Here is a 55,773-nt window from a genome sequence, read left to right on the forward strand (position 1 = left end):
CTGTTTACAGCTTGCGCTCCGCTACACTCGGCGACAAATACCTGTAACTGGACTTTCACCAGCTAGAATCGTACCATGCCCGGCACACTAAAAAATCGTGCCGCCTCAGCGGCACACCTTCCCGCACCCCGCGCCCCGCACCCCGAAATCTCGCAATGGACTTCGCGGGGGCGTGCCGCGGTGAGGCTAAGACCCGAAAACCGTAACTGACACAAACCACAGTAACTGCCAATCATCTCCAAAAACCTCCTTTACTTTTTCGAAAATCTGCGATATACTATTACAAGTCACATTTATGGCGGTGTAGCCAAGCGCTAAGGCGTGGGCCCCGCAAGGCCCTTATCCCCGTGTTCAACTCCGGGCACCGCCTCCATAAAAATAACGCTTTGAGGATTTCTCAAAGCGTTTTTCTTTTGCTCTTTTATAATCCTGCCGCCCGGGCCCTTTCCATCTCTTTCTTCCAGCACTCGATCTGCTTTTCCGTTGCTTTCAATACGCGCATGTGAATATTAATCATGTTTCTCTTCATGACCAGCAGATCCTTGAATCCAAAATGGGCAGCACTTTTCAGGAATTCAGACTGCTCTTCACTCGTCAGCGGACCTTTTTTGCCCTCCAGCTCAAAATAACGTGCATGAGCTGCCTCCTCTGCAGGATTTAAATCCTCCGCATAGGGTTTCAGGAACTCTTTAAATTCTTCCCAGTTTTCTTCGGTCGGAGTAAAAGGCAGCTCCATATTCCTTTCTTTAAAAAGATGTACCATATCCCCCAAATCATTCCTCAGAAATTCCCTGTACATATCCAAATTCCCCTGTTTCTGACGGATAGAGGCGGCCCAGAAGCGGGGCGGAATGATATCGGCCGTAATTTTTCCTTCCATACACAGCCTGGACAGCCATTCCTCTTCCGGTTCTTTTTCAATGGGTCCCGGGAGACTGCTGTCATCAATGACAAGAGCTGATTTCATGAGATTTTCATTCATTACTTCTTTCAGATGGGCCGATGCATCGCCAAAAGGACGAAAAGCAGTCATCTCGCATTCATTTTCGCGGATCCAGTCCATAAGCATCTCGTAACCCCGTTTTTTCAGCAGAAATGTTTTTACTGCCTTTTCTCCTTCGAAGAAAAGGCAGGCGGTCATCTGTTTTTTATGAAAGGAAATTCCACAGCAGTTCATTTTCCACTCCTTATCAAATAAGCGCACCCATTCCGGATGCGCTGACTCATACATACTATTTTCAGTCTTTCGGCACCAGCCCGTACTTGTTCTTCTTCGCCTCTCCCGGGAAGAAAGCAAGGACTACGATGGCGATGAAGAAGATCACGGCTACCGTACGGGTGGCATTGAGCTGGCTGCCCAGGAAATTCCCGCCCAGCTGGTTGATGGCCAGGAGGATGAGGAAAAAAATCCAGTAGTACCAGTGGGACTTCCCGATATCCGAAAGTCTCCTCATACCCAGGCTGATGAGGGAAATGAAGCACAGGGTCCCCAGAATGAGGAAGCCCACGATGAATGGATTGGCCTCTCCCACAAAAAGCTCCGGACGAAGGACGGTAATCACGAAGAGGATGATTGACGGGATGAGCATGCCAGGCATTCTTTTGATGTAAGTTTTCCGGCTCATGCGTCCTACCGGATCAAACCAGGTCTTGATGATCTTGTGGCTGATGCCCTTCTTTTCTTCCGCTTCTCTTTCTTCGATAGCTGCATTGTTGGAAAGGGCCTTGGCATCTTCAGAGTCCATGAGGGCGATTGTGACGACATTTTCTCCTTTTTGCGGCTTTGTGATAAATAAGGAAGTCACGGTATCCGCAAAAATGGTCATGCCTGCTGCATCCTGAGGCTCCCCTTCACTCTTTGCCACAGTTTTGATGAAGTCCGCTCTGTTACCGGAAGGCAGTTCCATGTAAATAGCGGCAGTTTTTTTATTTCTGACGCAAACCCCTACGATGGACACTTCCGTGCCATAGAAATCAAATTTCTCCGGCCCTTCGGAAAGAGAGTAAAACTCCACATGTTTGTCTTCATCTTCGCTTTCACGGGTAGCGGTGTAATTATGGGAAATCTGGCGCAGTGTCTCGCCGAGGCGCAAAGTCCCCGCCTTTCTGGGTTTTCTCTGCTTTCTGCCGGTGGCAGCCTTCCCTGCATTTTCAGTAATATCCGGTATTTCAAAATCCATTGCCATGGTACGATCTCCTTTATGAGGGCAGCCCCTCTATTTCTAACCATTCTATTGTACCATGGACAGGTGAAAGAGGGAAACAAATTTCAGAGTTCTGTCCCCTTTTCCTTTGAAGGATTTATTCTTCTCACATGATGATGGGTATCGGAGGTATTTCCTTTCGGCTTGAAAACGAGAAGCATGATGGAACCTGCCACAATCAGGGCGCCTCCCAGCCAGGACCATACCGTCAGTACCTCATCCCAGAAAAACCAGCCAAAAAGGGCATGAAACAGGATTTCACTGTACATGAGGAAGGATACAACCACGGAATTCACGTGCTGGAAAGCCCAGGTCATAAACATCTGTGCCGAAAGGGCAAAGAACCCAAGGCCTGCCGCCCAGAGCCATTCCACGCCTGCAGGCAGTGCAAATGTTTCTTCCTGCATCATGGTGATCCCTACGACGAGGCTGAAAATCTGGAAATAAAAGACAATTTCCGTATTCGATTTGAATCCTTTCTCTGCCAGATGGCTGATGACGATATAGGCAGCCGCCGAGAAAAAGCCGCCTCCTATCCCATAAAGGGCATACAGATTGAAAGAGGAAAAGTTCCAGATCTGCACCACCACAAGGGTGCCCAAGGCGATAGCCAGAAGACCGGGTATGGCTTCCTTCGGCAGTTTGTCATGAAGGAAAACAGGCGACAGGATGCACATGAAAAAAGCCGCCAGCTGGGAAAGGATCTGGGCATCCCCCAGCGTCAGCCCTTCGATGGATACGAAATAAAAGAAGAGGGCAATGCTCCCGAAAAGTCCCCGGAGCGAAAGCATGAAACGGTGCTTTCCCGTGTAGAATTTCTCCCCGCTCTGCCAGGTGAGGACGGGAATGAAAAGTATGCCGAAAAGTCCGCGGAAGAAAGTCATTTCTCCAGAAGGCATAGGCTCCAGGAGCCTTGCACAGCCGCTCATGGAAGCAAAAGAAAGGGCCGCCGCCAGGGTGCTGATGATGCCCAGGGCAATGCTGCTTCTCTTTCTTTTCTGTGATTTGACTGCCATTTTAAAACGGGCCAGAGAATTATAGGCAATCTTTGTCAGATACAAATGAAAGACTCCTTTAATACACATTTTTTATTATTTTATTTTATTCTTTAAAAAATGTTGTTCCAATATTCATTCGTCCGGATTTATAAGATATGGCATAATCCTTTAAAAGTGACCTTTATTTCCAAAATAAAAAAGCCCCGAAGGGCTTTCCATATTTTATTTATTTTTAACAGGTTTGATCATTAAGAGCGCCATGGAACCGGCCACGATGAAAGCCCCGCCGACCCAGGACCAGAGGGTCATCGTTTCACCCCAGAAAATTCTTCCCATAATGATATGGAACAGGATCTGGCTGAACATGATGAAGGATACGATAATTGAATGGATATGCTGAAAAGCCCAGGTCATGAGCATCTGGGCAATGAGGGCCGTCAGGCCGATGGCCAGGGCCCAGAACCACTGGATTCCGTGAGGCATGAGGAAATCTTCCTTCATCATGAGGAGAAGGCCGGTAATGAGGCTCCAGAGCTGAAAATAAAAGACAATTTCCGTATCCGATTTGAATCCCCGCTCTCCCAGCATGCTGATGGTCATGTAAGCCCCGGCGCAGGAAAGTCCGCCCAATGCTCCATACAGGGCATAGACATTAAAGGATGCAAAGTTCCACACCTGCATGACCACCATAGCTCCCAGGGCGATGAGGGAAAGCGCCGGAATGACCTGCCGGGGCATTTTTTCTTTCAGGAATACAGGCGCCAGAATACACATGAAAAAAGCGGAAAGCTGTCCCAGAATCTGTCCGTCTCCCAGCGTCAATCCTTCAATGGAGAGGAAGTACAGGTAGAGAGCGATGGAGCCGAACACCCCGCGAAGCGTCAAAAGTCCCACGTGAGTCCCGGAAAAGATTTTCTGACCGTTCTGCCATGCAATGAGGGGAATGAAGAGAAGACCGAAAAATCCCCTGAAAAAAGTGAGTTCTCCCGAGGGCATGGGTTCCAGCATCCTGGCACAGCCGCTCATAGCGGTGAAAAAAATGGAGCAGAGAAAAGTCGCAATAATTCCTGCAGTCAATGTGCTCTTTCCTCTCCTGTCCATTTTCACACCTTCTTTCATATATTCCTATTGTAGTTGGGAGAGAGTCTTTTGACAATGGGTAAAACGGCAGAATAAAACAATCGGAAACTGAATCGCGTGGAGTACATCACTTCGTATCGGAGTGAATGGGCAAAAGGCCCTGGGTCCCCATAATCCTCTCCATCAGGGACGCACCTTCATGAAATACGATTTGCGGGAAATGAATCATAAATTTTCCCGGCTGCAGCCGGGGTACCTGCCGGTTGGCACAAAAAAACTGTGACCCAAAGGTCACAGTTTTTTATGATATTATCAGTCAACCAGAGCGATAATAACCTGCGGTGCATTATCGCCGAGACGGCCTTCCAGCTTCACAATGCGGGTATAGCCGCCGTTGCGTGCTGTATATTTCTGTGCGATTTCGTCAAACAGTTTCTTGGTAACTGCTTTGTCCATGATGAAAGCTTCAGCCTGGCGGCGGGCATGAAGATCGCCTCTCTTAGCGAGAGTAATCATCTTGTCAGCTACATGGCGGAGTTCCTTGGCTTTAGATTCAGTGGTGGTAATCTTGCCATACTGGAAAAGGGAAGTTACGAGACTGCGAAGCAGTGCCTTGCGGGCGCCGCTGATTCTTCTCAATCTACTACGAGCCATTTCTTTCCTCCTAATCAATCAATCCCTGGAATCTTTGAGATGAAGTCCATAGTCCCTGAAGTTAGCCAGTTTTTCTTTGATTTCATCTACGGATTTTTTACCAAGGTTGCGTACACGGGTCAATTCATCTTCTGTCTTATCTGTAAGTTCGCCAATCGTATTGATTTCGGCTCTCTTCAGACAGTTAAATGCGCGGACGGAGAGTTCCAGGTCATCGATGGGAAGATCGCGGATAGCGTCTTCATCGACTTTTTCCTGGGCCGGTACCGGGGTAATTTCTGCTTCTTCGCCTTCAACCGGTTCACTGCCTGGCTGGCTGACACCGATCTTCTTGAAGTTTTCAAAGCAGGAAATCAGGATGTTTGCAGCGGTTGCTACAGCGTCATCTGCATTGACAGAGCCGTCTGTATCCACTTCAAGGGTCAGTTTATCGAAATCCATTTCGTTTCCGACACGGGTATCGCTGACCGTATAATTGCATTTAACGACAGGAGAATAAATGGAGTCAATCGGGATGACGGTTATCTGGTCGTCTTCCCGTTTGTTCTTTGTGAAAGGTACATAGCCATGTCCACGGTTGATGGTCATTTCCATGCCCAGATGAGCGTTGGAATCCAGTGTGCAAATGGCCAGATCTTTGTTGAGAACATCTATTTCAGCCGGTAACTGTTCCTGCATATCACCGGCATGGAAAATACCTTCTTTAGTGATATCGATCCTGCGCGTAATCGGGAAGGTCGCTTCGTCGTGGGCGATGAAACGAATCTTCTTGAGGTTCAGGATCATATCTGTTACATCTTCTCTGACGCCGGGAATAGTGGAAAATTCATGAAGCACGCCGTCGATTTTGATAGACGTAATAGCCACACCGTCTAAAGATGAAAGCAACACGCGTCTCAAACTGTTTCCCAGTGTGATGCCGTAGCCTCTTTCGAGCGGTTCGCATTCGAACTTGCCATGACGCTTATCATCGCTGAGTTCCACAGTCTTAATAGTGAAGCTTGTATTTTCGATCATCCGAAAGTCCTCCTTCTGCGCCTTGCGGCGCCAATATAGTTCAGATTGGGTATATGGGTCAAAGGGGAATCCCCCTATACCGATTATACTCTTCTGCGCTTCGGAGGACGGCAGCCGTTATGAGGAATCGGGGTAACGTCCTTAATGCTGCTGACTTCAATGCCTGCTGCCTGCAGTGCGCGAATTGCTGCTTCACGACCAGCGCCCGGTCCTTTGACGAATACGTCAGCGGAACGCATGCCCTGATCGATAGCAGCTTTAGCTGCCTGTTCAGCAGCCATCTGTGCTGCAAATGGGGTGCTCTTTCTGGAGCCCTTGAATCCGAGTCCGCCGGCAGATGCCCAGGCAATGGTGTTGCCGTTGGAGTCAGTAATCGTTACAATCGTGTTGTTGAAAGTAGAACGAATATGAGCTGCACCGGATTCTACATGTTTTCTTTCTTTTCTTTTAGCTTTAGCTTTAACCGTAGCCATTTTATTCTATCCCTCCTTCAACATTACTTCTTGGTTGCAGTCTTTTTGCCTGCAATGGTCTTCTTCGGTCCTTTACGGGTACGAGCGTTGGTCTTTGTTCTCTGACCGCGTACCGGCAGTCCTTCACGATGACGTCTGCCTCTATAGGAGCCGATTTCTACCAGCCGCTTAATGTTGAGGGATTCTTCTCTACGGAGATCGCCTTCGGTCTTGTAGTCAGCGAGAGCGTTGCGGATCTTTGCAACGTCGTCTTCTGTAAGGTCTCTTACACGAACGTCAGGATTGATTCCTGTTTTGCTTAAAATTTCTTTGGAAAGAGTGGGGCCAATTCCATAAATATAAGTTAAGCCGATCTCAACGCGCTTATCTCTTGGTAAGTCTACACCAGCTATACGTGCCATCTACTCTTTAACCTCCTTTTAATTAACCTTGTCTCTGCTTATGTTTCGGATTTTCACAAATGACCATTACACGGCCTTTGCGTTTGATGATCTTGCATTTGTCGCACATCTTTTTAACGGACGGTCTGACCTTCATCTTGGTTCCTCCTTACTTACTTGTAACGATAGGTAATCCTGCCGTGCTCCAGATCGTAGGGGGTCAATTCTACGGTTACTTTATCCCCGGGCAGTATACGGATGAAATTCATCCTCATTTTGCCGGAAATAGTAGCCAGCACAATATGGCCGCCGTTTTCCAGTTTAACACGGAACATGGCGTTTGGAAGCTTTTCTGTAACTTTACCTTCCACTTCAATAACGTCTGCCTTGCTCATGAGAGCCTCCTTTGGCTTATCATATACTGTCCGCCGGGAATCAGTTTCGCAGCGTCAGAATTCTCGGACCATCTTTTGTTATGGCAATGGTGTGTTCGATGTGGGCGGACGGTTTGCCGTCTGCTGTCACTACACCCCAGCCGTCACGAAGAGTGATGATATCGGGACTTCCCATGGTAATCATCGGTTCGATGCAGATAACCATGCCTTCTTCAAGGCGGGGTCCATGACCTGGCGTTCCGTAGTTTGGAATTTCAGGATCTTCATGCATGTCGGTACCAATCCCATGGCCCACGTATTCACGAAGCACTCCATAGCCGTAAGGTTTAACGTAGCTTTCCACCGCATGGCCGATGTCGCCCACGTGGTTTCCCACTACTGCCTGTTTGATGCCCGCAAAAAGGGCACCTTCCGTTGCCTTGATGAGCTGGAGGTTCTTCTTGTTCGTATGACCTACGGGAACGGTGATACAGGAGTCACCCATGTAACCATTTAATTCTACCACAAGATCGATAGAAATGATATCACCTTTTTTTAAAATTTTTCTTGCTGAAGGAATTCCATGGACTACAGTATCATTAACGGATGCGCAGATAGATCCGGGAAACCCTTCATATCCTTTTTCTGCAGGTCTTCCGCCACGGTCTCTGATGAATTTTTCAGTCATCTGATCCAGATCGAGGGTGCTCATACCCGGTTTGATGACTTTTTCAAGCATAGAGAGCGTATCCGCAGTCAGACGGCTGGCTGCGGCAATTTTCTCTATTTCTTCCGGTGTTTTGATGATAATCATTTAGTAGCCTTCTTCAGAGCTGCTTCGATATCTTCATATACCTCGTCCATGGACTGGTCTCCGTTGATTTCGTAGTACCGGCCGCTGACTTTATAGTAGTCAATGAGAGGCTTTGTGGAAGTTTCGTAAACGTCCAGTCTCTGGGAGATGGTCTTTTCATTATCATCTGCACGCTGGTACAGTTCACCGCCGCAGTTATCGCAAACGCCTGGCTGCTTCGGTGGACGGAATTCTTTGTGGAAGGAAGCTCCGCACTTGCGGCAGACGAGTCTGCCGGATACTCTCTTTACGATGTCATCCCTGTTGGCTTTGATGCCGATGACAGCGGTAAGGTGAATGCCGAGTTCATGAAGAATGGCATCAAGGGCAGAGGCCTGGGCGGTGGTGCGGGGGAATCCATCGAGGATCCAGCCTTTTCTGCAGTCGTCCTGGGCCAGTCTTTCCTTGACAATGCCCACAGTTACACTATCCGGAACAAGAGCTCCCTTGTCCATATAGCTTTTAGCTTCCTTGCCGAGAGCAGTTCCTGATTTCACTGCGGCACGGAACATGTCGCCAGTGGCAATCTGGGGGATGCCGTATTCACGAATGAGTCTTTCAGCCTGAGTGCCTTTGCCGGCGCCTGGAGGTCCCATTAATAAGATATACATATCCCTTACTCCTTTATTTTAAAAAGCTTATTTGATAAAGCCCTGATAGTTTCTTGTAACCATATAGGACTGGGCCTGTCTCATGGTGTCCAGTGCAACGCCGACGATAATGAGGAGGGATGTACCACCGAAGTACACACCCTGGATGCCGGTAATATTTCCGATGAAATTCGGAAGGATTGCAATGAATGCCAGGAATACGGCGCCGGTCAGTGTAATTCTGGAAAGTACCCTGTCTACATACATCATGGTCGGCTGCCCCGGGCGGATACCGGGGATGAATCCGCCATATTTCTTCATGTTATCTGCCAGATCTTTGATATTGACGGAGATAGCTGTGTAGAAATAGGTGAAGATGAAAATCAGGATGCCGTAACAGATGGTATTTGGCCAAGTGCCCCATGCAAAGAAGGAACCGACGGACTGTACCCAGCTGACATGAATGAACTGAGCCAGGGTGATCGGCAGCATGAGAATAGAAGAAGCGAAGATGATGGGGATGACGCCTGCCTGGTTTACCTTAAGCGGAAGGTAGGTGGAGTGTCCGCCATACATCCTGCGTCCAATCACACGCTTTGCATACTGGATGGGGACTCTTCTCTGTCCTTCATTGATTTCAATAACCAGAAGAATCATGGCCAGTGCAATCACGAGGAAAAGGAGAAGCTGGAAGGGGGAAATGGTGCCGACTTTCAGATAATCATAAACGGTGGTGAGGGCCTGCGGGAAGCGGGATACGATACCACAGAAGATGATCAGGGAAATACCGTTGCCGATACCATGTTCCGTGATTTTATCGCCAATCCACATGAGCAGGCAGGTGCCAGCGCAGAGGACAACGATAACAAAAATGAAGTACAGCCAGCTGTTGTCGACAAGGGCATTGTTGATGCGAAGAGCATAAGTCATGCCGAAGGCCTGGACAGCTGCAAGGAAAACCGTGAAATATCTGGTGACTTTCTGGATTCTCTTATATCCTTCAGCACCGTCTTTTCTCCATTCTTCCAGGGTGGGAATGACGGCGGTCAGGAGCTGCATAATAATGGATGAGTTGATATACGGGGTGATACTCATGGCAAAAATGGAGAATTTGCTGAGTGCACCGCCGGCGAAGAGGTCGAGGAAACCGAAGAGGTTTCCCTGGGTGAAAAGGCTTTCGATGACGGCAGAGTCAACGCCCGGCACGGGGATGTGTACCCCGAGACGGAAGATGACAAACATCAGGAAAGTGAAGAGGATACGATCTTTGAGTTCTTTATTTGCAAAAAGGTTTGACAAAGTAGATCCCATATCAGATTACCTCTACTTTTCCACCTGCTGCTTCGATTTTCTGCTGAGCGGTTTTGGTGAAGCCCTGTGCTCTAACGGTCAGAGCCTTGGTCAGTTCACCATTTCCCAGTACACGTACACCATCGAGAACGTTCTTCAGAACGCCTGCTTCAACGAGAGCAGCCGGATCAACGACAGCATTGTCTTCGAAACGGTTCAGCTGTTCAACATTGACAACAGCGAATTCTTTAGCAAGTACGTTTTTAAAGCCGCGTTTCGGGAGACGACGGTAGAGTGGCATCTGACCGCCTTCAAATCCCGGACGGGTGCCGCCGCCGGTTCTTGCGTTCTGGCCCTTGGCACCGCGGGTAGCCTGTTTGCCCATGCCGCTTCCCAGGCCTCTGCCTACGCGACGACGAGCTCTTGTGGAACCTTCAGCCGGTTTCAGTTCATGCAGTTTCATCAGTGCACCTCCTTCTTAATTATTCTGCTTCTTTGCAGTCAACCAGATGACGGACAGAGTGAATCATGCCTTTAATCTGTGGGGTAAGTTCTTTTTCTACAGAGGAATTGGTCTTGTGGAGGCCAAGTGCCTTAATAGTAGCGATATGCTCAGGTCTGGAGCCAATCACGCTTTTTTTCAGTGTAATAATAACTTTCATGAGGGGCTCCTTTCATTAATTGTAAATTTCGTCGAGGGTCTTTCCGCGGAGTGCTGCAACGGTTTCTGCATTTTCCAGTTTGGAGAGGCCGTCCATGGTAGCTCTAACCATGTTGATCGGGTTGGAGGAACCAAGGGACTTGGTCAGAATGTTGTGGATACCTGCCATGGCAAGTACGGCACGGACCGGGCCGCCGGCTTTGACACCGGTACCTTCAGCAGCCGGTTTCATAATGACCTTGCCGGCACCATAGATGCCGAGCATCGGATGAGGAATGGTTCCGTTCTTCAGAGCAACGGTAATCATGTTCTTCTTTGCGTCTTCAACGCCTTTGCGAATAGCTTCCGGAACTTCGGCAGCCTTGCCCAGGCCTGCGCCGACTTTGCCTTTGCCATCACCGACTACTACGACTGCAGCAAAGGAAAAACGACGGCCGCCTTTTACGACTTTAGCAACGCGGTTAATGAAAACGACGTTTTCCTGTAAGTCGGATTCCTGTTTTTCAAATCTTGGCATGTGATTTCTCCTTTACCTTAAAATTTCAGTCCGGCTTCGCGGGCACCTTCAGCCAGAGCTGCTACTCTGCCGTGATAGATATAACCGCCGCGATCGAATACGACTGTTTCAATGCCCTTTTCCAGAGCTCTCTTTGCTACAAGAGCGCCAACAGCTTTAGCTGCTTCAGCGTTGCCGCCGTACGGGAACTGGGCTTTGATTTCTTTATCTAAGGTATTTGCAGATACCAGGGTTACGCCGGCTTCATCATCAATGACCTGTGCATAGATGTTAGCCAGGGAACGGTATACGTTGAGACGCGGGCACGCTGCAGTACCGGAGATTTTCTTACGAAGACGCAGATGGCGGCGGATAACCGCATTTCTGCTTGCATTTTTACGCATATTGTTTTACCTCCTGTCTTACTTTGTTGCGCCGGTCTTACCAGCCTTGCGGCGTACGTATTCACCGGAATAACGGATACCCTTGCCTTTGTAAGGTTCAGGTTCACGCCAGGAGCGGATTTCTGCCGCAATCTGGCCAACCTTTTCCTTGTCGCAGCCGGATACCAGAATGACAACGGAAGACGGGGTAGAAATTGTAATTCCTTCCGGAGGGGTAATGATGACCGGATGGGAGAAACCGAGAGCCAGTTTCAGGTTTTTGCCCTGCATCTGGGCATTGTAGCCTACGCCCTGGATTTCCAGTTTCTTTTCAAAACCCTGGGTTACACCGACAACCATGTTATTGATCAGGGTGCGGGTGAGGCCATGCAGGGAACGTTCTTTAATTTCATCATTAGGACGGGAAACAGTGATTTCATTGTTTTCCAGTTTAATATCCATTTCAGGGTTAAGTGTACGGGTAAGAGTACCCTTCGGACCTTTTACGGTGACTGTATGTCCGTCAATCTTGACTTCCACACCAGCCGGTACCGCAATAGGTTTTCTGCCAATTCTTGACATGCTATATCCTCCTGTGATTACCAGACGAAAGCGAGCACTTCGCCGCCGAGGCCTGCTTTACGGGCAGCCTTGTCGGTCATAATGCCCTGGGATGTGGAAATGATTGCGATACCAAGTCCGCCAAGGACCTTCGGCAGTTCTTCCTTGCCTGCATAAGTGCGCAGGCCCGGTTTGGAAATTCTCTTCAGGCCTTTGATAACCTTTTCACGGTTAGCGCCGTATTTCAGGGAAACACGGAGTACCTGGTGGCCTTCTACTTCGATCTGTTCTACGTTTCTGATGAAACCTTCATTTTTCAGAATTGTAAGCACAGCTGCCTTCACTCTGGAAGCAGGCATATCTACAGAATCGTGATATGCATCGTTCGCATTACGAATACGGGTAAGCATATCCGCAATCGGATCGGTTGTTACCATTATTTAATCCTCCTTCGTATTACCAGCTGGCTTTTCTAATACCCGGAATTTCGCCTGCATAAGCCAGATCGCGGAACTGGTTACGGCAGATTCCGAATTTACGCATATAGCCGTGGGGACGGCCGGTCAGTTTGCAGCGGTTGTGCAGACGGGTCGGAGAAGCATTGCGCGGGAGCTTGGAAAGGGCTTCCCAGTCGCCTGCTGCCTTCAGGGCCTGGCGTTTTGCTGCGAATTTCTGAACACAGAGTTCTCTCTTCTTTTCGCGTTCCAACATAGACTTCTTTGCCATATTGTCCTCCGTCTTATTTCTTGAACGGCATGCCGAACTGTCTCAGGAGTTCACGAGCTTCTTCGTCAGTCTTAGCCGTGGTTACTACAATGATATCCATGCCGCGGATACGGTCGATTTTTTCATAATCAACTTCCGGGAAAATCAGCTGTTCTTTAACGCCGAATGCATAGTTGCCGCGGCCGTCGAAGCTCTGATCGCTGATACCGCGGAAATCGCGTACGCGCGGAAGAGCGATGTTGATCAGACGATCGAGGAATTCATACATTCTGTCACCACGAAGGGTAACTTTGCAGCCCAGCGGCATTCCTTCACGGATGTGCCATGCGGCCAGGGATTTATGAGCCTTGCAGATCATCGGCTGCTGGCCGGTGATGGCTGCGAGGTCGGATGCAGCTGCATCAACTGCTTTAGAGTTTTCAGTAGCTTCGCCTACACCGATGTTGATGACAATCTTTTCCAGCTTCGGGATTTCCATGTCATTCTTGTAGCCGAATTTTTCGCGCAGGCTGTTCTTAATCTGCGCTTTGTACAAATCGTTTAATCTGGACACTTGTTATCCTCCTTCCCGCTTAAGCCTTGTCAATAATTGCGCCGCTCTTAACAGCTGCTCTTACGTAAGAGCCGTCCTTCTGCTGGACTTTCTTTACGCGGGTCGGTTTCTTGGATTCCGGATCCAGGAGCATAACCTTGGAAGAGTAAATCGGGGCTTCCTTTTCAAGGATGCCGCCCTTCGGGTTAGCCTGGGTCGGTTTTGTGTGTCTCTTGACAATGTTGACGCCTTCAACGACAACACGGCCTTCTTTCGGCATAGCAGCCTTAATCTTGCCCTGCTTGCCTTTATCTTTGCCGGAAATAACGATTACGGTGTCTCCGGTCTTTACGTGCAGTTTCTGACTCATCATTTGCCTCCCTATTAGAGCACTTCCGGAGCCAGGGAAATGATCTTCATGAAATCTCTTTCACGGAGTTCTCTTGCTACCGGTCCAAAAATACGTGTTCCTACCGGGCTCTTGTCGTCTTTAATAATAACAACTGCGTTTTCATCAAAGCGGATGTGGGAACCGTCCGGACGGCTTACGCCATTTACGGAACGAACTACAACGGCCTTGACTACCTGGCCCTTCTTAACAACGCCGCCGGGGGTTGCATCTTTGACCGTGCAAACGCAAATATCACCGATATTGCCGCTCTTACGGAAGCTGCCGCCCAGAACTTTAATAACCAGGACGTTCTTAGCACCGGTATTGTCTGCAACGTTGAGTCTGCTTTCCTGCTGAATCATCGTGCCTATCCTCCTATATTCTTTCTTTTATCAGTTCTGACGGGCAACGATTTTCTCAACTCTCCAACGCTTGTCGTGAGACAGCGGGCGGGTTTCGACGATGCGTACGGTATCACCGACACGGCATTCGTTGTTTTCGTCATGCGCTTTGAACTTGGTTGTGGTGTTAATAGATTTTTTGTACAGCTTGTGGGGAACCTTGCGTTCTACAGCAACAACAACGGTTTTATCCATTTTATCGCTTACAACGATTCCCTGGCGCACTTTGCGCAACTTTCTTTCTTCTGCCACGTTGAGATCCTCCTTTGGATAAACCGTTATGCCTTCTTGGCAGCCTTCAATTCTTCTTCACGCTGAACAGTCTTGATTCTTGCGATGGTTTTCTTTACTTCACGGATACGCATCGGATTTTCAAGCTGACCTGTAGCGAGCTGAAAACGGAGGTTAAACAGTTCTTCCTTTAAGCCGGCAACTTTTTCGTCTAATTCGGCAGTGCTGAGGTTACGAATTTCATTGACCTTCATTTTTATTCACCTGCCACTTCCTGACCTTTAACTACGAATTTTGTCTTGATTGGCAGTTTATGACCTGCAAGACGCATAGCTTCCTTTGCAGCTTCGATCGGGATGCCGCCCATTTCGAACATTACACGGCCCGGTCTTACTACTGCTACCCAGTATTCAACTGCGCCCTTGCCGGAACCCTGACGGGTGCCGATCGGCTTTGCGGTAACCGGTTTATCCGGGAAAATCTTGATCCATACTTTGCCGCCGCGCTTGGTATAACGGGTCATAGCGATACGGGCAGCTTCGATCTGACGGCTGGTGATCCAGGACGGTTCCAGAGCAACCAGACCATATTCACCGTAGGTAACGGTGGTTCCACGATGTTCTTTGCCTTTCATACGGCCGCGGAACTGTTTACGATATTTTGTACGCTTTGGAATTAACATCAGGAATCACTCCTTTCAGCGGATTTCTGTCTGCGATCTCTGCGATCACCACGACGGCCGCCTCTTCTGTTGCCGCCTTCATGACGGTTGTTACGGTCTTTTGCGGTGCGGATGTTTTCATTTTCATCGACCATCTGGCCCGGTGCGAGTTCGCCCTTGTAGATCCAGACTTTAATGCCGATAGCACCATAGGTGGTGTGGGCAGCGGTTACACCGTAATCGATGTTTGCGCGGAGAGTCTGAAGCGGAATGGAACCTTCGCGGTAGCTTTCGGAACGGGCGATTTCAGCGCCGCCGAGACGACCGGAAACGGTTACTTTGATACCCTTTGCGCCGGCACGCATGGTTCTGCCTACTGCCTGTTTAACGGCGCGGCGGAAGCCGATACGTCTTTCCAGCTGGGAAGCGATGTTTTCGCCGACCAGAATGGCGCTCATATCAGTGGATTTAATTTCGAGAATGTCGATATCGACATCTTTATCGGTAACAGCAGCCAGTGCTTTTTTAATATCTTCAATGCCTGTGCCGCCGCGGCCAATGACCATACCCGGCTTAGCAGTGTAGATAGCCAGTTTGATTCTGTTTCCTACACGTTTAATGCCAATCTTGGAAATGCCTGCTACAAACAGGTGCTTCTTTAAGAACTGGCGGATTTTGGCATCTTCCACAAGCAGTGCAGCATAATCTTTTTCTGCAAACCATTTGGAATCCCAGTCATCGATCACGCCTACACGCATTCCATGCGGATTTACTTTCTGACCCAAAACGTTTCCCTCCTTCGATTACTCTTTTTCAGAAACTTTTACCGTCAGTGTGCTGGTACGTTTCAAAATCCCGAAAGCCTGTCCACGGGAACGTGGATGTACACGCTTCATAATCGGGCCTGCATCTACGAAAATAGTGGAGATGTAGAGATTGTCAATATTCATGTTGTTGTTGTTTTCTGCATTAGCCATAGCGCTTCTCAGGGTCTTTTCAACGACGATGGAGGCAGCTTTGTGGGTGTTGCGCAGAATGGAGATTGCTTCTCCCGCTTTTTTGCCGCGGACAAGGTCAGCTACGATTCTGACCTTACGGGGAGAAATGCGGACATTTCTAGAAATAGCCTGAACTTCCATTTTATTCCTCCCTGTTATTTCGCAGCAGCTTTATCACTCTTGTTATGGCCCTTGAATGTACGGGTCGGAGCGAATTCGCCAAGTTTATGGCCAACCATATCTTCAGTGATGTATACCGGTACATGCTTTCTTCCGTCGTGAATCGCAATGGTGTGACCTACGAAGCTCGGAAGGATGGTAGAAGCACGGGACCAGGTTTTAACAATTTTCTTATCGTTAGCTGCGTTCATGGCATCGATCTTCTTTACCAGAGAGAAAGCGACGAACGGGCCTTTTTTAACGGATCTGGACACTTTTACTCCTCCTTATCTTACTTGCGTCTCTTAACAATCAGTTTGGTAGACGCTTTTCTGTTGTCGCGGGTCTTTACGCCGTAAGCCGGTTTGCCCCACGGGGTTACCGGACGCTTACGTCCGACAGGAGCTTTACCTTCGCCGCCGCCATGCGGATGGTCGTTCGGGTTCATTACAACGCCGCGGTTAGCAGGACGAACGCCGAGCCAGCGGTTTCTTCCGGCCTTGCCCAGGGTAATGTTTTCATGATCGTCGTTGCCTACAGCGCCGATGGTTGCGCGGCAGCGGATGTGTACTCTTCTAAGTTCGCCGGACGGCAGACGGAGCAGTGCGTAATCCCCTTCCTTAGCCATGAGCTGAGCAGAAGCGCCGGCAGAACGAACCATCTGGCCGCCTTTGCCGATCTTCAGTTCAACGTTATGAACTACGGTACCGAGAGGAATGTTGGTGAACGGCAGGCAGTTGCCTACTTTAATATCGGATTCCGGGCCGCTGGTGACTACATCGCCAACCTGGAGTCCTTTCGGAGCCAGGATGTAACGTTTTTCACCATCTGCATACTGCAGAAGAGCGATACGGCAGGTACGGTTCGGATCGTATTCGATGGTAGCTACCTTAGCCGGAATATTGTCTTTATTTCTCTTGAAATCAATGATTCTGTACTGACGTTTATGACCACCGCCCTGATGACGAACAGTCATTTTGCCGGAACCATTACGACCGCCATGATTATGAACAGGAGCCAGAAGGGATTTTTCCGGTTTATCTGTTGTAATTTCTTCAAAAGTGGAAACGGTCATCTGACGGCGTCCGGGAGTGTACGGTTTAAAGGATTTATAAGCCATTTATTTTTACTCCTCCTTTTACGCTTCGAAGAGTTCAATCGTTTCGCCCGGTTTAAGGGTAACGATTGCTTTCTTCCAATCACTGCGACGACCCTGGGTACGGCCCAGACGTTTCATCTTGCCTTCATAACGCATGGTATTCACAGCCTGAACTTTAACTTTGAAAACCTGTTCTACTGCCTGACGGATTTCAACCTTGGTGGCAGAGAGCGGTACACGGAATGTATACTTGCGTTCTTCCATGAGAGCTGTAGTTTTTTCCGTAATAATCGGTTTCATGAGGATTTCACGTGCTTCCATTATGCCAGTACCTCCTCAATCTTCTTTGCAGCTTCCTGGGTCAGGAACAGTTTATCACAGTTAACGATATCATAGATGTTGATTCCGCTCGGAGCGTAAGCTTTAACGCCCGGAATGTTTCTTGCGGAAAGAACAGTGTTATTGCAAGCTTCGCCGCCGTCAACGATGAGGGCTTTGCCTTCTGCGCTGAATGCGGAGAGCAGTTTTACGACTTCCTTTGTCTTCGGAGCTTCGAAGTTGATTGCGTCGAGGACAACCAGTTCGTTAGCGCGGAGCTTTTCGGAGAGAGCGGATTTAACAGCCAGCTGGCGAGCCTTTCTCGGCATAGCCTTTGCATAGCTTCTCGGGGTCGGTCCAAATACTGTACCGCCGCCTACCCACAGTGGGGAGCGGATGGATCCGACACGGGCACGACCGGTGCCCTTCTGTTTCCATGGTTTCTTGCCGCCGCCGCGAACAAGGCCTCTGGTCAATGTGGCATGTGTGCCGAGACGTTCGTTAGCCATCTGACGCACAACTGCCTGGTGAATAACAGCTTCGTTGTATTCTACACCGAATACACTGTCATTCAGCTCTATTTCACCGGTTTCCTGGCCGGCTACATTATACAGCTTTACTTTCGGCATTGAGATGTTCCTCCCTAATCAGAACAATTTTCTGTTGTTCCAGACAATATTATTTTACAGGTTTAACGGTTTCCTGTACCATGACGAGGCTTCCCTTGGCACCGGGGATCCCGCCTTTGACAAGCATAAGATTACGGGCAGTATCAACTCTTACTACCTGAAGATGCTGAACAGTGACTCTTTCGCCGCCCAGCTGTCCCGGCATCTTCTTGCCTTTGAATACCTTTCCGCCGCCGCCGGACATACGGGCACCGAGGGATGCTGTCTGACGATGGTTCTTGGAGCCGTGGCTTTCCGGACCACGCTGGTGGTTGTGACGTTTAATGGTACCGGCAAAACCCTTGCCGCGGCTTGTGCCGATTACGTCTACAATCTCGCCTGCTGCGAAGATATCAGCAGCCAGAGTTTGGCCTACTGTGTAAGACGGCTTTTCAGCGAGTCTGTATTCACGCAGATATTTAACCGGGTCAATACCAGCTTTTTCAAACTGACCCTTTACTGGTTTTGTCAAATGTTTTTCTTTGACAGCGCCATAACCGAGCTGAACAGCGTTGTAACCATCGGATTCAACGGTTTTAACAGCTGCTACAACGTTTGGCAGAACTTCAATAACACTTACCGGAATCAGGTTGCCGTTTTCAGCAAATACCTGAGACATTCCTAATTTTGTTCCCAAAATAGCCTTAGACATCTTTGCACCTCCTTACAGTTTAATATCAATGCTGACGCCGGCCGGGAGTTCCAGTCTCATCAGCGCATCCGCGGTCTTCTTGGATGGATCGAGGATGTCAATAAGTCTCTTGTGAATACGCATTTCAAACTGTTCACGGCTGTCTTTGTTGACATGCGGGGAACGAAGAATGGTGTACACATTCCGTTCCGTTGGAAGCGGAATCGGACCGGAGACACGAGAACCTGTTCTCTTGGCAGTCTCTGCAATCTTCGCTGCGCTCTGATCGACAGCTTTGTGATCATAGCCTTTCAGGCGAATTCTGATTTTTTCCTGTTTCGACATTGAATAAAACCTCCTACGTTCATTTCCTGAATGAACTGCTCCGTGGAAATTCCCCTGCTATGCAGGCCACCTTCCACTTCATAGTTTTGACTGACTCTTCTTACGTCCTCCGCCCTCGCACGAAGGCCCGTAAACGTTCAGCCTTTAAATCATACTATTTTCTCTCCATAAAAGCAAGTCTCTCATCAAAGTCTAATTTAATTTCTTGAAAATCTTGTATAAACGATAAATACTGGATTTCTACGTTTAGGTCCACCTTATTTAAACATAAACACGTATCCGTGCGTGTACCTATTTACGTTAGAATTTCATTAAACTTTTGGCCTTTTCGTACTTTTAGATAGAAAAATGGAAAATATGTCTCTTTTTACCTGAAATTTTTGAAATCTATCACTTATCCGAATAACCCGGCCGCTTTTTGACTTTTCTGCATTCTTCTTTCCCGCAGAACATCAATAAGAACCGCTGAATAGAAATCACATCCCGCAAGGCACGAGCAGCGAATGACATTCAACAATCAACATAAAGGAAATAAATGAATAACCGGCCCTGAAGAACGAATCACGAAGCCCGAACAACAATTAACGATTAACGGCTAACGACTATATATGTATATAATATAGGCACCTCTCTTTGACTCATATGCTATAATATCAATGTTGAGAAACGGAGGTTTTATGATGAAAGTCGTTTATGATGAATCTTTATTTGATACCATTCCCGGGCTCTGCATAGGGATTCTGGCCATCCGGGCTGTAGACAACAGGGGCCTGAACCTGGATGCGGAAGCTTTCCGCCGCCGCTGCTGCACGGAGGCCAATCTGCTGCTGAAGATGAATCCATCCATTGCTGAGCCGGATATCGACCGTTATAAAAAAGCTCTTGCCCACGTCGGTGATGAAGGTACTTCGGCCCTTGAAAAAGTCATCCGTGAATACAAGAAGGATCTCGGCATTGTAGAAGAGGAAGAAGCAAAGGAAGAGGGAAAATATGAAATCCTTTCCGCTCCGAAGGCAGCCAACCTTGATGAGCTGGCCGGTTCTGATGCCCTGCCCCGCATCAATCCTGTGATGGATATCGTACGCAGCGGCATGCTGAAGTTCCATGTGGATATTCATGCTTATGATATGGGTGACCGGAAGACTCCTCTTTCCATCCGCAAAGAAAACGGAGAATGGGTCGTGGCCCTTGGCGATGGTATTTCCACCCATCACTGGTTCTGTGAAGATGGAGACACTGCCCTTATTAATGAAGACTCTGAAAATATCCTCATCCTTATTACAGGCTTTGGCGCCAGCCGCAAGAAAGTGGCAGCTGCCAGAAACGAACTGGCCCGCCGCATGAAGACTGCTTTTGACCGTTCTGTAGAAACCGGCTGGATCGAAGTCAAACCATACGAATTTACCGCTACCATTTAAACCATGAAATACGCTGCACTTGATTTTGAAACGGCTTACTGGGGACCCGCCAATGCCTGTTCCCTGGGTATCGTCGTCAGTGACGGAAAAGAAATCGTCGATGAATGGTACCATCTCATTCATCCCCTTTCCATGGAATTTGACAAGGGCTGCATGATGGTCAATCACATCCGACCAAAAGACGTGGAAGATGAAAAAAGCTTTCCCTGGTTCTGGAAGGAAATATCATCCCGCCTGGAAGGAACCATCGTCTTTGCCCATAATGCTCATTTCGATATGGGTGTCCTTTCCTCAGCCCTTGATACATACCATCTCCCGGATATCCATTTCCGCTATGGCGATACGGTCGTCCTTTCCCGGAACCTCTGGAAAGACATGCCCAACCACAAATTGAATACCGTAGCTGCAGAGCTTGGCTTCGATTTCAATCATCACCAGGCACTGGATGACGCCAGGGCCTGTGAATATATCGTACGGAAAGCGCTGGAAGAAACAAAAGCTCCCTCCATTGAAGAACTGATGAAACTGACAGGCCAGAAACTGAAAAACTTCAACGTCAAACGGACGGGGATGACGGCGAAAAATAAATGATAAAAAGGACGCATCATCAGATGACGTCCTTTTTGATTACCTGAAATAGATAGACTGCCCGCAGGGAAAGTACCTTCTAACGAATACCGGAAAGCTTTAAGCTCATATGCCTACACCGTCCGTGTCGAACCGGCTGGCCATACGAATACCTCAAAGCTCGCGTCTCATTTGCCTCCACAGTTCAAGCCGAACCGGCTGGCCAACGAATACCCGGAAGTTCCCGACTCATTTGCCCCCACAGTTCAAGCCGAACCGGCTGGCCATACGAATACCTCAAGGTTCCTGCCTCTTTTGCCTCCTCAGTTCAAGTCGAACCGACAGGCTTCATTTCTTCACTCTCCCGAAAGGCTGACTCATCTTCCACTCCGCCGGAATATAATCATCTTTTCCCCAGTCGGAAATGGTCATTTCTCCATTCTCCACATCCACCCGGGCAAGGCCGCAGTTATTGATGGGGCGTTTCCAGAGATCATTCAGCGGAAGGCCGGCTGCCTTCAGAAGAATCGTGGACATGCAGCCCATATGGGACACGAGGAGAATGGTATGGCCCTCTTCTCTCGCGAGAATTTTCTGAAAAGCCTCCCAGGCCCGGTCCTGGACCTGCTGAAAGGTTTCCCCTCCATCCACTCTGACTTCTCCCGGCGTATTCCGCCACACGTCATACTCACCGGGATAGAGCTCATCGATTTCTTCCGGCGTATGCCCATCCCATCTGCCCAGGGCTGCCTCCATCAGGCCTTTCTCCGGAATAATGGGAATCTTCCTTTTTCCCCGTATGATGGAAGCCGTCTCAAATGCCCGCTTCAGGGGACTTGCATAAATAGAATCAATCTTGATATTTCTGAAAAAATCTGACGCAAAGGAAGCCTGTTTCTTTCCCCTTTCACTTAACGGAATATCGGCCCTCCCCTGCATGCGATGCAGCGCATTCCAGGACGTCTCCCCATGGCGGACGAAATAAAAAGTAGTCATTCTTCTCTCCTTTGAACCATGCTTTCACTATTTATCAAACATGGCTCCTGGTAACGATTCTACACCATGATCCCACTTTTATCCACCCTGCGAGAGCAGAGGGGAAATCAAAGGCAATGACAATCTTTGACCCAAAATTATGATATACTCAAATCAGGAAGGCAATACAGGCACGGTGCGGTCTGATCTGCGGTAATCCCCATGGCCGGTCCTGTATCCATGCCTTTACTGAACACAGGATAAAAAAGATCCCCATTCAGGGGACGAAATGAAGGACCACGACAAAAAGCCTTCGCCGATGAGAAATCTTTGGTAAGGCAGGAGATCACCCTTCTCTGTCAGCGAGAGCAGGAACCGTTAAGCGGTGCTTTCGGTCGTGAGTAGAGGGATAGAAGTGGGATTGATTGTCAGTGAGTTTCTCTCTTTGCCTCTTTTTCCGTTTCCTGACTATACAGTGCAAAAAGTCCATTTTTGTTCCATTATATTTTCATTAGAAATTTTTATGGCATCAAAAAATGTAGATTTTATCGTGCTTCCCGGATTTGATTTTTGGCGGTTGTCAAGATTTTTTGACGATTTTTTTGATTTTTTGATACGAAATCGGATAAGGGGAAAAAATGGCGGCAAAGCCGCCTGATGAGCAGCCTTCCCGGACAGGACAGCCATGGATGGGATGATTGATGTTTGCTCCTGCACTACAGTTTCACGCCATGTACAAGGAAATCCAACAGCATGCTGCAGGGCAAACCTTCCCTGGGATGGACAGCCTGCGGAGCAGGCGGATAGGTTGTTAAACGCTTCCTGTCGAAAACGGGAATGATTTCCCGGATACATCAGATTTTTGCAGACATTGTCGATTATTACGAAAGATGAACCTACCCGGCCGCTCCGCGTCCACCCTTCCAGCACTCGGAAGGGTGGGGCCCGGTAGTATGCTTTCCTTTTTTCTCATACCTGCCTTGCAGGGTCAGTGCAGAAATTTTTCTTTCCCCTTGAGTTGTACCACACGAGCAGTCTATAACCCGCAAGGATAAAAAGTCGCAACACTATTAAAGTCGCAACACTATTGCAGTCTATTGCTTTCACCGCTTCCGTTTTTCTTTTCCTTTTAGTTGTACCACAAGAGCAGTCTATAATTCACAAGGATAAAAAGTCGCAACACTATTAAAGTCGCAACACTTTTGCAGTCTATTGCTTTCATCGAAAAAGTCGCAACACTATTAAAGTCGCAACACTTTTGCAGTCTATTGCTTTCACCGCTTCCATCTTCCTTTTCCTTTTAGTGGTACCACAAGAGCAGTCTATAACCCGCAAGGATAAAAAGGTCGCAACACTATTGCAGTCTATATAATCGGAAGGTTCCGGGCAGTCAGGATGTGAATGACGGGTGCTATGAAATGTAAAAAATTCAGCAGCATGAAAGAAGAGTTTCCGTTGTATGTAAAGAGAGTGAGGAGAAACAGGTATGGATCCAGATTTCAACGACTTTAAAGACATTACCATCAGAGCATCCGGCACTGACGAAGAGGGGCTCCGTATCACCATTGATACGGAAGAAAAAGATTCCACCGTTATTACCACGAACCTCATTCTGGCCTTATGTGCCATGTATCAGATTCCGGAGAATTACCTGCCGGAATTATTCAACGTTTTTGTTCAAGTGCTGATGAATGCTAAAAATGATGCGGAAAGCAGAAGAAACTTTGACCACCCGGAACCGCTGCGGTGAAGAGAAGATGGAGTCTTCCCAGAGCTGGGGCCGCAGAGAATCCGGGGACTCAGCCAGGAGTCCGGGGTCATAGCATAGAATTGAAACAGGGGATATAGTTAGCTGTTAGATATTCCCAGTTCGCAGTTGTGGGGGCCGCCTTTACATGGGAGAGGCGGTCCTTTTCTATAAATTTTAACCGCCTGCAAGGGCAGCCATCTGCTTCTTGTGTGCCCGTTCCGGAAAAGATATTTTTCATCCGGAAATACAGGGCTTCTTTGAAATACCGGGCCTCGGCAGCCGCCTTTTGATTCTACAGTTGACAGTTGAATTTATGAATGCCATTGGATACAATGAAGTTAACGATTATCTCATAAAGGAGATGAAATGATGGATACAATTTCTTTAGCTGCGAAGGCCGGTTTGCTTCATGACATAGGGAAATTGGTGATTCGCGCCACTCATGAATGGAAAAACCATTCTGATCTTGGCGCGGATTTTTTAATTCCTTTCCTCACCGATGCCTCTTCGGACGAAAGCAGACGGCTTCTTCGCTGTATTCGGTATCATCACGCGGGAGCCCTGCGAGATGCAGACCCTGCGGCAGATGATCTGGCGTGGATTATTTATGAAGCGGACAATATAGCCGCCGGAGCCGACCGGCGCACCCGGGAAGCCTATGGGACCAATGGACTCCCTTCCCAGTCCCGCTTCGATATGGAATCCTCGCTGGATAACATTTTCAATGCCTTTGCGGGAGGCGGCAAAGAATCCTGGTTTAAGTTATTGAAAAAAGATGACGCCCGGACCGCCAATTATCCCGTTTCCCGCAAACTTCCCGCTTCTCAGGGATTGTACACCGGGATTTATGAAACGGTGAAAGCCAATTTCCAAAGAAAAGATCCTTTGGAAATGACGGAAAATGAACTGCTCCGCATTCTGGAGGATACGACGGATCTCATTCCTTCCAGCACCGCCAGAGAAGAAGTGAATGATATTTCCCTCTTCGACCATCTGAAACTCACCGGCGCCCTGGCAGGAGCCATGGTGAAATATTTCCAGAGCAGACACATCACCAACTATAAAGAAGCCTGTTTTGAAAAAGGAAAAATCAATCGGGACGAAAAAGAATTCCTATTTATTTCCGGTGATTTTTCAGGCATTCAGAAATTCATTTACCGCATCCCCTCTTCCGGGGCTATGCGCATGCTCCGGGGCCGGTCCTTCTACCTGGATATCCTGCTGGAACATATCGTAGATGAACTGCTGGAAAAGCTAAACCTCTCCCGGGCAAACCTGATTTACTGCAGCGGCGGCCATTTCTACCTTCTGGCAGACAATACGGAAAAGACAAGAAGCATCGTCAAAGAGGCAGAAATAACGCTGAACCGCCAGCTGACATCCCTCTTTTCCGGTACTTTGTACCTGGCCCTGGGCATGGTGGAAGTCTGTGCCAATGATCTCATGGAGCCCGCAGGAAGCGGGACAAGGACCAATATCTTCCGTACCGTTTCCGAAAAAGTTTCCCTTTCCAAGCAGCATCGTTACGATGAAACGACGCTTTCCGAGCTTTTTGATGAACACAGCGCTTTCAATGAGGTCAGTAAAGGAAATAGGGAATGCGCCATCTGCCATAGCTCAGAAAGACACCTTTCCTCCTATGAGGCCAATCATTCCGAGGATGACGTAGAGGTCTGTGATACCTGCAATGGCCTGTACCTCCTGGGAAAATCCCTGATTGATGAAGGAAAGACATTGTTTGCGGTTCTTGAGGACAGCCCGATGAAAGGCAGCATTCCCCTCCCTTCCCTGGATTCGAAGACCCTCTCCCTCCTTCCTGCTTCGGAGGAAGACCTGGAAAAATGGAAAAAAGAGGGACTTTTCATCCGGATCTACGACAAGAATCAATCTCGTACCTCTCATCTGATGGCCTCCAGAATCTGGACCGCTGACTACGCCTGCAGAGGCAATGACAGTCACATTCTTGATTTTAACGAACTGGCAGAGAGCTCAGGAGATGAATATTCCCTTGGCATCAACCGTTTAGGGGTCCTCAGGGCCGATGTGGACAACCTGGGAGCAGCCTTCATTGCAGGTTTCATCCGAAAAGGGCAGAATCCCGAGACCTATGCCACCCTTTCCCGCTATGCCGCCTTATCCCGCAGTATGGCCTATTTCTTCCGGCGGGTCATCCTGGACATTTGCCGGAAAAAACTGCCGGAAGGGATTCAACCTTTCTACCTTTTCCAGGATAAGGAACAAAGCCACCGGAAAATTCATGTGGTTTACTCCGGCGGCGATGACCTCTTCCTCACCGGAGCCTGGGATGACCTCCTTGAATTTGCAGTCGACCTGCGCCGGACCTTTGCGGTATGGACCAATGAAAAACTGACCTTCTCCGCAGGCCTTGGACTATTTTCTCCCACCTACCCCATCAGCCGCATGGCAGCCCTCACCGGGAACCTGGAAGACCTGGCGAAAGCCAATCCCGGAAAAGACAGCCTCGCCCTCTTTGGAAGCGGCACGGAATACACCGCATCAGAGGGCAGGGAAAAAGCCCCGGTTTACCACTGGGATGAACTTATTCGGATTCACGATGAAAAAATCATCTTCCTCATGAACCATCTGGACCTTTCCGGCATTACAAAAAAAGACGGCAGGGCCCGCATTGCTGCAGGAAAATCCCTGCTGTACCGCCTCATGACCCTCCTGAAAAGCCAGGATAAAGGGCGGATGGACCTGGCCCGTTTCGCCTATACCCTGGCAAGACTGGAACCGGCAAAGAAGGAAGGTCCTGAAATACAAAACTGCTATGAAGAAGTCAGAAATCAGCTGTACCGCTGGACAGTCAGCGAAAAAGACAGAAAAGAACTGACGACAGCCATTCAGCTGATTGTTTACCGCATGCGCGACAAGGAGCAAAAATAATGGATGAGACAAAAATTGTAAATCGGGCGGAACAGGTGATGAAAGACCTTTCCAGAGACCAGAAGACTATGGTGACCACCTCCCAGATTCGCAAGTTCCTGACCGCCGTCAATACAGTCACTGAAAAAATCAACGTATGGAAACTTTCCGACAGAAAGGATACGAAAAAACTTCCCCCGGAACTGCAGGCCCAGGTCCAATACCTGAAAGTGAAACTGGCCTACCAGATTGGAAGAAATGAAAACAAGCGGGGCAAACCGGTCGAAACATTCGCCAATAAAGCAGGCCTTATGGCATGCATCGATGGCATCGGGGACAGCACCGCGGAATATGAAAAATTTGCGCACTATATCGAAGCGCTGGTGGCTTATCACAAATACTATGGAGGCAGAGACTGATTATGGCACAGGTACAACTGAAAGGAAAATTACTGATCGAAGCAGATATCACATTAAAAACAGGTCTTCATATCGGCGACTCCAGCGACTTTGCACCCATTGGCGCCGTAGACAGCCCGTTTATCCGTGATTCCTTTACAAAACGTCCCATCATCCCCGGAAGCACGCTGAAGGGCAAAATGCGGACCCTTCTGGCCAAATTGAGGGATTCATCCTACATCCTTCCGGAACCGGATGGAGATGAAGAAGTGGTGGGCCGCCTCTTCGGACTGGCTTCCACGAAAAATGACAAAAAAACCGTTCCGGCCCGTCTCCAGTTTGCCGATGCTTTTGTCAAAGATGAAAGCGTGAAGAAATTCAGCCAGCTTGATACGGATACCTACCTGGGAGAAATCAAGGCAGAAAATACGATCAACCGCGGAACCGGTGTGGCCAACCCGAGGCAGATCGAACGGGTCCCTGCAGGGATGCAGTTTGATTTCCGTCTTGTTTACAATATCGAAGATGAAAAGGACCTGGAAGAAGACATGAAAGTCCTCATCACCGGATTCCGTCTCCTGCAGCTCGATTACATCGGAGGCCACGGTTCCCGGGGCTATGGACGAATCGGATTTGATCATTTCCGCATCCGCCGGATGAACCCGGAAACGGCAGAACTTTCGGAAGATGAAAAACTGAGTCAGAAATTCAAGGACGCCTGCTATGAAAGCTTATGAACTCATTCTCCTGAAATTTACAACGCCCGTCCATTTCGGGGATGCAGGAGAAGGCGGAGACCTGGGAAATATCCTTTCCTTCTGCCGTTCCGATACCTTTTTCAGTGCCCTCTGCCGGGAAGCGGCTGACCTTTCGCCATCTCTCCTCTCCTGGCTTTCCGGAGCTGCAGAAAAAGGGAGCCTTCGGATTTCCGACCTCCTCCCCTGGCGTGAAACGGATACCTATGAACTTTACCTTCCCCGGCCCGTCCTTCCGGTCAATCCGGAAATAAAGAAAAACCTTCTTCCTTTTACGGAAGAAAAAGAAAACTCCAAAGCCCGCAAGGCCATCAAGAAACGGTCCTTCATCCGTGCCGGGGGAATGGATCATTTCCTGAAAGGTCTTAAGGCGGGAAATCTTTCCCTTTCCGAAGAACCCTCCTTCGGAGAAGAAGAACTCCGCACCCGTTTCAACGGCCGGTTGAAGCTCCCCTATGATGTGGGCACCTGGCACTTTTCTGACCATGCGGGACTCTACGTCATCCTTTCTGCAGAAGAAAAGGACCTTATGAAAATGGAAAATCTCATCCGCCTCCTGGGCCTTTCCGGGATCGGCGGCAAGAGGTCCAGCGGATTTGGACACTATGAATTTGAAGATGATCCCCTTCAACTTTCCGGTGATGAAATTTACGGGGAAGATGATGCCGCCCTGTACCGCCTCCTCACCGATGAAAAAGCGCCGCACCAGATGACCATTTCCTCTTTCATTCCTAAGGAAAATGAAATTTCTTCCGCCTCCAGAGGCACCGGCCGGCTGATCCGCCGGGGCGGATTTGCCTGGTCCCGGGATATGGAGCAGCCAGTGAAGACAAATTCCATTTATATGATGGCTGCCGGCTCCTGCTTCCCGCAAAGGATGGAAGGAAGACTGGCAGATGTCAATAACGGTTCCGCGCCGCATCCCGTCTATAAATATGGTAAAGGATTATTTGTGGGGCTGAAACTATGATGAAATACTGGAAATTGGAACTCACCTGCCTTTCTCCCGTCCATATCGGCTCCGGGGAAAAGCTTGGCAAAAATCAGTACGTCTATGAAAAATACCGGTATACCGATAAAAATCGGGAAAAACATGAGAAGTCCCTCGTCTATTTCCTGAACGAGACAAAATGGGCCATCTGGCTGGGACAGCAGAAATTCCTCCGTGATTTCATCGGTGAAACCATGAATGACCCCCAGCACCTCTCCCTTTTTACTTTTTTAAAAAAGCACTATGCCGGCTATGCCGTTCATGACTACCTGGAAAGACTGGTCAAAGAAGGGGTCCTCGAGTCCGCAGAAAAAGTAGAAACCCTTGAGAAGCAGGACCGCACCAATGCGCTGAATGATATCTCCCTCCACATAAAAAACAGTGAAGGCCGGGCCTATATCCCCGGTTCTTCCCTGAAAGGAGCCATCCGTACAGCCATCCTTGTCCACCTTATTCGAAAAAATCCGGGGAAATACAGGAAATACTGGGATAAGATTCAGAAAGCCGTGGATAATGCCCGCGAGGAAAATCGTTTCCGCAGGAAAGATAATGACTCCTGGAAACATGAAAAAATCAAGTCCTCCATGGGCTCTGTCATCGATCAGATGGAAAAAGAAATGACCATCGCTCCGGACAAAGAAGGACGCCTGGATATGGTGAATAGTTTCTTCCGGGGCCTTACGGTCAGTGACTCCACCCCCTGCAGCACACCGCCCGGCATCGTCATCAAAGAAGATCTGGGTGAAAGACCGGATTCCGACATTCGCACCATCCCGATCTGGAGAGAATGCATCATGCCGGATCAATCCGTCACCTTTACTTTGGGCATCGATGAATCTCTCATGGGAAATATGGGAATCCACAAGGCCTCCGATGTCGTCAGCGTTTTGAAAGAATTTGCCGATTTTCAGTGCAGCCTCATGGAGCCCATCTGGGGTCCCATCGGGGAAAACGATTATGATGACCGTATGTATGATCCGAACCTTTTCCTGGGAGGCGGTGCCGGCTATCTGAGCAAGACCCTCACCTATGCCCTGGCCCCCTCCAAAAGAGAAGGAATCCAGGTCGTCAAAGAACTGATGCAGCAGGAATTCAGGAAAGGGAAACATGAAAGAGACCGGAATATTTCTCCCCACACCCTGAAACTGGCCTATCTGGAAGACAGAGATGCCATCATGGGCATGGCAGCAGTCAAAGTGGTAGAAGAATTGAAGGCGGCCGTCAAATGATGACTTTAGCAGAAATCGAAGTGAAACTGCCGGAGGGGCAGATTTTGAACCAGTCCCTGGGCTCTGTCTTCCAGGGAGCCCTGATTCGGGAAACTTCTCCCGAATGGGCCTCCTCCATGCATGAACAGAAAGTCCGCCCCTACAGCCAGTACCTCACCGTAGAGGACGGAAAACCGCTCTGGCGGATTGCAGTCCTCACAGAAGATGCCTTCGACCACATCATGGTGCCGGTGATGAAACTTTCCTCTCTTCACCTGGAACAGAGAAATTGCGATATTTCCCTGTCCAATTTCCATATCCTGAAGACGGGAACCTTCAAAGAACTGGAAGAGCAATTCTGGGCCAATTCGGAAAAAATCCATCACATCGAAATGAATTTCCTCACCTCCACCTCTTTCAAAACCCATGGCACCTATGCCATCTTCCCGGAACCTGCGCTCCTTTTCAATACCCTCATCCGCAAATGGAATGCATACTCCGACGGCAGTGTCCTTGGAGAAGCGCATATGGGAGAACACCTGGCAGAATGTATGGAAATCACCGATTACCGCCTCCATACCCATCCCTACTCCCTGGAAGGGCGGCGGATTCGTGCCTTCCGGGGCTCTATCCGCCTCGGTCTTTTCAAAAATGACGTGACTCCCCGCATGGCATCCATGCTCTCCTCCTTTGCCGAATTTGCAGGGACCGGCATGAAAACCGCCATGGGTATGGGAGGGACCACGGTGGAAATTTCCCGGTATAGAAAGGAATAACCCATGAAAATACTTTTCACTCCCGCCGGAGATACGGACCCGGTACGAGGCTTCCGTGACGGGGCCATTCTCCATATTCTCCGCCATTATGGACCTATGGAGAAAGTCTACCTCTTCCTTACGAAACAGATGGAAGAAAAAGAAAAGGAAGAACACTGCTATACCCGGGGCATCCTGCAGCTAAGTCCAGGTTGTGACATTCATCTCCTTGCCAGCGGCATCGAAGAGCCCCAGAAATATGAAACCCTCACGGCCCTGCAGGATGCTTTCTACAAAGCTTATGCAGAATATCCGGATGCCGAATGGTACCTGAATATCAGCTCCGGCACGCCCCAGATCAAAACCGTCATGACCCTTCTCGGCATGGATTACCCAAAGGCCCATACCATCCAGGTAGCAACCCCGGAGAAAGGCTCCAATAAAAGAAACCATCCCGAAGAAACAAAAGACCTCATCGAAATGCTGGGAGAAAATGAAGACAATGATCCCGAAAGCCCGAATCGCTGCAGCGAGCCGGACCTGTCTCTTTTGAAGAAACACGGACTCATCCTTCAGATCACATCCCTCGTGGGCAGTTTCGAATACGAAGCCGCCCTTCATCTGGTCAGACAGAACCAGTCCCTTTTCACGAAAGATACGGAAAAACTTCTCACCCATGCCGTATACAGAGAAAATCTGCAGTGGAAAAAGGCCAATCAGGTCATGACCTCCTGGAAAGGAAATATTCTTCTCCAGAGTCCTGATGACTTTACCGAATATTTCCAGGTCATGGAACTCAGGCAGCGGAAAAACCAGCTTCCCGAATTCATCGTCAAAACTTCCCCCATCCTCACCGCCCTGGGCATGAAATACCTGAAGGAACTCCCCTCTTTCGACCTGGAACGCTTGAGAGAACAGAGCAGGTGGAAAAGAAAACAAACCAGAGAATTCCGAATCGGCCGGGAAGAAACAAACCGGGCCTACCCGAAGCTTTTGGCCTTTCTGGAAACAGAACTGGACAGCTCTTTAAGAAACGGACCTCTCTATTTCAATATCATGGTCTACATCTGTGAATGGCTGAAAACCGGCCTGCTCAGTCAGGATAAAAAGCATATAGAACTGACCGATACCTTTGCCCGCCTCCGTCAGGTAGAAGAAGACATCCGGAATCCCCTGGCCCACACCATCACCAACATGACCGAAGAACAGCTGAAAAAAGAGACCGGTATGAATTCTGCCGAAATCCTTCGCCTCCTCCGCCGGGCTGCCTTTCTCGTCCGGAGGAAAGAAATCCCCCGGTCCTATGACCGGCTGAATGGATTCATCCGGGAAAGTCTTTCCGAAAATCCGGAGAGCTGAAAAGCGGACTGCGGGGAAAAAGTGGAAATAGAATCCCATTCCGATAAAAAATAAGCTTTTCCCCCCGGAAAGCGGAACTTCCGCCTGCTTATTTCCATTTCACAAAGGAGGCCTTTATGAGCTGGCTGTATATGACGGAACCCGGTTCCCGCCTTTCAAAAAGAGGCGGACAATATGTAATCAGCAGAGAAAATGAAACCCTCTGTGAAGTACCGGCAGCCGTACTCGAAGGAGTCACCCTCATTGATTCCATCCAGGTTTCTTCTTCTGCCATGGTGGATTTCCTGGAAAGAGGCATCCCGGTCACCTGGATTTCCTCAAGCGGCCGCTTCTTTGGCCGCCTGGAATCCACCTCGAACTGGAATGTGATGAAACAGCAGGAACAGTTCCGGCGGCTGGAAGACAAGGATTTCCAGATGACCCTGGCCAAAAGAATCATCTTCTGCAAAATTTACAACCAGAGAACCATCCTCCGCAGCTACAACAGGCGCATTCAAAATGAAAAAATAGAAAAAGCCATCGCGGATATACGAATCCTTGCTGATAAGCTCCATACAGCGGATTCGGTGGAAGGAGTCATGGGCTATGAAGGTGCTATGGCAAGGATCTATTTCCAGGCCATGGGGCTCATCGTCAATGAAGATTTCCATTTTGAAAAAAGGACACGCCGGCCGCCGAAGGACCCATTCAATTCCCTTCTCAGTTTCGGATATACCCTTCTCCTGTATGACTTTTATACGGCCATCACAAACTGCGGCCTTCATCCTTACGTGGGATTTCTACATGCCCTGAAAAACGGACATCCTGCCCTGGCCTCGGACCTCATGGAACCCTGGCGGCCTGCCATCGTGGACGCCCTATGCCTGTCTCTCGTCACAAAGCACGAAATCAAAAAGGAACATTTCCAAAAAGGAGAAAATGACGGCATTTATCTGGACAGAGTGGGCCGGAGAATCTTCATCCAGGCCTATGAAAAGAAGATGCGATCCGTCAATCACTACTTCGACGGCGGTTACTCCTGGAGGCATACCATTGAAATGGAATGCAAATCCTATAACCAGGCCCTTCAATCAGGAAATATTGACGACCTGAAACCCATGGTGATCCGATAATGGAAGAAAAAGAATGGAAAATACGCCCCACCGACGACAACCGGTACATCGTCCTTGCCATCTATGACATCACGGATAACAAAAAACGGACCCAGATGGTCCGCTTCCTGGAACAATATGCCCTGCGCGTACAGAAATCCGCCTTCGAAGGACTCCTGACACCCCGTCAGCTCGATGAAATGGCTGCGGTGGGCAGCAAAATCATCGATGAAAAAACAGACTCCTTCCGCATCTACATCCTATACGACCATACCCGCGTCCTTTCCTGGGGCCGGGGGGAAGTCAAAGACAATGACAATGATGTAATCATTTACTGAAAACCATGATATACTCGAATGAGACAGATAGAAAAGGCACAGCGCGGCCAAATCTGCGCCGATGCCGATAAACTCTGAGGAAACTACCTATGAAACACCTGCATCCGGGAAAAATCCAGCCGAAATCCAATCTGCGCCGCAAACCTTACTGCCGGCCCAGGTTCTATCGGGCTTCCCGGACACAGGATTAAAAAAAGATCCCCAATCATGGGGACGAAAAGACATTATGTACTGAATCCATCGTTTCTTTCGTGACATATTAAAAAAAGATCCCCAATCATGGGGACGAAAAGAGCGTAATTATTAACCAGATTTGTGAAATATTCTTTTTCAAAATTAAAAAAAGATCCCCAATCATGGGGACGAAAAGTCTTCACCCTCAAAATATGCCTCGAGGTCGCGGTCGTCATTAAAAAAAGATCCCCAATCATGGGGACGAAAAGTCCTCCTTTTGAGAAACAATATATAATTTTGGGGCTCATTAAAAAAAGATCCCCAATCATGGGGACGAAAAGTCAATTAAATTTGTGAAATATTCTTTTTCAAATTATTAAAAAAAGATCCCCAATCATGGGGACGAAAAGTTTTTCTGTTTCCAAACTATTTCCTCTTTTCATTTTAATTAAAAAAAGATCCCCAATCATGGGGACGAAAAGTAATCGGTTTCGGGAATCGGACGATCAGTCAGGTCCGAATTAAAAAAAGATCCCCAATCATGGGGACGAAAAGGATGTCTTCCTTGGCTACAAAGTAGGTTCCATCGCTGCCATTAAAAAAAGATCCCCAATCATGGGGACGAAAAGAATATGACGCAGGAATCATTAGCGAAGATTATATCAAAATTAAAAAAAGATCCCCAATCATGGGGACGAAAAGCTTTTACTCCCCTTACGGAGAATAAATTTTACCACGGATTAAAAAAAGATCCCCAATCATGGGGACGAAAAGCGCCTCAACCTTTACCCCAATGAGGCTGAGAATCTGATTAAAAAAAGATCCCCAATCATGGGGACGAAAAGCGCCTTGATACACTGCTTTACGTTGCTTCCGTCAGGCGATTAAAAAAAGATCCCCAATCATGGGGACGAAAAGTTAATGAGAGTAACGACCGGTTTAACAGTAACAATTAAAAAAAGATCCCCAATCATGGGGACGAAAAGGCGTTATGGTTGCTAGCAATGTAAATCTTGCCATTATTAAAAAAAGATCCCCAATCATGGGGACGAAAAGACTGCAAAAGCTACTCTCACGTCCGTTTCCTCTGTAATTAAAAAAAGATCCCCAATCATGGGGACGAAAAGTGCGGCATGGCAAACTTATGAACCATAACCATTCCCTATTAAAAAAAGATCCCCAATCATGGGGACGAAAAGTCTTATTCCAGACTTTATAATGTTCGAATTCGAACATATTAAAAAAAGATCCCCAATCATGGGGACGAAAAGACTACTTGCAAACAGCTAGCAGTAAATCTTAGCCCTGATTAAAATAAGATCCCCAATCATGGGGACGAAAAGCGGTGGGAACAAAATGTCATGCACCGACGCCATGGTCATTAAAAAAAGATCCCCAATCATGGGGACGAAAAGCGCCAGTTTCAGGGTCACAAACGTGTTTAGCGTAGGATTAAAAAAAGATCCCCAATCATGGGGACGAAAAGTTACATCAAGGTTGCGATAAGCTAGAATCAAAATATTAAAAAAAGATCCCCAATCATGGGGACGAAAACTCCGTCTTTACAGAGCCAAACATAACAAATTCTCATTAAAAAAAGATCCCCAATCATGGGGACGAAAACACCAGTGCTGCTACTGCAGCAGAGAGGACTACGGATATTAAAAAAAGATCCCCAATCATGGGGACGAAAACTTGATGGTCGCTTTTAACTGTTTAATCTCGGCTTTTAATTAAAAAAAGATCCCCAATCATGGGGACGAAAACTCTTCACGGTATCCATATGGGATACTCCTTTCTGCCCATTAAAAAAAGATCCCCAATCATGGGGACGAAAACTCTAAAGTCTTTTCCATATTGCTTTTTACAACGCCATAAAAAAAAGATCCCCAATCATGGGGACGAAAACAGCCATAGGCGATTAAACATTCATCGCCATTACTCCATAATAAAAAAAAGATCCCCAATCATGGGGACGAAAACCAGTACGGAAGAAACGGAAGCCAGAGTAGTTTTTATAAAAAAAAGATCCCCAATCATGGGGACGAAAACATTAGTAATTATTGATATTTCTTATTTGATTGATATTCATAAAAAAAAGATCCCCAATCATGGGGACGAAAACCAACTACCTCCTTTAGATAGACAACTGGGGGGAATAGAACATTAAAAAAAGATCCCCAATCATGGGGACGAAAACCCGAGAACTGCTGCTACTGCAGCGGAAACAGAGATAATTAAAAAAAGATCCCCAATCATGGGGACGAAAACAGGTTTTCCCTACGTTCGTTGATCCAACTGGTTTAGTATTAAAAAAAGATCCCCAATCATGGGGACGAAAACAGGATGGCACTTACTACAGAGGAAACAGAAGCCGGAAATTAAAAAAAGATCCCCAATCATGGGGACGAAAACACTCACTTTTTCCTTATCGAATCTTACAGCGTGATTAAAAAAAGATCCCCAATCATGGGGACGAAAACGTATATGGAGCCAATCTAATCTCTTCCCCATCATCAAATTAAAAAAAGATCCCCAATTATGGGGACGAAAACAAATCTGCGATAAGGAACACTCTATTTCTTCGTTGGGATTAAAAAAAGATTCCCAATCAGAGGACGAAATGAAGGACCACGACAAAAAGCCTTCGCCGATGAGAAATCTTTGGCAAGGCAGGAGATCGCCCTTCTCTGTCAGCGAGAGCAGGAACCGTTAAGCGGTGCTTTCGGTCGTGAGTAGAGGGATAGAAGTGGGATTGATTGTCAGTGAGTTTCTCTCTTTGTTGGAGTCCTTCCCGGAGCTCCTCTTTTTCCGTTTCCTGACTATATAGTGCAAAAAGGGCGTTTTGTTTTATTATATTTTCATTAGAAATTATTTTCATCAAAAATGATAGATTTTATCAAGTTTCTCGGCTTCGATTTTGGGTGATCATTAAGATTTCTTGATGATTTTTTGATTTTGAGCAGGAATTGGATCAGGAGTGAAAATGGCTTCGAAGACGCCTGATGGTCAGCCTTCCCCGGACAGGACAGCCGATGGATGGGATGATTGATGTTTGCTCCTGCACTTCAGGTTCATGGCAGATATGAGGAAATCTGTCAGCTTGCTGCAGGGCACAACCTTCCCACCCACCTCCCCTGGTCAGGGCGAAGCGGAGGGGAATGGGGCGTACGATCGCACAAGTCGAAAATGAGCTGAATGTCCATCTCCTCCCGGGAAGGTGCCTGCGGAGCAGGCGGATAGGTTGTTAAACGTTTCCTGTCGAAAATAAGCCATAAGTGGATATCGACCAGAGAAATTTTTCGGTCGACACAGCCAGGAAATATTTCGACGCGTTCGTTCCCCCACCGCTATCGCGGAGCCCCCTTATCGAAGGGGGCCGCGCATTGACCGATAGGATCACTTAGCACGAGTAAGTTTCGTCAATCAGCCTCATATGTGCCTCCAAAGTTAAGCGAGCAGGCTTCCCCTCGGGGAAGCTGGCTGCGAAGCAGACTGAAGGGGCAAGGAATGAAATCCCCGGCGGCCTTTGGCCGCCATTGCCCTCTCACCGACTTCGTCGGAGTTCTCCCGAGGGAGAGCCTTCCTGCTTACCGATATTCTCATCTGCACCGAGTACCTTTTATCAATCATCCTTATATGTACCGGCTGCCGAACCCTGCGCTTGTATCTTTTGCTCATTTTCGACTTGAACCGGCTTGACATCCCTCCGCACTTCGGGGGCTCTTTCTTACCGATAGAGTCATCTGGCACAGGTACGTTTCGTCAGTTGGTCTCGTATGTGCCATGTGACTTTTGAAGCCGATGACATACGGAGCATGCTAAAAGGCCCGCCATCGAAAGATGGGGGCCTATTTCACTGATAACTATGAACTGAGAACTGATCACTTTTACAGTTTTTATGATAGGGTCTGCCTTAGCTGTATAAAGCAGATCTATTCGATCAGCACCATGCCATAGACGGACACTTTGTCCACCATTCCCGTATACATGCCTGCATGAAAGCCATTGTCTTCTGCCAGGGCGAAGACGTCGATGCCGCAGGCTTCGAGCGACGGCCTTGCTTCTTCAGGATGGATGCATTTTTTCAGGTTGCATACTTTGCAGAGGCGGCATCTTCCTGCTTTCAGGGCGAAGGCTTTGTAGTAGTTCTTCATCATGGCCGCTTTTTCTATTTCCAACAGTACTTTATGAAGGCCATTGGTGATATCGATATCAAACTGCTGCCAGTCCATTCCTCTCTCCTTCGGATAGGGCATGGAGTACTGCACCAGAAGACCGTCTGTATATTCATCAAGAAATATATTCATCTCCGCAAGGGATGGGGTATAGGGCGGGCAGCAGAGGGAATTCCCGTACTGGGCGCAGCCGAACTGGCACTTCATGCGCGGCCATACTCCCCTCTTCACTTTTGACACATCCACCCGGCAAGTGGCAGATGCGCCGGCTTTTTCCGCCAGCGTTTCCAGCGATTTCCAATCTTCTTCTGTAATCATGGAGACCTCCTTGCCCTTATTGTATCATCCCCCGGGAAGAAGTAAAATATTTCCATTTTCTTTCATCCATTGCAGAAATATTGATTATCCATTAAAATAAAGAATATGATTATTTAAATTCCATGTAGAAAGGTACTCCTATGAAAAAACTGATTGCTTCTCTGGCCATTCTCCTCGCCTTTGGCACGACTGCCCTGGCTGCTCCTCTTCCGAAAGAAGGGACTTATTTAAATAAGGACGGTTCCCTTGTCACTGCGGAGCAGGAACAGCCGCCGCAGCTCATCAAAGCGAAAATGCTCCCGGAAGATGCCAATGTGCATGAAGCGCTGAAGATGCTCCCTCACTCCGCAGCCACCGTGCTGAAGCTGACCATTAACGAAGATGGTGCTGTCACCCATACGGAACTTCTTGAAAGTTCCACTTCCCTGATTCTTGACCAGTACGCTGCCTCTTCCGTGGAAGGCTGGTCTTTCAAACCGGCCATGCGCGGTGAAAAGGCAGTCGTTTCCAATGCAGCCGTACCGATCCGTTTCGTATCTTCCATGGTGGCCGTACCTGCCGCTCCCGTAAGTCCGGTGATGAAAGACATGAATGATGAAGTTCGTGATGCTGCGGAAAGAAATAACCATCCGGTCATTCAGGTGAAGGTATTCATTACAAATGAAGGAAAAATGGACGGCAAACCGGAAGCAGTGAAACCGGAAGCCGGCACGATGTCCTCTGCAGATTTCAAAATCCTTGGGAAATATGCGGAAGACTGTGTGAAGAAATGGACCTTCACCCCGGCACAGAACCCGGACGGAGAATCCATTGGCGCTGACACCCTGCTGGACGTGACACTCTGACCTTTATAATATGTATATAAATAAAGAGAATGTCATTTCATCCTCATGAACACATAAAAAGGAACTGTTTATACAGTTCCTTTTTATATTCCTATCCTGCCAGGCCATAAGGCCTTACCTGCCTTTCGGCAGTTCCCATTTGTGCTTTTACTTTCCTTCTATCCTTCCCTGCTTTATCTATTTCCCATCCTGCAAACTATCCTTCCAGACTACATGCGCTTCCATTCTTCTATAAAGCCTTCCATACTCCATCTATTTCAAATTCCATCCCGGAGGTGGAAATTGAAAGCTTTTCGGCTCCGCTCATGTACCCGGATTTCCAGTAAAGTCTATATATTTCGCCGCTTTAGCGGCGCACCTTCACGAATCACGGACCACGAGCCACGAATCACGATGAGCAATATTGACTTCAATCAATTCCCTGAAAAGTGACTCAGACCTTCACCGCCGTATACTTTCCTCCCTGTACTTTGAGAAGCACCAGATCCACTTCCGGATCACCGGTATTCTTGAAGGTCATGGGACCAACGGCACTTTCGAAATTCTTGATATTCGCCAGGGCATCACGGACTTTCTTCGAATCGGTGACTGTCCCTGCATTTTCCATTGCTTTGGCTGCCAGTTTTGCGGAAACATAAGCACAGGCAGCGAAGTTGTCCGGATCATGGTTGTATTTTGCCTTGAAGTTCTTGATGAATTCTTTGGTGGCTTTGGAATCTCTGTCCGGGGACCACATGGAGGAAACGTATACATTATCGGACGCAGGGCCTGCGATCTTCACAAGTTCCGGGGAAACGAATCCGTTATCGCCGAGGACCGGCTGGTTCATGCCCATATCTCTCATCTTCTTCAGGATGAGTCCGCCTTCCTGGTAGTAACCGGCCACCACCACTACATCCGGATTCAGGTTATGAATCTTGGTGAGCTGGGCGGAGAAGTCCGTATCCTTATCTGCAAAGGTTTCCGTACCTACGATTTCCACACCTTCATCTTCGAGGGCTTTCTTGAAAGTCTTATAGGCAGAAACCTGATGTTCATTGTTATGAGAGTAGAGGACTGCTACTTTCTTATAACCAAGAAGCTTGTGGGTCTTCTTTACGGTCTGAGGAATATTCTGGGATTCGGGCACGCAGTTTCTGAACATGTAGTCACCGATTTCGATGAGTCCTTCTGCCGTGGTCGCAGAGCCCAGAAGCGGAATCTTTGCCTGCTGGAAGAGGGGTCCGATGGCTTTATATTCGCCGGAAATCAGGGGCCCTACCACCAGGACCTTTTTGGCAGCGATCATTTTCTGCGCAGCTGCTACAGCCTGCTGCACATTGCCTTTGGTATCCACCATTTCCACGTCCATCTTGACCTTGCCTTCTTTATTGATTTCTTCCACCGCCAGATCCAGGCCTTCTTTTTCTGCAATACCATAGGAAGCGACCCCGCCGGTGACACCATTGATGAAGCCTACTTTGGCCACTTTGTCTCCACCTGCGGGAGCAGCAGATTTATTTCCACCGCCGCAGCCTGCAAGACCTGCACATGCAGCTGTCATCATAAAGCCGACTCCGGCCAGTTTCAGTAATTTTTTCCAGTTTTTCATAGTAGATTCTCCTTTTGATGAAATAGCACATGTGCAATCTTCACTCAGCCGGGGTATAAAAAAGCCTCTGCCTGCAATTGCAGACAGAGGCGCAGTGCGCGGTACCACTCCGGTTTATCACTCCCGCCGCCAGAATCTATGCGGGTACCTGTAATATAAAAGCCCCTGTCCACTATGGGACAGGGGCGAATTCGCGGTACCACCCTGCATTATACTCTGAAGGCATGGTCCTGTAACGGTGACGTCCGTCCTGATTTACTTAGGTTCAATCAGGAAGCTCGCGAGTGATAGTCCGCAGATTTTCCGCACCGGCTTTCACCATCCGCCGGCTCTCTGGAGCATCCCATCTGTTTCCTTCTCGTTCACAGCATGTACTTGGTTGATGTGACTGTCATGATACAGGATGAATATTGTTTTGTCAATAGCTTTTGTAATGTATTTGCAGTTTTAGCATAATGACCTGTAATAATAACTATAACTCATTTTACACGAACTGCTTTTGTATCGGGAGTGTCGGGACTATCGGGAATAGGCGGGAATATCGGGAAGGTGGCGCCCTTGGGGCGCGAGTATGATATTCTGCCTTCGGCCCTTATACGCAATGAATAAAATTTTCCTCCTCTCTACCGTGTTCCAATCTATTTTATAAGAGCCAGGCATCTGATTTTAAATCAGTACCTGACCCATCCTGTTGCTTTTCCCTATGCTTCCAAGTCTCCTGTTTTCTATTTCAAAGTAGTCATTAACATATAGTTTTATTTGTAAAAATTGGCGGGCATTCAATTTTTTATGCCCGCCACCTCCCCGACAACCCCGATACACCCGAGTATCCCGATAACCCCGATTCAAAAGCCGTCGAAAAATGATATTTCCCAATAAAAAGCGCCCCATCAGGGGCGCCCACCTGCGCGGATCATGGTCCACGGTTCACGGACCACGATTCCCGTAATATGAATCGAATCTCTAAAAGCCAATCACTCTACTCACCCATTCATCCCGCAGGCTTCATGAAGCTTGTCCAGGAAGAATTTCACATTGTCCGTGAGGTTCGGACCTTCGGTCTGGAGAGCTCCGCCTACGAGGTAGATGCAGTCCGGGCCATAGACCTGGTACATCTGTTTAAAGAGCTGCCAGCGCATGCCGCCGGAGGGGATCGGGAAGCTCGGACGGAGGTAAGCCATCTTTTCCATGGTACCTTCGCAGATTTTCTGGCAGGTATCGGTAGAGAAAGAGAAACGGCCGCCAAAGCTGGTGAAAATGACTGCATCGGCTCCGGCGAGACGGGAAAGCTGTCCATAGTAGCAGAAAGGTGAAATGCCGGAATTTTCATCAAGGACCAGAGAGCCGGAGAAGCAGGGATGAAGGAAAATCGGCAGATTGAAATCAGGATCTCTTGCCAGGTCGCGGATCAGGGTAAATCCTGTAATGGCAGGGGCTGCCATAATGCCGTCTGCACCGATTTCCTTTGCTTTATAGGCACGGTCCAGGAACTGGAGTCCGTCAGCAGTGCAGTTTGCAATGTACATGGATTTCTTTCCGGTCTTTTCTTTTGCATCGGCCAGGGCCATGACACACTGGAGCACTCTTTCTTCAAAGCGGGCATAACTCTGATTCATGAGGCTGTGATCATCTTTGATAATCGGGCAGCCGCCCAGGGCAAGTTCATAGACCATTCTGCCCAGTTCCTTTGGAGTCCTTCCTAAAGGTTTAATAGCGGACATGAGGATGGGGCCTCTCGGCACACCGCAGAGATCACGGAGTCCCACGCGGCCGAACCGGGGTCCCGGGTAATCATCGTACATGCTTTCCGGCAGTTCAAAGCTCATGAGCTTCACTCCCGGCTGAAGGCTTGTATTTCCAAAAAGCATATTGAGAAGTTCTGCCATTTCATCGCCCACAGCCTCAGGATCATAGGAAATAGTGGCAAAATAGGCGCCCGGTTCCGGCGCTTTTTTGATTTCTTCTACCTGGCCCACAATGGATTCGCCAATGGGAGTGCCCTTCACCAGTTCATAGGGGCATTCCACCGTCTGTTCCACGGCAATATCGAAAGCCAGCTTCTTTGCCTCCTCATAATCGGAAGCCACGATGCGGTAAGTAGCGGTAAAACGGGAAGATACCTTCAAATCTTCACTGAGTTCTGCAAAAAGTTCACTCTGAAAAAATGGAATATCACTCATATTTCTATCCTTTCTCTATATTTTCCGGGTATGATTGCCGACACAATTATCCTTGAAATAAAATTCCCTGTCAATAGAGGGGAATTTCATTTCAAGGACAGTTCTGTTCCGGCTTCGGAAATATCATTGGAAATATTTTCCGTCCTCATTCCTCATGGGTCTCCCTGTAAGGATTTCCTTCATGGCCTGCGGTATCATCAGAGAGCCAGTAAAGAGGGCGGTTCCTCGTTTCTTCAAAAATATGGCCCATGTATTCTCCCAGTACGCCAAGGCACATCAGGTTCAGCCCTCCAAAGATGGAAATAAGGATGGTCATGGTCGCCCAACCCGGTACCGCCTCTCCCATGAGGACGCACCAGAGCACATGAAGGATCACGAGAAATCCCGCAAACCCGGCCAGGAGACCGATGTAGAAAGCCATACGGAGCGGCACGGTGGAATTGGTAATGATTCCGTCCATGGCAAAATGAAGCATTTTCTTCATGGAGAATTTGGAAACTCCCGCATGACGGGCAGGAGCCGTAAATTCGATACTGGTCTGTTTGAAGCCCAGGCCTCCCACGATTCCCCTGATGAAACGGCTGTGTTCCCGAAACTTCAGGAATGTATCCAGTGCTTTTCTGTCCATCAGACGGAAATCGGAACCCCCCGGCACCACGCGGGTGGTGGAGATGGAATTGATCACCGCATAGTAGCCGGAAGAGGTCAGTTTCTTCACAAACCCCGCATCTTCCGTAGCCGTGCGGACGGTCTGGACAATATCGTATCCTTCCTCCCATTTTTCAATGAGCTTTGGAATGAGCGCCGGCGGATGCTGCATATCCCCGTCCATCGTAATAACCGCATCTCCCCGGGCAAAGTCCATACCGCAGGTAATAGCGATCTGATGGCCGAAATTCCGGGCAAAGGTCAGTGCCCGTACATGGGGGTCATGGGATGCGAGCTGATGAATGAGAAGGTCCGTCCTGTCACGGGACCCATCATTGACGTAAATCAGTTCATAATCCATTCCCAGTTTTTCCATGACTTTCGTTACTTCGTCATGAAAGAAGACCACATTATCTTCTTCATTGTATACGGGTGTCACGATTGAAATCATACATAATCCTCCCCAGACTTCTGTGCCAAAGTATATTATATCACATATAACGGCCAGGGGCCGCAGTGAATAGTGACCGGTAATGTAATTGGCTTCCGGCCTCAGGCGCCGGAAGGCAAAGCCAGTACGGACAGAACGATAGCCATCTGTTTTTTCATGATATTTCTCCTTTTATAAAATAACAGCCTCCCCTGCTGGAACAGGTGAAAACAAAATAAGAGCCCCTGTCACTTCTGCCGCCTGTCTGATATGCCGGAATCATTCCGGTATGGGGCAGCTGTATGGCATTACTTAGTTACTATAGATAATTTAAACATACATATGTTATATCTCAAAAATTTATTTTAAGTAAGAAAAATTTCAGGAATTTCACCAAAAGAAAAAGACCGCCAGAGCGGTCTTTTCTGAGAGAGGATATTAAAAGATAAAAGAAATAAGAAAAGTGAAATAAGGGGAAGGTTTTCACTTTTCTGAAAATCTGATTGCAGCAATAGAAGTGATATCACCCCCTTTCAGGTTCTGCCTTTGACTGCAGAAATGATTTACTGTATTGACTATACATCGAAAACATACAGGAAATTTGAAGGGATTTTAAACTTTCCATAAATCCGGAAAATCAGAAGTTGCCATCTTCCGGAGCCGGATGATGTTCACTCCGGGGACCGGCAAAATGTCTGTCTCTGTAACGGCTGTCATGACGTCTTTCGCCATCTCTGTGAATGCGGCGCTCACCATATCTTTCTCCACCCTTATGTTCACGCCTCATATGACGGCCTTCGCCATCCGGGCCTCTCCGGTCATCTCTCCTGTGCCAGTTATCTCTTTTTTCTTTATGTTCTTCCCGATCCTCCTCTTTTTCAAAGTGATGTTCCTTCTGTTCTCCTTTTTCGAAATGATGGTCTTTATCCCCTCTGCGGAAATGATGCCTGCCTTCCGGTCTTTCGCCGGATTTCCTGTCTTTCCCTTCGAAATGAGGATGATCTGCCTTGTCTTCTGCCGGTTTTTCTTCTGCCGCTTTATGGACTACATTATGGTTTCCCTGACTGTCTGCTTCTTTCAGTGCGATTTTATAATCCCTGCCTACATTGGATACCGGTCCTGCCGGATCTTTTGGAGCCAGTTCGGCTGCGGATACGTGGTTTCCCAGAACCATGGCACCGGCACTTACGGCCAGTACGGAAAGGGCGATGATAATATGTTTTTTCAGATTTCTCATGATGTTTCACCTTAACTTGCAAATTGCTTCTTCCGGCAGGCATACCTGAATTTCTTAATAAATCTATACGATAAAGGCTCATCCGGTGTAAAAAGGACTGCCGTTACTTGTTCAACGTCTGTGCGGAGACCCCATATGTCCTCCGCCCCGTCTCACGGGGCCCTGCGGGCCGCGGCCCCTGGCACGATCTCTGCTGCGCGCTGCTCTTCTGAAATCTCTGGGGCCGATCGTGCTTCCCGGTCTGAGCCTGGGGCCATCCGGCCCTCCGGGTCCTCTCCCATAGGGAGGCCTCATCCCGGGCCGTGGCCCTCTTCCCGGTCCCATGCCCGGACCGGGTCTTCCATATCTCATGCCCGGGCCCGGTCTTCCGCTTCCATAGCCCCGCCTTTCACCATTCCGGATTGCTTTGAGTTTCGCCAGATTCGGCGGGGGACCGGGTCTCCTGAATCCATAGGGGTAATCGCGTCCGTACACATCACGTACTGTCAGATGGCCGGTATCACGGTCTTTTTCATTTTCCTGAGCAGCCTGATTTCCCTTCAGAGAGTCCTGATCTTTGGAAACATTTCCATGGGGACCGGCTTTTTCTACCGCCCCATGGACTACATCCTTATTTCCCTGTTCCCTGGCTTCCTTCAGCGCAATCCGGTAGTCTCTTCCCGGTTGAGCAGCTCCGGGCAATTCCGGTTCTGCGGCGGATACCCCGTTTCCCGATACCAGGATTCCTGCACTTACAGTCAGTACGGAGAGGGCGATGAAGATATGTTTTTTCAGGTTTCTCATGATCATAGACTCCTTTTGAAGCGAATTTCCTTAATTTTCGTCTATTTTTGTGTATGTTAAAAGCAGCAGGTCCATTTTGGTCAGCTCGATTGAATATTTTCAATTTAACTGCAGGCTGCAGAGGATACCAGGACTATCCCGGCAGCTGTCCGCCAGGGATCTGCTGCTTGTTACAGGTCATATATTCCTTGAACAGGTCAATCAGATCCGGTGCCAGGTAGTACCGTCTTTATCTTCCCTGATCCTTTCATTTTTGGATTTGCCCTTCTTTGCATCTCTTTCCCTGAATTCCGGGTGCTGTTCATAGTACTTTTCTTCCCAGGGTTTCAGCTTGCGCTGCGGGCCCTGCTGCTCCACCTTCTGATCGTCCTTTTTCTGCTTTCTTGCTTCCTTCTGCTTCTTGAGAGCTTCTTTCCGGGCTTTCTTTTCTCTCTTCTGCGCTTCTTTCTGCGCCTTCTTTTCAGCTTTGGTCAGTTTCTGCTGGCTCTGCTGGACTTGTGGGCCTTTGTCAGCAGCAGAAACAGGTTCAGCATAGAATACACCGCCGGTGATGGTGAGGGCAGTCAGTGCTGCAATAACAAGGGTGTTTAATTTCTTCATATCTATTCCTCGCTTTCTGCGGTCATCCGCAACGTTCTATGCCTATTATATCAAATTGACCGCCGGTATAGTTATTGATTATTTATTTTCTTCTGCTGGAGGATTTTCCTGAGCTTTCTGATTCATGCCGGGCCTCGGGTGATGGTCCCTGTTTTCAGGACCCATTCTGTTTTCGGGGCCTCTTTTGTCATCGTGATGATCTCTGTCCTCCCGGGGACCCATCTGCTGCGGACCTCTTCGGTCATCTTTCCTGTCGCTGCCTCTCCTGTTTCCTCTGTCCCTGTCTTTACGGAAATTTTCCATAATCCTCGGACCATTTTCTACCATCCAGTGATGGTAGGCAGCCACATCATTGGTGAGGAAGGAAAAGATTCCTACCACCAGGCAGATGATGGAAAGGGAAATACTGATAATGATTTTTTTCATGAATCAGCACCATCCTTCCTGTCCCTGCCGGTGAGCCTGCTTTCGATGGCCAGGGCTCCTTCCCTTGCGATGAAGTAAATGGAAAGGGCAGAGAAAAGGCCAAATCCGCCGGCACTCATGAGTGTCAGGGTGCTGAATCTTGGAAGCGGCGGCATGCCAAGGAAAGGAGTAAAGTTTGCGGAAAGGAGGGCAATGACGAGAGCCGTAGCTGCTACGATAATCACTCCTGTAATAATCCCTGCCGCAGTCAGGAGTCTGGCAGTCAGTCTGGCAGTAGCTTCTGCTGCTTCCGGGAGATGGGGACTCACCCCGCCCCAGGCTTTTTCCGCCGTTTCCTGGGCTGTCTTTGCCACGTTCTCAGCCGTATCTTTCAGGGTTCCTGATTTCTCATCCACCACCCCTTCAGACTGGTAGGATTCATAAATATCTTTCGGGCTCCCCAGTTCTCTGGCGATTTCCTCTTCGGAAAGCCCCTGTTTCTTGCCTTCTTCGAAATGAGCTTCATAGTCGGAAAGGATTTCTTCCACTTCCGATTTCCTTGCATTCCGGAAATAATACCGGAGCAGGTCTAAGAATTCTGTCTTATTCATGGAGATCGCCTCCTTCGGCTAAAATTTTCTTAACGGCCTTATTGAATTCCGTCCATTCTTTCAATGATTCTGTAAATTCTTCTCTTCCATTATCTGTAATGCGGTAGTACTTCCGCGGGGGACCATTGTGGGATTCTGCCAGGTAAGTGGCTACCAGGCCGTCTTTCTTGAACCGGTTCAGGAGCGGATAGATCGTTCCTTCGGACATCTCGATGTACTTGGAAATATCGGTCACCAGTTCGTAGCCGTAGTAGTCTTTCCTTCTGAGCATTGACAGAACCACGATCTCCATGACACCTTTCTTCAGCTGGATATTCATGGCACGTCCTTTCTTCTGTAAACATATATGTGAAAGAAATCTGTGGAAATTGACCACCGGTTGATTTCTGTTGGTAATAATATATCACAAAGTACTTTGCATTGCAAGGTACTAAATTAAATTTTGTAGAAACTTTTTTCCCGTCTTTTTTCAATGGCTTTTGTTTCGGGATTTTCGGGACTGTCGGGAATCAATCCGGGGATATCGGGAAGGTGGCGCCCTTCGGGCGCAAGTATTTTATGATGCCTCCGGCCCACATCCGGGATAGACAAAATTTTTATCCCATATCATTTTGCTGTTCCCGGTACTTCCAAGTCTCTTATCCTCTATCCCAAAGCAGCTATGGACGCAAAGTTCTATTAATAAAAACTGGCGGGCTTTCAAATTTTTATGCCCGCCACTCCCCCCGACAACCCCGATTATTCCCGGGATTCCCGACAATCCCGATTCAAAAGCTGTCGAAGAATACTATTTCTCCATATAAAAATGGGCGCCTTTTACTATTTCAAGGCGCCCACATTTACGGGCCACGGAGCACGGACCACGATTCAGGATTAATGACTATTTCAAAATACATTCCTGTGCGGAAATTATCCTTCCACCGCTTTCACGATATTTCCATTTACGGAAGAATCTTTCTTCTCAAGAGCTGCATACTTCCTCTTGTCCACTTCATTTCTCCAGCGGAGGAAGGTGGAAATAACGAAAGCAAAGGCAAGCATGCCTGCAAAAAGGTGAAGGGTTGCGGAATAACCACCGGTATTTTCCTTCATGAATGCAAGGATCAGCGGCCCTGCCACTCCGGCGATACCCCAGGCGGTGAGGATGGATCCATGAATGGATGCCAGCTGTATGACGCCGAAAATATCGGAGAGGAAAGCAGGCATGCAGGAGAAACCGCCGCCATAGCAGGAAATGATGAGGAGAACCAGTGCCTGGAAGATAAGTCCTTCCGTAGTGATAGAAAGCTGGTAGAAAGCCCACACTTCAATGGCAAAGAAGACCATGTAAGTCACGCCGCGTCCGATCCAGTCGGAAATGGTAGACCAGACGATGCGGCCTGCACCGTTCACAATACCGATGATGCCCACAAGGGATGCTGCTTCCACAGGAGTCATGCCGATGACTTCCTGAGCCATGGGGGATGCCACGGCCAGAAGTCCGATGCCGCAGGTAATATTGGTGAAGAAAATCCACCAGAGAGCATACCATTTCCAGGTATGCATCGCTTCTTTTCTTGTCATCTGGGGACCGACAACGGTACGTTTATGACCCTTCTCTGCTTCCCGGCGGAGCACTTCTTCCAGCATCACGGGAATTTCGCCCTTTTTCGGCGGACGGAGATAAGAAGCGGAAAGGACAATAATGACTGCATATACGCAACCCACGACGAGGAAATTGGTAACGAGGCCGTACGTATCGGTAAGGAACCGCATGAGGGGCCCTGCCACAAGGGCTGCGAAACCAAATCCCATGATAGCCAGGCCTGTCGCAAAGCCCCGGTGTTCAGGGAACCATTTCACAAGGGTAGAAACAGGGGTGATGTAGCCGGTCCCAAGACCGATGCCCCCTATGCATCCATAGAAAATATAAAGAAGCGGAGCCGAATGGATGTGGATGGCCAGTGCCGTCCCCAGAAGGCCGGTACCAAAGAACGCTGCTGAAATGAGGCCGGAGCGGGACGGTCCCATTCTTTCCACAATGCCTCCCAGAAAACCGGCAGACATGCCCAGAAAGAGAATGGCAATAGAAAAAGCCCAGGTCGTTTCGGAAAGGGTAAGTCCCATAGTCTCCATCACCGGCTTCGTCAGTACGCTCCATGCATAGACACTGCCGATACAGATGTGAATTCCGACTGCCGCCAGGGCAATAAGCCATCGATTTTTCTTCATTTCGAATCCCTCCACAAAGCAAAGCTGAATGAAGGGAAACCGAGAGACGCAAAGACCGCCTGTTCAGGTTTCCCTGCCCAGACGGTCGGCCGAATCAGAAATCCCCGGTCCATGTGGTCAATTCCACAAATCCGTCAGTCCCGAGGGTTCTTTCAATTGTGAATCCAATATACCATGGGTCCCCGGCAATTGTCAAGAAGAAAGTTTATATAAAATTCATCAATATATTGTGGTGTTGAATAATTTTTATATACAAGATGAGCGAAGATAATGGTTAATGGTGAATAGGTAATGGCAGAAATAACCTGCTTTTCATCCGTACGGGGACTGCACATCGGGGTCAATGGTTTTTCATTCGAATGATTTGCCGTCCACTCTTCCAAAAACCGTACATCAGGGTTAATAGTTAACAGATGGAACAACTTTACCCATTCATACCGGAAACCGCACATTAAGGTTAATAGTTAATGGTTAGTGGCATCAGCCGAAGAGCCGCTGTCTCTCCCGCTGCCCCTTGAGGGAAAGCTCCCACAAAGCAGGTTAAGGAGTGTACTATGGATACGAGGAAAATATTGGACCTTCATGCGAAATCAAAAATAACGAATGCCATGCCGGGGACCGAAGGACCCATCCAAAAACTGCGGCCAAAGGCCGCCACTTTCCCGATTACCCCGAGACCCCCGATTCAAAAGTTTTCCCGCCTGCAGTTTCCTTAAAAATTTTCGACTTCCCCACATTCATATAGTATAATAAGAATAAAAGTTCTGTACTCAAATTGGAGGAAGTTATGGACATCTGGGAAAAGCTGAATGAGAGGCAAAAGGAAGCGGTCACAACTACCGAAGGGTATGTGCGGGTCATCGCAGGGGCCGGTTCCGGGAAGACCCGGGCTCTTTCCTACCGGTTTGCCTACCTGGTGGAAGAGCTGGGCATCCTTCCCGGCCACATCCTCTGCGTGACTTTTACGAATAAATCGGCCCGTGAAATGGCCCGGCGCATTCATCAGCTCACCGGCGATAACGATACAGGCTATATCAATACGTTCCACGGCTTCTGTGTATCCGTGCTTCAGGAAGACAGTCATGCCGTATCGTACCCGAAAAATTTCCTGGTCATCGACAATTCAGACATCGACGATATGCTCCAGATGATTTATGAAGAAATGGGACTCACCCTCCGGGACATGCCCTTCAACAAAGCCAGGGACATGATTGAGATGAAGAAGTGCATGTGGCAGCCGGATTATTACAAAGATATGATCGCCATGCCCCTTTCCCTGCTTTATGAAAAATATCACAAAGCACTGACGGTGGAAGATATTATTTTCTACGGATACCTGTACCAGGAGAAGAAATGCTTTGCCCTGGACTACAACGATCTCATCAAATTCACGCTCTATATTTTTGAAGAAAATGAAGAAATACGGCTGAAGTGGCAGAAACGGCTGGAATACATCATGATCGATGAATTTCAGGATATCGACCCTCTCCAGTACAAACTGATGAAAGCTCTCTGCGGCTACCACAACAATCTTTTCGTCGTGGGAGACCCGGACCAGACCATTTACACCTGGCGGGGCGCCAATATCAGGTACCTTCTCGACTTTGACAAAGAATTTCCAAAAGTAAAGACCATCTTCATGAATGACAATTACCGCTCTTCCCCGGAAATTCTGGCGGCCGCCAATTCCCTCATCGACAAAAATGAAAACCGGATCAAAAAGGACCTTATTTCCCATAAGGAAAAAGGCCCGGCCGTCACCTGTTTCCCTTCCGCCAACGCAGGAGAAGAAGCGAAAAAAATTGCAGAAGAAATTAAAAAACTTCATGAAGCAGGGACCGGTTATGGAGAAATCGCCCTCCTTTACCGTGCCCATTATGTGACGAGGAATCTGGAAGAAGCGCTGCTCAAGGCAGAAATACCCTATACCATCTATAGCGGTACCCAGTTCTTTGACCGTATGGAAATCAAGGATGCCCTCTGCTACCTCAGGATGATTGCCTATAAAGACGATATGGCCTTCCGCCGCATTGTAAACCAGCCGAAGCGGAATATCGGCATCCGGCGCATGGAATTTCTCCAGAAAAAAGCAGAAGAAGAAAATCTCACCCTCTATGAAACGATGAGGAAATATATAGAAGATCCCATCTTCAAACGCACAAAAGCAGGAGATTTCATCGAGCTCATCGAATATTTCACAAAAGACAGCGCAGGAAAGCCGGTATCCGAGGTGCTCTCTGCCATTCTCGACGAAAGCGGATATGAGCGGATGCTTCGCACCGAAGGAAGCCAGGAGCGGCTGGACAATCTGGCGGAACTGAAACAGTCCATTTTCGAATACGAAGCTTCCGCCGGAGAAGAGACTTCTATTTCCGATTATCTGGAACATGCCGCCCTTTTCTCCAATATGGACCGTGCCCCGGGGGAAGACCGGGTCAAGCTTATGACCATTCACACGGCCAAAGGTCTGGAATTTCCGGTAGTTTTCCTTTGTGCCATGAATGAAGGCATTTTCCCCTCCCGGAGGACCAGGACGAAGCGGGCTATGGAAGAAGAAAGGCGCCTCGCTTTCGTGGCCCTCACCCGTGCGCAGAAAGCCCTCTATCTGACAGAAGCAGAAGGGACCAACCTGGACGGTACCCCCCGCTTCCCATCCCGGTTCATCATGGACATCGACAGGAAACTGCTTCACTTTGAACCGGCCATCAATGAAGCCCTCTTCGAAGCAGGAAAAGCCTACGTGGACAGGACCGCCCAGTACCTGAAAGATGATAAAGCGCCGGAGCATTTTGAAAAAGGCACCAGGGTGCGTCACGGAGTCTTCGGACCCGGCACCATTGAAAAAGTGGACGAAGAAAATAACTCCTACTCCATCAGATTCGACAATATGGAAACAGCCAGGGACATCTCCTTCCGGGCAAGACTCACGAAATTGTGATTATTCCCCCCCACCGACGCTCATGTTCCTGCCCAAATATGACAATCGTGATTCGTGAAGGTGGGCCTGCATCAGAAATGAGGCAGGTCCTTTTTATAATGGATTTTCCCAAAAACTTAAGTTCATAAGAAAACTCTCCGTTTCAAAAGCTTTTATTTCGGGGATATCGGAATGAGTTACGGGAATAACGGGAATCCCGGAGTGGTGCGGCACATCCGTAAAAAGGCGGCAGAGTTTTGTAAATTAATGATCATCTTCATAAAACAGCATATCGAAGTCAAACGTTACAATATAAAAACGGCGGGCTTTATAAATTTTATGCCCGCCATCACCCCGATAGTCCCGACAGCCCCGGGATTCCCGACATTCCCGATTCAAAAGCTTCCGGTCAAAAAGTTTCCCATTCTATAAATAGTGGATTTATTAACTTTTCTCCACTTACCACTTATCACTTCTCACTTACCACTTTATTTCCCATTCTTGCAACCCCTATTAAATCATGATATATTAGAAATATTATTGACTACAGGAGGAAACCATGTCTTTTGAAAAAGTAAAGTCTTATTTCGATACTTTTGGTATGGGCGATCGGTGCATCGACCTGAAAGATTCTTCAGCTACCGTGGCTCTGGCAGCCCAGGCACTGGGCACGGAAGAAGCGCGCATTGCAAAGACCATGTCTTTCCTCATCGATGACAAGCCCCTCATTATCGTAGTAGCCGGCGATGCAAGGATTGACAACCACAAATACAAGGAAACCTTCCACAAGAAGGCAAAGATGATCCCGGGCTCAGACTGCGAAAAATACATCGGCCACCGTCCGGGCGGTGTCTGCCCCTTCTGCCTGCCTGAAGGCACGCCCGTGTACCTGGATGTATCCCTTAAGCGCTTTGATATCGTATACCCGGCAGCAGGCACAGACCACAGTGCTGTAAAGCTGCACGTGGATGAACTGGCGAAATATGCGAAATCCCTGGGCTGGGTAGACGTATGCAAGAACTGGCAGCCCGAAGAATAGTATTTCCACGGAGATAATCAATGATCGTTGAACAATTTGGCGTAGAAGACTGGATGGACCGGTTCGAAGAAAACGCGACCTACAATATTACCGATACCTGTGCCAAACCCCTCACACTGCAGGAACTTTTCGACCTGGCCGGAGCTGACAGGAATTCCTTCATGGAAGATTTCTTCCGGAAAGAACAGAGCTACGGCACCATATTTGGAAGTGCGGCAGTAAAAGAAGAAATTGCAAAGCTCTATGACCATATTTCCCCGGAAGAGATTCTGACCGAACATGGCGCCACCGGCGGGAACCAGCATATTTTCTTCTCCCTCATCCGCCCCGGTGACCGGGTGGTGGCCTTCACACCGAGCTATCAGCAGTTCTACTCCGCCCCCAGATCCCTGGGTGCGCAGGTTACCGTACTGCATCTGAAAAAAGAAAACGGATATATGCCGGATATCGATGAACTTCGCAGCGTTTGCGCCCATGGAGTCCGTATGATTGCGCTGAACAATCCCAACAATCCCACCGGTTCCCTCATTCCGGAAGACCTGATGAAGGAAATCGTGGAAATCGCCAGAGAGAGCGGCGCCTATATCCTCTGCGACGAAGTGTACGCAGGAGTTTCCCAGAGCGATGAAGATATCTGCCCCTCGATTGCTGACCTTTACGAAAAAGGAATCGCTACCGGTTCCATGTCCAAAGCCTTTTCCCTGGCCGGTCTCCGTCTAGGCTGGCTTGCCACAAGGGATAAACAGGCCATCGCCCAGTTCAAACGGGTGAGAGACTACGATCTCGTATCCTGCGGACTCTTTGATGAATCCATAGCGGCCCTTGCCCTGCAGCATAAAGAAAAAATCCTGAAAAGAAATCAGGAAATCGTCCGCCACAACCTGCCCATTCTGGAAGGCTGGGTAAAAAATGAAAAACACGTATCCTTCGTAAAACCGAAAGCAGGCACCATGGCCCTCGTCTACTACGATATGGACATCCCCTCCCGCCTCTTCTGCCAGAGGATGTACTATGAAACAGGAGCCTTCAACGTCCCCGGAGACTGCTTCGACGAACCCCGCTCCATGCGGGTCGGCTACGCCCACGATCCGGAAATTCTGAAAAAAGGACTGGCTGCCGTCAGCGAATTCTTTACGATACTGGAAAAAGAAGGAGTAGGAGTCGTTAGTCATTAGTCGTTAGTGGTTAGTTATCAATTCTCATTTATTAAAATTCAAATAATAAAAAGACCAGCTTTGAAATAACAAGGCTGGTCCTTTTGTTTTGGAAATATGAATTCCGAATGGTAAGTACGGAGTAATAAGCAGCGGATATGGCTGGCTGCGCATCCAATCTTAAGTAGTGTGCCACACACGGAGTTCCGTACAATGATTATAAATGAGCCTTTCAAATCCGCCTCTGCAAAGCCCCCCTAAAAAAGCGGCGGCCATCAGGCCGCCACCTTCCCGCGCCCCGCATCCCGAACCCCGAAATTTCGAAAAAGTCAAGGGAGGGGCGTGTCGAGGTGGGGCTAACTCCCGAAAACCGTATGTGACTTAGGTCATAGTATCTGACAGATGACCTATGTGACTTAGGTCATAGTATCTGACAGATGACCCACACCCTCACACCTTCATTTTCGTCTTGTACCTGCAGTACGACCCACCCGCCTTCGCTGCGCTCAGGCACCCTCCCAAGCCTGGGAGGGCTTTTACGTTTCGACTTGAGTGATCTATACCATATGATTCCAAGTAACATTTGACATGAATTGATCTCGGAACGGGCTTTTCAGCCCCGCCTGTGCAAAGCCCCCTAAAAAAGCGGCGGCCATCAGGCCGCCACCTTCCCGCACCCCGCATCCCGCACCCCGAAATTTCGAAAAAGTCAAGGGAGGGGCGTGTCGAGGTGGGGCTAACTCCCGAAAACCGTATGTGACTTAGGTCATAGTATCTGACAGATGAC

Annotated in this window: 64 protein-coding genes, 1 tRNA gene, 1 CRISPR repeat array, 1 riboswitch and 1 other annotated feature; of the genes, 19 read left to right on the forward strand and 46 right to left on the reverse strand. The window is 48.5% G+C overall.

Translation table 11 applies throughout. The features are described from left to right. The first annotated feature begins 297 nt into the window (after nt 1-297). Nucleotides 298-373: transfer RNA gene (locus QZN42_RS06980), tRNA-Ala, on the forward strand. Nucleotides 374-421: 48 nt separating this feature from the next. Here QZN42_RS06980 and QZN42_RS06985 read toward each other — a convergent pair. From QZN42_RS06985 to rpsJ, 34 genes are all read right to left on the reverse strand, one after another. Then, nucleotides 422-1,177 (reverse strand): hypothetical protein, encoded by a 756-nt coding sequence (locus QZN42_RS06985; RefSeq protein ID WP_296955813.1) that lies wholly within the window; start codon nt 1,175-1,177, stop codon nt 422-424. Nucleotides 1,178-1,238: 61 nt separating this feature from the next. Next, nucleotides 1,239-2,186 (reverse strand): DUF805 domain-containing protein, encoded by a 948-nt coding sequence (locus tag QZN42_RS06990; RefSeq protein ID WP_296955815.1) that lies wholly within the window; start codon nt 2,184-2,186, stop codon nt 1,239-1,241. An 83-nt stretch (nt 2,187-2,269) separates the two neighbouring features. Further along, nucleotides 2,270-3,265 (reverse strand): DMT family transporter, encoded by a 996-nt coding sequence (locus QZN42_RS06995; RefSeq protein WP_296955816.1) that lies wholly within the window; start codon nt 3,263-3,265, stop codon nt 2,270-2,272. A gap of 159 nt (nt 3,266-3,424) precedes the next feature. Further along, nucleotides 3,425-4,303: a DMT family transporter gene (locus QZN42_RS07000; RefSeq protein ID WP_296955820.1), complete on the reverse strand. Its 879-nt coding sequence runs from the start codon at nt 4,301-4,303 to the stop codon at nt 3,425-3,427. 291 nt (nt 4,304-4,594) lie between these two features. Next, nucleotides 4,595-4,936 carry a 50S ribosomal protein L17 gene (rplQ, locus tag QZN42_RS07005; RefSeq protein WP_296955822.1) on the reverse strand — a complete coding sequence of 114 codons (342 nt, stop codon included), beginning with the start codon at nt 4,934-4,936 and terminating at the stop codon, nt 4,595-4,597. 18 nt (nt 4,937-4,954) lie between these two features. Beyond that, complete coding sequence (locus QZN42_RS07010; RefSeq protein WP_296955824.1) at nt 4,955-5,953, reverse strand: DNA-directed RNA polymerase subunit alpha; 999 nt, start codon at nt 5,951-5,953, stop codon at nt 4,955-4,957. 83 nt (nt 5,954-6,036) lie between these two features. Further along, entirely contained in the window at nt 6,037-6,426 is a 390-nt protein-coding gene (gene rpsK / locus QZN42_RS07015) for a 30S ribosomal protein S11 (protein ID WP_296955826.1), read from the reverse strand. A 23-nt stretch (nt 6,427-6,449) separates the two neighbouring features. Continuing rightward, nucleotides 6,450-6,827: a 30S ribosomal protein S13 gene (rpsM, locus tag QZN42_RS07020; RefSeq protein WP_296955829.1), complete on the reverse strand. Its 378-nt coding sequence runs from the start codon at nt 6,825-6,827 to the stop codon at nt 6,450-6,452. 22 nt (nt 6,828-6,849) lie between these two features. Then, nucleotides 6,850-6,963: a 50S ribosomal protein L36 gene (gene rpmJ / locus QZN42_RS07025; RefSeq protein ID WP_008859825.1), complete on the reverse strand. Its 114-nt coding sequence runs from the start codon at nt 6,961-6,963 to the stop codon at nt 6,850-6,852. 16 nt (nt 6,964-6,979) lie between these two features. Then, complete coding sequence (gene infA, locus QZN42_RS07030; RefSeq protein ID WP_296955833.1) at nt 6,980-7,201, reverse strand: translation initiation factor IF-1; 222 nt, start codon at nt 7,199-7,201, stop codon at nt 6,980-6,982. Between the two features lie 40 nt (nt 7,202-7,241). Beyond that, nucleotides 7,242-7,994 carry a type I methionyl aminopeptidase gene (map, locus tag QZN42_RS07035; RefSeq protein WP_296955835.1) on the reverse strand — a complete coding sequence of 251 codons (753 nt, stop codon included), beginning with the start codon at nt 7,992-7,994 and terminating at the stop codon, nt 7,242-7,244. Further along, nucleotides 7,991-8,644 (reverse strand): adenylate kinase, encoded by a 654-nt coding sequence (locus tag QZN42_RS07040; RefSeq protein ID WP_296955837.1) that lies wholly within the window; start codon nt 8,642-8,644, stop codon nt 7,991-7,993. The genes map and QZN42_RS07040 overlap by 4 nt, the downstream gene beginning before the upstream one ends. Before the next feature lie 27 nt (nt 8,645-8,671). Continuing rightward, nucleotides 8,672-9,934, reverse strand: coding sequence for a preprotein translocase subunit SecY (secY, locus tag QZN42_RS07045; protein WP_296955841.1), 1,263 nt, complete (start codon nt 9,932-9,934; stop codon nt 8,672-8,674). Between the two features lies 1 nt (nt 9,935). Next, the gene (gene rplO, locus QZN42_RS07050) at nt 9,936-10,376 is read right to left on the reverse strand and encodes a 50S ribosomal protein L15 (protein ID WP_296955843.1); all 441 of its coding nucleotides are present in this window, start codon (nt 10,374-10,376) and stop codon (nt 9,936-9,938) included. A 19-nt stretch (nt 10,377-10,395) separates the two neighbouring features. Further along, nucleotides 10,396-10,575, reverse strand: a complete 180-nt coding sequence (gene rpmD / locus QZN42_RS07055; RefSeq protein WP_296955844.1) for a 50S ribosomal protein L30 — start codon at nt 10,573-10,575, stop codon at nt 10,396-10,398. 15 nt (nt 10,576-10,590) lie between these two features. Beyond that, on the reverse strand, nt 10,591-11,091 hold the full coding sequence (gene rpsE, locus QZN42_RS07060) for a 30S ribosomal protein S5 (protein WP_296955847.1): 501 nt from the start codon (nt 11,089-11,091) through the stop codon (nt 10,591-10,593). Between the two features lie 17 nt (nt 11,092-11,108). Continuing rightward, a complete protein-coding gene (gene rplR, locus QZN42_RS07065) occupies nt 11,109-11,474 on the reverse strand; it encodes a 50S ribosomal protein L18 (RefSeq protein WP_296096895.1) in 366 nt (121 codons plus the stop codon). Nucleotides 11,475-11,492: 18 nt separating this feature from the next. Next, on the reverse strand, nt 11,493-12,035 hold the full coding sequence (gene rplF, locus QZN42_RS07070) for a 50S ribosomal protein L6 (protein WP_296955850.1): 543 nt from the start codon (nt 12,033-12,035) through the stop codon (nt 11,493-11,495). A 17-nt stretch (nt 12,036-12,052) separates the two neighbouring features. Next, on the reverse strand, nt 12,053-12,451 hold the full coding sequence (gene rpsH / locus QZN42_RS07075; RefSeq protein ID WP_296955852.1) for a 30S ribosomal protein S8: 399 nt from the start codon (nt 12,449-12,451) through the stop codon (nt 12,053-12,055). 19 nt (nt 12,452-12,470) lie between these two features. Next, nucleotides 12,471-12,740 (reverse strand): 30S ribosomal protein S14, encoded by a 270-nt coding sequence (gene rpsN, locus QZN42_RS07080; protein WP_296955854.1) that lies wholly within the window; start codon nt 12,738-12,740, stop codon nt 12,471-12,473. Nucleotides 12,741-12,753: 13 nt separating this feature from the next. After that, a complete protein-coding gene (gene rplE, locus QZN42_RS07085; protein ID WP_296096883.1) occupies nt 12,754-13,293 on the reverse strand; it encodes a 50S ribosomal protein L5 in 540 nt (179 codons plus the stop codon). Nucleotides 13,294-13,312: 19 nt separating this feature from the next. Then, complete coding sequence (rplX, locus tag QZN42_RS07090) at nt 13,313-13,630, reverse strand: 50S ribosomal protein L24 (RefSeq protein WP_363916453.1); 318 nt, start codon at nt 13,628-13,630, stop codon at nt 13,313-13,315. A 26-nt stretch (nt 13,631-13,656) separates the two neighbouring features. Then, nucleotides 13,657-14,025, reverse strand: coding sequence for a 50S ribosomal protein L14 (gene rplN, locus QZN42_RS07095; RefSeq protein ID WP_296955862.1), 369 nt, complete (start codon nt 14,023-14,025; stop codon nt 13,657-13,659). Between the two features lie 30 nt (nt 14,026-14,055). After that, complete coding sequence (gene rpsQ / locus QZN42_RS07100; RefSeq protein WP_022105777.1) at nt 14,056-14,316, reverse strand: 30S ribosomal protein S17; 261 nt, start codon at nt 14,314-14,316, stop codon at nt 14,056-14,058. A 26-nt stretch (nt 14,317-14,342) separates the two neighbouring features. Then, the gene (gene rpmC, locus QZN42_RS07105; RefSeq protein ID WP_291057848.1) at nt 14,343-14,549 is read right to left on the reverse strand and encodes a 50S ribosomal protein L29; all 207 of its coding nucleotides are present in this window, start codon (nt 14,547-14,549) and stop codon (nt 14,343-14,345) included. A 2-nt stretch (nt 14,550-14,551) separates the two neighbouring features. After that, on the reverse strand, nt 14,552-14,977 hold the full coding sequence (gene rplP, locus QZN42_RS07110) for a 50S ribosomal protein L16 (protein WP_296955868.1): 426 nt from the start codon (nt 14,975-14,977) through the stop codon (nt 14,552-14,554). After that, a complete protein-coding gene (rpsC, locus tag QZN42_RS07115; RefSeq protein WP_296955870.1) occupies nt 14,977-15,741 on the reverse strand; it encodes a 30S ribosomal protein S3 in 765 nt (254 codons plus the stop codon). The genes rplP and rpsC overlap by 1 nt, the downstream gene beginning before the upstream one ends. 18 nt (nt 15,742-15,759) lie before the next feature. Beyond that, the gene (rplV, locus tag QZN42_RS07120) at nt 15,760-16,095 is read right to left on the reverse strand and encodes a 50S ribosomal protein L22 (protein ID WP_296955873.1); all 336 of its coding nucleotides are present in this window, start codon (nt 16,093-16,095) and stop codon (nt 15,760-15,762) included. 14 nt (nt 16,096-16,109) lie between these two features. After that, nucleotides 16,110-16,388 (reverse strand): 30S ribosomal protein S19, encoded by a 279-nt coding sequence (rpsS, locus tag QZN42_RS07125; protein ID WP_296955876.1) that lies wholly within the window; start codon nt 16,386-16,388, stop codon nt 16,110-16,112. A gap of 17 nt (nt 16,389-16,405) precedes the next feature. Continuing rightward, nucleotides 16,406-17,233: a 50S ribosomal protein L2 gene (gene rplB, locus QZN42_RS07130; RefSeq protein ID WP_296955879.1), complete on the reverse strand. Its 828-nt coding sequence runs from the start codon at nt 17,231-17,233 to the stop codon at nt 16,406-16,408. A gap of 18 nt (nt 17,234-17,251) precedes the next feature. Further along, the gene (gene rplW / locus QZN42_RS07135) at nt 17,252-17,533 is read right to left on the reverse strand and encodes a 50S ribosomal protein L23 (protein WP_296955881.1); all 282 of its coding nucleotides are present in this window, start codon (nt 17,531-17,533) and stop codon (nt 17,252-17,254) included. Beyond that, nucleotides 17,533-18,159, reverse strand: a complete 627-nt coding sequence (rplD, locus tag QZN42_RS07140) for a 50S ribosomal protein L4 (RefSeq protein WP_296955884.1) — start codon at nt 18,157-18,159, stop codon at nt 17,533-17,535. Before rplD ends, rplW begins: the two co-directional genes overlap by 1 nt. 49 nt (nt 18,160-18,208) lie before the next feature. Next, entirely contained in the window at nt 18,209-18,850 is a 642-nt protein-coding gene (rplC, locus tag QZN42_RS07145; protein WP_296955887.1) for a 50S ribosomal protein L3, read from the reverse strand. Between the two features lie 12 nt (nt 18,851-18,862). Continuing rightward, nucleotides 18,863-19,174 carry a 30S ribosomal protein S10 gene (gene rpsJ, locus QZN42_RS07150; RefSeq protein ID WP_008859800.1) on the reverse strand — a complete coding sequence of 104 codons (312 nt, stop codon included), beginning with the start codon at nt 19,172-19,174 and terminating at the stop codon, nt 18,863-18,865. Nucleotides 19,175-19,851: 677 nt separating this feature from the next. Between rpsJ and QZN42_RS07155 the strand changes: the two genes are divergently transcribed. Both QZN42_RS07155 and QZN42_RS07160 read left to right on the forward strand, forming a co-directional pair. Beyond that, nucleotides 19,852-20,592, forward strand: a complete 741-nt coding sequence (locus QZN42_RS07155) for a hypothetical protein (protein ID WP_296955890.1) — start codon at nt 19,852-19,854, stop codon at nt 20,590-20,592. A 3-nt stretch (nt 20,593-20,595) separates the two neighbouring features. Next, nucleotides 20,596-21,183 (forward strand): 3'-5' exonuclease, encoded by a 588-nt coding sequence (locus QZN42_RS07160; protein WP_296955893.1) that lies wholly within the window; start codon nt 20,596-20,598, stop codon nt 21,181-21,183. A gap of 324 nt (nt 21,184-21,507) precedes the next feature. Here QZN42_RS07160 and QZN42_RS07165 read toward each other — a convergent pair whose 3' ends face one another. Further along, on the reverse strand, nt 21,508-22,155 hold the full coding sequence (locus QZN42_RS07165; RefSeq protein ID WP_296955894.1) for a histidine phosphatase family protein: 648 nt from the start codon (nt 22,153-22,155) through the stop codon (nt 21,508-21,510). A 394-nt stretch (nt 22,156-22,549) separates the two neighbouring features. Here QZN42_RS07165 and QZN42_RS07170 point away from each other — a divergent pair, with 394 nt between their 5' ends. The 11 genes from QZN42_RS07170 (at nt 22,550) to cas2 (ending at nt 33,665) form a co-directional block, all read left to right on the forward strand. Next, on the forward strand, nt 22,550-22,792 hold the full coding sequence (locus tag QZN42_RS07170) for a hypothetical protein (protein ID WP_296955896.1): 243 nt from the start codon (nt 22,550-22,552) through the stop codon (nt 22,790-22,792). 828 nt (nt 22,793-23,620) lie between these two features. Beyond that, a complete protein-coding gene (locus tag QZN42_RS07175; RefSeq protein WP_296955898.1) occupies nt 23,621-23,884 on the forward strand; it encodes a hypothetical protein in 264 nt (87 codons plus the stop codon). Nucleotides 23,885-24,250: 366 nt separating this feature from the next. Continuing rightward, the gene (gene cas10 / locus QZN42_RS07180) at nt 24,251-26,791 is read left to right on the forward strand and encodes a type III-A CRISPR-associated protein Cas10/Csm1 (RefSeq protein WP_296955900.1); all 2,541 of its coding nucleotides are present in this window, start codon (nt 24,251-24,253) and stop codon (nt 26,789-26,791) included. Further along, complete coding sequence (gene csm2, locus QZN42_RS07185) at nt 26,791-27,189, forward strand: type III-A CRISPR-associated protein Csm2 (protein WP_296955903.1); 399 nt, start codon at nt 26,791-26,793, stop codon at nt 27,187-27,189. Before cas10 ends, csm2 begins: the two co-directional genes overlap by 1 nt. Before the next feature lie 2 nt (nt 27,190-27,191). Further along, entirely contained in the window at nt 27,192-27,905 is a 714-nt protein-coding gene (csm3, locus tag QZN42_RS07190) for a type III-A CRISPR-associated RAMP protein Csm3 (RefSeq protein WP_296955907.1), read from the forward strand. Next, nucleotides 27,892-28,893: a type III-A CRISPR-associated RAMP protein Csm4 gene (locus tag QZN42_RS07195; protein WP_296955910.1), complete on the forward strand. Its 1,002-nt coding sequence runs from the start codon at nt 27,892-27,894 to the stop codon at nt 28,891-28,893. The genes csm3 and QZN42_RS07195 overlap by 14 nt, the downstream gene beginning before the upstream one ends. After that, nucleotides 28,890-30,143, forward strand: coding sequence for a type III-A CRISPR-associated RAMP protein Csm5 (csm5, locus tag QZN42_RS07200; protein WP_296955912.1), 1,254 nt, complete (start codon nt 28,890-28,892; stop codon nt 30,141-30,143). Before QZN42_RS07195 ends, csm5 begins: the two co-directional genes overlap by 4 nt. Further along, complete coding sequence (cas6, locus tag QZN42_RS07205) at nt 30,140-30,898, forward strand: CRISPR system precrRNA processing endoribonuclease RAMP protein Cas6 (protein WP_296955914.1); 759 nt, start codon at nt 30,140-30,142, stop codon at nt 30,896-30,898. Before csm5 ends, cas6 begins: the two co-directional genes overlap by 4 nt. A 3-nt stretch (nt 30,899-30,901) precedes the next feature. Continuing rightward, nucleotides 30,902-32,236, forward strand: a complete 1,335-nt coding sequence (locus QZN42_RS07210; protein WP_296955918.1) for a type III-A CRISPR-associated CARF protein Csm6 — start codon at nt 30,902-30,904, stop codon at nt 32,234-32,236. 116 nt (nt 32,237-32,352) lie between these two features. Beyond that, a complete protein-coding gene (cas1, locus tag QZN42_RS07215) occupies nt 32,353-33,348 on the forward strand; it encodes a CRISPR-associated endonuclease Cas1 (protein WP_296955921.1) in 996 nt (331 codons plus the stop codon). Further along, entirely contained in the window at nt 33,348-33,665 is a 318-nt protein-coding gene (gene cas2, locus QZN42_RS07220) for a CRISPR-associated endonuclease Cas2 (protein ID WP_296955927.1), read from the forward strand. The genes cas1 and cas2 overlap by 1 nt, the downstream gene beginning before the upstream one ends. 186 nt (nt 33,666-33,851) lie before the next feature. Continuing rightward, a CRISPR array of direct repeats spans nt 33,852-36,465; the repeat unit is 34 nt; unit sequence ATTAAAAAAAGATCCCCAATCATGGGGACGAAAA. Nucleotides 36,466-37,774: 1,309 nt separating this feature from the next. On the opposite strand, the gene QZN42_RS07225 is transcribed toward cas2, so the two are convergent. Then, a complete protein-coding gene (locus QZN42_RS07225) occupies nt 37,775-38,335 on the reverse strand; it encodes a DUF2284 domain-containing protein (protein ID WP_296955930.1) in 561 nt (186 codons plus the stop codon). A 140-nt stretch (nt 38,336-38,475) separates the two neighbouring features. Here QZN42_RS07225 and QZN42_RS07230 point away from each other — a divergent pair, with 140 nt between their 5' ends. After that, nucleotides 38,476-39,180 (forward strand): TonB family protein, encoded by a 705-nt coding sequence (locus QZN42_RS07230; protein ID WP_296955932.1) that lies wholly within the window; start codon nt 38,476-38,478, stop codon nt 39,178-39,180. 433 nt (nt 39,181-39,613) lie between these two features. On the opposite strand, the gene QZN42_RS07235 is transcribed toward QZN42_RS07230, so the two are convergent. The 10 genes from QZN42_RS07235 to QZN42_RS07280 all read right to left on the reverse strand — a co-directional run bounded on the left by QZN42_RS07235 (nt 39,614) and on the right by QZN42_RS07280 (nt 49,876). Further along, nucleotides 39,614-40,771 (reverse strand): ABC transporter substrate-binding protein, encoded by a 1,158-nt coding sequence (locus QZN42_RS07235; protein WP_296955934.1) that lies wholly within the window; start codon nt 40,769-40,771, stop codon nt 39,614-39,616. Nucleotides 40,772-40,949: 178 nt separating this feature from the next. After that, nucleotides 40,950-41,146, reverse strand: a binding site (T-box leader). 608 nt (nt 41,147-41,754) lie between these two features. Then, entirely contained in the window at nt 41,755-42,951 is a 1,197-nt protein-coding gene (locus tag QZN42_RS07240) for a RuBisCO large subunit C-terminal-like domain-containing protein (RefSeq protein ID WP_296955938.1), read from the reverse strand. A gap of 145 nt (nt 42,952-43,096) precedes the next feature. Further along, nucleotides 43,097-44,050: a glycosyltransferase family 2 protein gene (locus QZN42_RS07245; protein ID WP_296955940.1), complete on the reverse strand. Its 954-nt coding sequence runs from the start codon at nt 44,048-44,050 to the stop codon at nt 43,097-43,099. A 616-nt stretch (nt 44,051-44,666) separates the two neighbouring features. Next, a complete protein-coding gene (locus QZN42_RS07250; protein ID WP_296955942.1) occupies nt 44,667-45,266 on the reverse strand; it encodes a hypothetical protein in 600 nt (199 codons plus the stop codon). A 111-nt stretch (nt 45,267-45,377) separates the two neighbouring features. Continuing rightward, entirely contained in the window at nt 45,378-46,049 is a 672-nt protein-coding gene (locus QZN42_RS07255) for a hypothetical protein (RefSeq protein ID WP_296955945.1), read from the reverse strand. 201 nt (nt 46,050-46,250) lie between these two features. Further along, on the reverse strand, nt 46,251-46,649 hold the full coding sequence (locus tag QZN42_RS07260; RefSeq protein WP_296955948.1) for a hypothetical protein: 399 nt from the start codon (nt 46,647-46,649) through the stop codon (nt 46,251-46,253). Nucleotides 46,650-46,727: 78 nt separating this feature from the next. After that, on the reverse strand, nt 46,728-47,075 hold the full coding sequence (locus QZN42_RS07265; protein WP_296955951.1) for a hypothetical protein: 348 nt from the start codon (nt 47,073-47,075) through the stop codon (nt 46,728-46,730). Beyond that, entirely contained in the window at nt 47,072-47,665 is a 594-nt protein-coding gene (locus QZN42_RS07270; protein WP_296955953.1) for a DUF1700 domain-containing protein, read from the reverse strand. Before QZN42_RS07270 ends, QZN42_RS07265 begins: the two co-directional genes overlap by 4 nt. After that, nucleotides 47,658-47,984 carry a PadR family transcriptional regulator gene (locus QZN42_RS07275; protein WP_296955959.1) on the reverse strand — a complete coding sequence of 109 codons (327 nt, stop codon included), beginning with the start codon at nt 47,982-47,984 and terminating at the stop codon, nt 47,658-47,660. The genes QZN42_RS07270 and QZN42_RS07275 overlap by 8 nt, the downstream gene beginning before the upstream one ends. Before the next feature lie 590 nt (nt 47,985-48,574). Then, nucleotides 48,575-49,876: an OFA family MFS transporter gene (locus QZN42_RS07280; RefSeq protein ID WP_296955961.1), complete on the reverse strand. Its 1,302-nt coding sequence runs from the start codon at nt 49,874-49,876 to the stop codon at nt 48,575-48,577. A 68-nt stretch (nt 49,877-49,944) separates the two neighbouring features. Beyond that, nucleotides 49,945-50,028: riboswitch (ZMP/ZTP riboswitch) on the reverse strand. 635 nt (nt 50,029-50,663) lie between these two features. On the opposite strand from QZN42_RS07280, the gene QZN42_RS07285 reads away from it, so the two are divergent. From QZN42_RS07285 to QZN42_RS07300, 4 genes are all read left to right on the forward strand, one after another. Continuing rightward, complete coding sequence (locus QZN42_RS07285; RefSeq protein ID WP_296955963.1) at nt 50,664-52,814, forward strand: ATP-dependent helicase; 2,151 nt, start codon at nt 50,664-50,666, stop codon at nt 52,812-52,814. Between the two features lie 171 nt (nt 52,815-52,985). Further along, entirely contained in the window at nt 52,986-53,225 is a 240-nt protein-coding gene (locus QZN42_RS07290; protein WP_296955965.1) for a hypothetical protein, read from the forward strand. Nucleotides 53,226-53,352: 127 nt separating this feature from the next. Beyond that, a complete protein-coding gene (locus tag QZN42_RS07295) occupies nt 53,353-53,832 on the forward strand; it encodes a YbaK/EbsC family protein (RefSeq protein ID WP_296955966.1) in 480 nt (159 codons plus the stop codon). A gap of 20 nt (nt 53,833-53,852) precedes the next feature. After that, complete coding sequence (locus QZN42_RS07300; RefSeq protein WP_296955968.1) at nt 53,853-55,007, forward strand: aminotransferase; 1,155 nt, start codon at nt 53,853-53,855, stop codon at nt 55,005-55,007. Nucleotides 55,008-55,773 lie beyond the last annotated feature (766 nt).

The organism is uncultured Dialister sp. (assembly GCA_900314595.1).
GTDB lineage: Bacteria > Bacillota > Negativicutes > Veillonellales > Dialisteraceae > Dialister.

Bases quoted from the DNA above. Each gene is read 5' to 3' on its own strand.
- QZN42_RS06985 (WP_296955813.1), bottom strand. From the start codon at position 1,177: ATGAACTGCTGTGGAATTTCCTTTCATAAAAAACAGATGACCGCCTGC.
- QZN42_RS06990 (WP_296955815.1), bottom strand. From the start codon at position 2,186: ATGGCAATGGATTTTGAAATACCGGATATTACTGAAAATGCAGGGAAG.
- QZN42_RS07000 (WP_296955820.1), bottom strand. From the start codon at position 4,303: ATGGACAGGAGAGGAAAGAGCACATTGACTGCAGGAATTATTGCGACT.
- rplQ (WP_296955822.1), bottom strand. From the start codon at position 4,936: ATGGCTCGTAGTAGATTGAGAAGAATCAGCGGCGCCCGCAAGGCACTG.
- QZN42_RS07010 (WP_296955824.1), bottom strand. From the start codon at position 5,953: ATGATCGAAAATACAAGCTTCACTATTAAGACTGTGGAACTCAGCGAT.
- rpsK (WP_296955826.1), bottom strand. From the start codon at position 6,426: ATGGCTACGGTTAAAGCTAAAGCTAAAAGAAAAGAAAGAAAACATGTA.
- rpsM (WP_296955829.1), bottom strand. From the start codon at position 6,827: ATGGCACGTATAGCTGGTGTAGACTTACCAAGAGATAAGCGCGTTGAG.
- rpmJ (WP_008859825.1), bottom strand. From the start codon at position 6,963: ATGAAGGTCAGACCGTCCGTTAAAAAGATGTGCGACAAATGCAAGATC.
- infA (WP_296955833.1), bottom strand. From the start codon at position 7,201: ATGAGCAAGGCAGACGTTATTGAAGTGGAAGGTAAAGTTACAGAAAAG.
- map (WP_296955835.1), bottom strand. From the start codon at position 7,994: ATGATTATCATCAAAACACCGGAAGAAATAGAGAAAATTGCCGCAGCC.
- QZN42_RS07040 (WP_296955837.1), bottom strand. From the start codon at position 8,644: ATGTATATCTTATTAATGGGACCTCCAGGCGCCGGCAAAGGCACTCAG.
- secY (WP_296955841.1), bottom strand. From the start codon at position 9,934: ATGGGATCTACTTTGTCAAACCTTTTTGCAAATAAAGAACTCAAAGAT.
- rplO (WP_296955843.1), bottom strand. From the start codon at position 10,376: ATGAAACTGCATGAACTGAAACCGGCTGAAGGTTCCACAAGAGCTCGT.
- rpmD (WP_296955844.1), bottom strand. From the start codon at position 10,575: ATGAAAGTTATTATTACACTGAAAAAAAGCGTGATTGGCTCCAGACCT.
- rpsE (WP_296955847.1), bottom strand. From the start codon at position 11,091: ATGCCAAGATTTGAAAAACAGGAATCCGACTTACAGGAAAACGTCGTT.
- rplR (WP_296096895.1), bottom strand. From the start codon at position 11,474: ATGCGTAAAAATGCAAGCAGAAATGCGGTTATCCGCCGCCATCTGCGT.
- rplF (WP_296955850.1), bottom strand. From the start codon at position 12,035: ATGTCAAGAATTGGCAGAAAACCTATTGCGGTACCGGCTGGTGTGGAA.
- rpsH (WP_296955852.1), bottom strand. From the start codon at position 12,451: ATGGTAACAACCGATCCGATTGCGGATATGCTTACCCGTATTCGTAAT.
- rpsN (WP_296955854.1), bottom strand. From the start codon at position 12,740: ATGGCAAAGAAGTCTATGTTGGAACGCGAAAAGAAGAGAGAACTCTGT.
- rplN (WP_296955862.1), bottom strand. From the start codon at position 14,025: ATGATTCAGCAGGAAAGCAGACTCAACGTTGCAGACAATACCGGTGCT.
- rpmC (WP_291057848.1), bottom strand. From the start codon at position 14,549: ATGAAGGTCAATGAAATTCGTAACCTCAGCACTGCCGAATTAGACGAA.
- rplP (WP_296955868.1), bottom strand. From the start codon at position 14,977: ATGTTAATTCCAAAGCGTACAAAATATCGTAAACAGTTCCGCGGCCGT.
- rplV (WP_296955873.1), bottom strand. From the start codon at position 16,095: ATGGAAGTTCAGGCTATTTCTAGAAATGTCCGCATTTCTCCCCGTAAG.
- rplB (WP_296955879.1), bottom strand. From the start codon at position 17,233: ATGGCTTATAAATCCTTTAAACCGTACACTCCCGGACGCCGTCAGATG.
- rplW (WP_296955881.1), bottom strand. From the start codon at position 17,533: ATGGAAGCACGTGAAATCCTCATGAAACCGATTATTACGGAAAAAACT.
- rplD (WP_296955884.1), bottom strand. From the start codon at position 18,159: ATGCCGAAAGTAAAGCTGTATAATGTAGCCGGCCAGGAAACCGGTGAA.
- rplC (WP_296955887.1), bottom strand. From the start codon at position 18,850: ATGTCTAAGGCTATTTTGGGAACAAAATTAGGAATGTCTCAGGTATTT.
- rpsJ (WP_008859800.1), bottom strand. From the start codon at position 19,174: ATGTCGAAACAGGAAAAAATCAGAATTCGCCTGAAAGGCTATGATCAC.
- QZN42_RS07155 (WP_296955890.1), top strand. From the start codon at position 19,852: ATGATGAAAGTCGTTTATGATGAATCTTTATTTGATACCATTCCCGGG.
- QZN42_RS07160 (WP_296955893.1), top strand. From the start codon at position 20,596: ATGAAATACGCTGCACTTGATTTTGAAACGGCTTACTGGGGACCCGCC.
- QZN42_RS07165 (WP_296955894.1), bottom strand. From the start codon at position 22,155: ATGACTACTTTTTATTTCGTCCGCCATGGGGAGACGTCCTGGAATGCG.
- QZN42_RS07175 (WP_296955898.1), top strand. From the start codon at position 23,621: ATGGATCCAGATTTCAACGACTTTAAAGACATTACCATCAGAGCATCC.
- cas10 (WP_296955900.1), top strand. From the start codon at position 24,251: ATGATGGATACAATTTCTTTAGCTGCGAAGGCCGGTTTGCTTCATGAC.
- csm2 (WP_296955903.1), top strand. From the start codon at position 26,791: ATGGATGAGACAAAAATTGTAAATCGGGCGGAACAGGTGATGAAAGAC.
- csm3 (WP_296955907.1), top strand. From the start codon at position 27,192: ATGGCACAGGTACAACTGAAAGGAAAATTACTGATCGAAGCAGATATC.
- QZN42_RS07195 (WP_296955910.1), top strand. From the start codon at position 27,892: ATGAAAGCTTATGAACTCATTCTCCTGAAATTTACAACGCCCGTCCAT.
- csm5 (WP_296955912.1), top strand. From the start codon at position 28,890: ATGATGAAATACTGGAAATTGGAACTCACCTGCCTTTCTCCCGTCCAT.
- cas6 (WP_296955914.1), top strand. From the start codon at position 30,140: ATGATGACTTTAGCAGAAATCGAAGTGAAACTGCCGGAGGGGCAGATT.
- QZN42_RS07210 (WP_296955918.1), top strand. From the start codon at position 30,902: ATGAAAATACTTTTCACTCCCGCCGGAGATACGGACCCGGTACGAGGC.
- cas1 (WP_296955921.1), top strand. From the start codon at position 32,353: ATGAGCTGGCTGTATATGACGGAACCCGGTTCCCGCCTTTCAAAAAGA.
- cas2 (WP_296955927.1), top strand. From the start codon at position 33,348: ATGGAAGAAAAAGAATGGAAAATACGCCCCACCGACGACAACCGGTAC.
- QZN42_RS07225 (WP_296955930.1), bottom strand. From the start codon at position 38,335: ATGATTACAGAAGAAGATTGGAAATCGCTGGAAACGCTGGCGGAAAAA.
- QZN42_RS07230 (WP_296955932.1), top strand. From the start codon at position 38,476: ATGAAAAAACTGATTGCTTCTCTGGCCATTCTCCTCGCCTTTGGCACG.
- QZN42_RS07235 (WP_296955934.1), bottom strand. From the start codon at position 40,771: ATGAAAAACTGGAAAAAATTACTGAAACTGGCCGGAGTCGGCTTTATG.
- QZN42_RS07240 (WP_296955938.1), bottom strand. From the start codon at position 42,951: ATGAGTGATATTCCATTTTTTCAGAGTGAACTTTTTGCAGAACTCAGT.
- QZN42_RS07245 (WP_296955940.1), bottom strand. From the start codon at position 44,050: ATGATTTCAATCGTGACACCCGTATACAATGAAGAAGATAATGTGGTC.
- QZN42_RS07250 (WP_296955942.1), bottom strand. From the start codon at position 45,266: ATGAGAAATCTGAAAAAACATATTATCATCGCCCTTTCCGTACTGGCC.
- QZN42_RS07255 (WP_296955945.1), bottom strand. From the start codon at position 46,049: ATGAGAAACCTGAAAAAACATATCTTCATCGCCCTCTCCGTACTGACT.
- QZN42_RS07260 (WP_296955948.1), bottom strand. From the start codon at position 46,649: ATGAAGAAATTAAACACCCTTGTTATTGCAGCACTGACTGCCCTCACC.
- QZN42_RS07265 (WP_296955951.1), bottom strand. From the start codon at position 47,075: ATGAAAAAAATCATTATCAGTATTTCCCTTTCCATCATCTGCCTGGTG.
- QZN42_RS07270 (WP_296955953.1), bottom strand. From the start codon at position 47,665: ATGAATAAGACAGAATTCTTAGACCTGCTCCGGTATTATTTCCGGAAT.
- QZN42_RS07275 (WP_296955959.1), bottom strand. From the start codon at position 47,984: ATGAATATCCAGCTGAAGAAAGGTGTCATGGAGATCGTGGTTCTGTCA.
- QZN42_RS07280 (WP_296955961.1), bottom strand. From the start codon at position 49,876: ATGAAGAAAAATCGATGGCTTATTGCCCTGGCGGCAGTCGGAATTCAC.
- QZN42_RS07285 (WP_296955963.1), top strand. From the start codon at position 50,664: ATGGACATCTGGGAAAAGCTGAATGAGAGGCAAAAGGAAGCGGTCACA.
- QZN42_RS07290 (WP_296955965.1), top strand. From the start codon at position 52,986: ATGAGTTACGGGAATAACGGGAATCCCGGAGTGGTGCGGCACATCCGT.
- QZN42_RS07295 (WP_296955966.1), top strand. From the start codon at position 53,353: ATGTCTTTTGAAAAAGTAAAGTCTTATTTCGATACTTTTGGTATGGGC.
- QZN42_RS07300 (WP_296955968.1), top strand. From the start codon at position 53,853: ATGATCGTTGAACAATTTGGCGTAGAAGACTGGATGGACCGGTTCGAA.